Annotated in this window: 52 protein-coding genes, 2 pseudogenes and 1 riboswitch; of the genes and pseudogenes, 25 read left to right on the top strand and 29 right to left on the bottom strand. The window is 73.2% G+C overall.

All coding sequences use genetic code 11. The features are described from left to right. Together ACFWVC_RS30985 and ACFWVC_RS30980 are read left to right on the top strand one after the other, a co-directional pair. A pseudogene (locus ACFWVC_RS30985) lies at window positions 1-493 on the top strand (succinate dehydrogenase/fumarate reductase flavoprotein subunit); the annotation flags it as partial. Next, the gene (locus ACFWVC_RS30980; RefSeq protein WP_384294852.1) at window positions 493-1,251 is read left to right on the top strand and encodes a succinate dehydrogenase iron-sulfur subunit; all 759 of its coding nucleotides are present in this window, start codon (window positions 493-495) and stop codon (window positions 1,249-1,251) included. The pseudogene ACFWVC_RS30985 and the gene ACFWVC_RS30980, both read left to right, overlap by 1 nt. Before the next feature lie 66 nt (window positions 1,252-1,317). Here the strand turns inward: ACFWVC_RS30980 and ACFWVC_RS30975 are convergent, their stop codons facing one another. Both ACFWVC_RS30975 and ACFWVC_RS30970 read right to left on the bottom strand, forming a co-directional pair. Beyond that, a complete protein-coding gene (locus ACFWVC_RS30975) occupies window positions 1,318-2,316 on the bottom strand; it encodes a hypothetical protein (RefSeq protein ID WP_384294849.1) in 999 nt (332 codons plus the stop codon). Further along, a complete protein-coding gene (locus ACFWVC_RS30970; RefSeq protein WP_384294847.1) occupies window positions 2,313-3,569 on the bottom strand; it encodes a DUF4132 domain-containing protein in 1,257 nt (418 codons plus the stop codon). The genes ACFWVC_RS30975 and ACFWVC_RS30970 overlap by 4 nt, the downstream gene beginning before the upstream one ends. Window positions 3,570-3,698: 129 nt before the next feature. Here ACFWVC_RS30970 and ACFWVC_RS30965 point away from each other — a divergent pair, with 129 nt between their 5' ends. Beyond that, window positions 3,699-4,988, top strand: coding sequence for a D-alanyl-D-alanine carboxypeptidase family protein (locus ACFWVC_RS30965; RefSeq protein ID WP_384294844.1), 1,290 nt, complete (start codon window positions 3,699-3,701; stop codon window positions 4,986-4,988). 42 nt (window positions 4,989-5,030) lie between these two features. On the opposite strand, the gene ACFWVC_RS30960 is transcribed toward ACFWVC_RS30965, so the two are convergent. Both ACFWVC_RS30960 and ACFWVC_RS30955 read right to left on the bottom strand, forming a co-directional pair. Beyond that, on the bottom strand, window positions 5,031-5,468 hold the full coding sequence (locus tag ACFWVC_RS30960) for a DUF4234 domain-containing protein (RefSeq protein WP_384294840.1): 438 nt from the start codon (window positions 5,466-5,468) through the stop codon (window positions 5,031-5,033). 159 nt (window positions 5,469-5,627) lie between these two features. Further along, complete coding sequence (locus ACFWVC_RS30955) at window positions 5,628-6,206, bottom strand: MarR family winged helix-turn-helix transcriptional regulator (RefSeq protein ID WP_384294837.1); 579 nt, start codon at window positions 6,204-6,206, stop codon at window positions 5,628-5,630. A 68-nt stretch (window positions 6,207-6,274) separates the two neighbouring features. Between ACFWVC_RS30955 and ACFWVC_RS30950 the strand changes: the two genes are divergently transcribed. The 4 genes from ACFWVC_RS30950 to ACFWVC_RS30935 all read left to right on the top strand — a co-directional run bounded on the left by ACFWVC_RS30950 (window position 6,275) and on the right by ACFWVC_RS30935 (window position 9,383). Then, on the top strand, window positions 6,275-7,609 hold the full coding sequence (locus ACFWVC_RS30950) for an MFS transporter (RefSeq protein ID WP_384294835.1): 1,335 nt from the start codon (window positions 6,275-6,277) through the stop codon (window positions 7,607-7,609). 70 nt (window positions 7,610-7,679) lie between these two features. Further along, the gene (locus ACFWVC_RS30945; RefSeq protein ID WP_384294832.1) at window positions 7,680-8,090 is read left to right on the top strand and encodes a hypothetical protein; all 411 of its coding nucleotides are present in this window, start codon (window positions 7,680-7,682) and stop codon (window positions 8,088-8,090) included. A 5-nt stretch (window positions 8,091-8,095) separates the two neighbouring features. Next, window positions 8,096-8,665 carry a thiol-disulfide oxidoreductase DCC family protein gene (locus ACFWVC_RS30940; RefSeq protein WP_384294829.1) on the top strand — a complete coding sequence of 190 codons (570 nt, stop codon included), beginning with the start codon at window positions 8,096-8,098 and terminating at the stop codon, window positions 8,663-8,665. A gap of 10 nt (window positions 8,666-8,675) precedes the next feature. Beyond that, on the top strand, window positions 8,676-9,383 hold the full coding sequence (locus tag ACFWVC_RS30935) for a TetR/AcrR family transcriptional regulator (RefSeq protein ID WP_384294826.1): 708 nt from the start codon (window positions 8,676-8,678) through the stop codon (window positions 9,381-9,383). A gap of 32 nt (window positions 9,384-9,415) precedes the next feature. On the opposite strand, the gene ACFWVC_RS30930 is transcribed toward ACFWVC_RS30935, so the two are convergent. Further along, window positions 9,416-9,811 (bottom strand): ATP-binding protein, encoded by a 396-nt coding sequence (locus ACFWVC_RS30930; RefSeq protein WP_384294861.1) that lies wholly within the window; start codon window positions 9,809-9,811, stop codon window positions 9,416-9,418. A gap of 264 nt (window positions 9,812-10,075) precedes the next feature. Here ACFWVC_RS30930 and ACFWVC_RS30925 point away from each other — a divergent pair, with 264 nt between their 5' ends. Together ACFWVC_RS30925 and ACFWVC_RS30920 are read left to right on the top strand one after the other, a co-directional pair. Then, window positions 10,076-10,255 carry a hypothetical protein gene (locus tag ACFWVC_RS30925; protein WP_384294823.1) on the top strand — a complete coding sequence of 60 codons (180 nt, stop codon included), beginning with the start codon at window positions 10,076-10,078 and terminating at the stop codon, window positions 10,253-10,255. After that, entirely contained in the window at window positions 10,252-11,295 is a 1,044-nt protein-coding gene (locus tag ACFWVC_RS30920; RefSeq protein ID WP_384294821.1) for a UbiA prenyltransferase family protein, read from the top strand. The genes ACFWVC_RS30925 and ACFWVC_RS30920 overlap by 4 nt, the downstream gene beginning before the upstream one ends. A 133-nt stretch (window positions 11,296-11,428) precedes the next feature. Here ACFWVC_RS30920 and ACFWVC_RS30915 read toward each other — a convergent pair whose 3' ends face one another. Continuing rightward, the gene (locus ACFWVC_RS30915; RefSeq protein ID WP_384294817.1) at window positions 11,429-11,677 is read right to left on the bottom strand and encodes an SCO4848 family membrane protein; all 249 of its coding nucleotides are present in this window, start codon (window positions 11,675-11,677) and stop codon (window positions 11,429-11,431) included. Window positions 11,678-11,955: 278 nt separating this feature from the next. On the opposite strand from ACFWVC_RS30915, the gene ACFWVC_RS30910 reads away from it, so the two are divergent. The 3 genes from ACFWVC_RS30910 to ACFWVC_RS30900 all read left to right on the top strand — a co-directional run bounded on the left by ACFWVC_RS30910 (window position 11,956) and on the right by ACFWVC_RS30900 (window position 14,132). Beyond that, window positions 11,956-13,260: a D-alanyl-D-alanine carboxypeptidase family protein gene (locus tag ACFWVC_RS30910; protein WP_384294814.1), complete on the top strand. Its 1,305-nt coding sequence runs from the start codon at window positions 11,956-11,958 to the stop codon at window positions 13,258-13,260. Between the two features lie 186 nt (window positions 13,261-13,446). After that, window positions 13,447-13,665, top strand: coding sequence for a hypothetical protein (locus ACFWVC_RS30905; RefSeq protein WP_384294810.1), 219 nt, complete (start codon window positions 13,447-13,449; stop codon window positions 13,663-13,665). A gap of 65 nt (window positions 13,666-13,730) precedes the next feature. After that, entirely contained in the window at window positions 13,731-14,132 is a 402-nt protein-coding gene (locus ACFWVC_RS30900; RefSeq protein ID WP_384294807.1) for a DoxX family protein, read from the top strand. Here the strand turns inward: ACFWVC_RS30900 and ACFWVC_RS30895 are convergent. Both ACFWVC_RS30895 and ACFWVC_RS30890 read right to left on the bottom strand, forming a co-directional pair. Further along, window positions 14,101-14,304, bottom strand: a complete 204-nt coding sequence (locus tag ACFWVC_RS30895; RefSeq protein WP_384294801.1) for a DUF397 domain-containing protein — start codon at window positions 14,302-14,304, stop codon at window positions 14,101-14,103. The two genes, ACFWVC_RS30900 and ACFWVC_RS30895, sit on opposite strands and share 32 nt — an antisense overlap. Beyond that, entirely contained in the window at window positions 14,301-15,113 is an 813-nt protein-coding gene (locus ACFWVC_RS30890; protein ID WP_384294797.1) for a Scr1 family TA system antitoxin-like transcriptional regulator, read from the bottom strand. Before ACFWVC_RS30890 ends, ACFWVC_RS30895 begins: the two co-directional genes overlap by 4 nt. On the opposite strand from ACFWVC_RS30890, the pseudogene ACFWVC_RS30885 reads away from it, so the two are divergent. Next, window positions 15,112-15,555: pseudogene (locus tag ACFWVC_RS30885) on the top strand (ATP-binding protein); the annotation flags it as partial. The gene ACFWVC_RS30890 and the pseudogene ACFWVC_RS30885 sit on opposite strands and share 2 nt — an antisense overlap. Window positions 15,556-15,642: 87 nt before the next feature. Beyond that, complete coding sequence (locus ACFWVC_RS30880) at window positions 15,643-16,215, top strand: exonuclease domain-containing protein (protein ID WP_384294856.1); 573 nt, start codon at window positions 15,643-15,645, stop codon at window positions 16,213-16,215. A 32-nt stretch (window positions 16,216-16,247) separates the two neighbouring features. On the opposite strand, the gene ACFWVC_RS30875 is transcribed toward ACFWVC_RS30880, so the two are convergent. From ACFWVC_RS30875 to trpS, 4 genes are all read right to left on the bottom strand, one after another. Beyond that, window positions 16,248-16,712, bottom strand: a complete 465-nt coding sequence (locus tag ACFWVC_RS30875) for a hypothetical protein (RefSeq protein WP_384294793.1) — start codon at window positions 16,710-16,712, stop codon at window positions 16,248-16,250. Continuing rightward, window positions 16,709-17,596, bottom strand: a complete 888-nt coding sequence (locus ACFWVC_RS30870) for a YihY/virulence factor BrkB family protein (RefSeq protein WP_384294791.1) — start codon at window positions 17,594-17,596, stop codon at window positions 16,709-16,711. The genes ACFWVC_RS30875 and ACFWVC_RS30870 overlap by 4 nt, the downstream gene beginning before the upstream one ends. Before the next feature lie 242 nt (window positions 17,597-17,838). Then, a complete protein-coding gene (locus ACFWVC_RS30865) occupies window positions 17,839-18,441 on the bottom strand; it encodes a 2'-5' RNA ligase family protein (protein ID WP_384294787.1) in 603 nt (200 codons plus the stop codon). Between the two features lie 218 nt (window positions 18,442-18,659). Further along, window positions 18,660-19,673: a tryptophan--tRNA ligase gene (gene trpS, locus ACFWVC_RS30860; RefSeq protein ID WP_384294784.1), complete on the bottom strand. Its 1,014-nt coding sequence runs from the start codon at window positions 19,671-19,673 to the stop codon at window positions 18,660-18,662. A gap of 140 nt (window positions 19,674-19,813) precedes the next feature. On the opposite strand from trpS, the gene ACFWVC_RS30855 reads away from it, so the two are divergent. The 4 genes from ACFWVC_RS30855 to ACFWVC_RS30840 all read left to right on the top strand — a co-directional run bounded on the left by ACFWVC_RS30855 (window position 19,814) and on the right by ACFWVC_RS30840 (window position 22,831). Beyond that, window positions 19,814-20,365: an RNA polymerase sigma factor gene (locus ACFWVC_RS30855; protein ID WP_384294781.1), complete on the top strand. Its 552-nt coding sequence runs from the start codon at window positions 19,814-19,816 to the stop codon at window positions 20,363-20,365. Further along, window positions 20,362-21,126, top strand: a complete 765-nt coding sequence (locus tag ACFWVC_RS30850) for a hypothetical protein (protein WP_384294778.1) — start codon at window positions 20,362-20,364, stop codon at window positions 21,124-21,126. The genes ACFWVC_RS30855 and ACFWVC_RS30850 overlap by 4 nt, the downstream gene beginning before the upstream one ends. A gap of 383 nt (window positions 21,127-21,509) precedes the next feature. After that, window positions 21,510-22,217, top strand: a complete 708-nt coding sequence (locus ACFWVC_RS30845; RefSeq protein ID WP_384294775.1) for a hypothetical protein — start codon at window positions 21,510-21,512, stop codon at window positions 22,215-22,217. After that, window positions 22,214-22,831: a hypothetical protein gene (locus tag ACFWVC_RS30840; RefSeq protein ID WP_384294773.1), complete on the top strand. Its 618-nt coding sequence runs from the start codon at window positions 22,214-22,216 to the stop codon at window positions 22,829-22,831. Before ACFWVC_RS30845 ends, ACFWVC_RS30840 begins: the two co-directional genes overlap by 4 nt. Here the strand turns inward: ACFWVC_RS30840 and ACFWVC_RS30835 are convergent. Next, window positions 22,824-24,266, bottom strand: a complete 1,443-nt coding sequence (locus tag ACFWVC_RS30835; RefSeq protein ID WP_384294771.1) for a glycine hydroxymethyltransferase — start codon at window positions 24,264-24,266, stop codon at window positions 22,824-22,826. The two genes, ACFWVC_RS30840 and ACFWVC_RS30835, sit on opposite strands and share 8 nt — an antisense overlap. Window positions 24,267-24,292: 26 nt before the next feature. Beyond that, window positions 24,293-24,379: riboswitch (ZMP/ZTP riboswitch) on the bottom strand. Window positions 24,380-24,516: 137 nt separating this feature from the next. Here ACFWVC_RS30835 and rocD point away from each other — a divergent pair. After that, a complete protein-coding gene (rocD, locus tag ACFWVC_RS30830; protein ID WP_384294769.1) occupies window positions 24,517-25,722 on the top strand; it encodes an ornithine--oxo-acid transaminase in 1,206 nt (401 codons plus the stop codon). Between the two features lie 27 nt (window positions 25,723-25,749). On the opposite strand, the gene ACFWVC_RS30825 is transcribed toward rocD, so the two are convergent. Then, on the bottom strand, window positions 25,750-26,268 hold the full coding sequence (locus ACFWVC_RS30825; RefSeq protein WP_384294766.1) for a carboxymuconolactone decarboxylase family protein: 519 nt from the start codon (window positions 26,266-26,268) through the stop codon (window positions 25,750-25,752). A gap of 50 nt (window positions 26,269-26,318) precedes the next feature. On the opposite strand from ACFWVC_RS30825, the gene ACFWVC_RS30820 reads away from it, so the two are divergent. Continuing rightward, window positions 26,319-27,815 carry a PLP-dependent aminotransferase family protein gene (locus ACFWVC_RS30820; RefSeq protein WP_384294764.1) on the top strand — a complete coding sequence of 499 codons (1,497 nt, stop codon included), beginning with the start codon at window positions 26,319-26,321 and terminating at the stop codon, window positions 27,813-27,815. 317 nt (window positions 27,816-28,132) lie between these two features. Here the strand turns inward: ACFWVC_RS30820 and ACFWVC_RS30815 are convergent, their stop codons facing one another. The 7 genes from ACFWVC_RS30815 to ACFWVC_RS30785 form a co-directional block, all read right to left on the bottom strand. Next, entirely contained in the window at window positions 28,133-29,122 is a 990-nt protein-coding gene (locus tag ACFWVC_RS30815; RefSeq protein ID WP_384294761.1) for a malate dehydrogenase, read from the bottom strand. 194 nt (window positions 29,123-29,316) lie between these two features. Beyond that, a complete protein-coding gene (locus ACFWVC_RS30810) occupies window positions 29,317-30,204 on the bottom strand; it encodes a DUF2690 domain-containing protein (protein WP_384294757.1) in 888 nt (295 codons plus the stop codon). 95 nt (window positions 30,205-30,299) lie between these two features. Next, entirely contained in the window at window positions 30,300-31,187 is an 888-nt protein-coding gene (locus tag ACFWVC_RS30805) for a helix-turn-helix domain-containing protein (RefSeq protein ID WP_384294753.1), read from the bottom strand. A 94-nt stretch (window positions 31,188-31,281) separates the two neighbouring features. Then, complete coding sequence (locus ACFWVC_RS30800; protein WP_384294748.1) at window positions 31,282-31,956, bottom strand: response regulator; 675 nt, start codon at window positions 31,954-31,956, stop codon at window positions 31,282-31,284. After that, window positions 31,953-33,164 (bottom strand): sensor histidine kinase, encoded by a 1,212-nt coding sequence (locus tag ACFWVC_RS30795; protein WP_384294745.1) that lies wholly within the window; start codon window positions 33,162-33,164, stop codon window positions 31,953-31,955. Before ACFWVC_RS30795 ends, ACFWVC_RS30800 begins: the two co-directional genes overlap by 4 nt. A gap of 231 nt (window positions 33,165-33,395) precedes the next feature. Further along, window positions 33,396-33,938 (bottom strand): DUF3017 domain-containing protein, encoded by a 543-nt coding sequence (locus ACFWVC_RS30790; protein ID WP_384294741.1) that lies wholly within the window; start codon window positions 33,936-33,938, stop codon window positions 33,396-33,398. Then, the gene (locus ACFWVC_RS30785) at window positions 33,935-34,789 is read right to left on the bottom strand and encodes a bifunctional methylenetetrahydrofolate dehydrogenase/methenyltetrahydrofolate cyclohydrolase (protein WP_384294735.1); all 855 of its coding nucleotides are present in this window, start codon (window positions 34,787-34,789) and stop codon (window positions 33,935-33,937) included. The genes ACFWVC_RS30790 and ACFWVC_RS30785 overlap by 4 nt, the downstream gene beginning before the upstream one ends. A gap of 102 nt (window positions 34,790-34,891) precedes the next feature. On the opposite strand from ACFWVC_RS30785, the gene ACFWVC_RS30780 reads away from it, so the two are divergent. Both ACFWVC_RS30780 and ACFWVC_RS30775 read left to right on the top strand, forming a co-directional pair. Further along, window positions 34,892-35,602, top strand: coding sequence for an RDD family protein (locus ACFWVC_RS30780; RefSeq protein WP_384294731.1), 711 nt, complete (start codon window positions 34,892-34,894; stop codon window positions 35,600-35,602). A gap of 88 nt (window positions 35,603-35,690) precedes the next feature. After that, on the top strand, window positions 35,691-36,305 hold the full coding sequence (locus tag ACFWVC_RS30775) for a hypothetical protein (RefSeq protein WP_384294726.1): 615 nt from the start codon (window positions 35,691-35,693) through the stop codon (window positions 36,303-36,305). 76 nt (window positions 36,306-36,381) lie between these two features. Here the strand turns inward: ACFWVC_RS30775 and purH are convergent, their stop codons facing one another. After that, window positions 36,382-37,935 carry a bifunctional phosphoribosylaminoimidazolecarboxamide formyltransferase/IMP cyclohydrolase gene (gene purH / locus ACFWVC_RS30770; RefSeq protein ID WP_384294719.1) on the bottom strand — a complete coding sequence of 518 codons (1,554 nt, stop codon included), beginning with the start codon at window positions 37,933-37,935 and terminating at the stop codon, window positions 36,382-36,384. Further along, window positions 37,932-38,546 carry a phosphoribosylglycinamide formyltransferase gene (purN, locus tag ACFWVC_RS30765; protein WP_384294713.1) on the bottom strand — a complete coding sequence of 205 codons (615 nt, stop codon included), beginning with the start codon at window positions 38,544-38,546 and terminating at the stop codon, window positions 37,932-37,934. The genes purH and purN overlap by 4 nt, the downstream gene beginning before the upstream one ends. Window positions 38,547-38,759: 213 nt before the next feature. Between purN and ACFWVC_RS30760 the strand changes: the two genes are divergently transcribed. Beyond that, window positions 38,760-39,476 carry a hypothetical protein gene (locus ACFWVC_RS30760; RefSeq protein ID WP_384294711.1) on the top strand — a complete coding sequence of 239 codons (717 nt, stop codon included), beginning with the start codon at window positions 38,760-38,762 and terminating at the stop codon, window positions 39,474-39,476. 79 nt (window positions 39,477-39,555) lie between these two features. Here ACFWVC_RS30760 and ACFWVC_RS30755 read toward each other — a convergent pair whose 3' ends face one another. Then, window positions 39,556-40,878 (bottom strand): DUF6350 family protein, encoded by a 1,323-nt coding sequence (locus ACFWVC_RS30755; protein WP_384294706.1) that lies wholly within the window; start codon window positions 40,876-40,878, stop codon window positions 39,556-39,558. A 112-nt stretch (window positions 40,879-40,990) separates the two neighbouring features. Between ACFWVC_RS30755 and ACFWVC_RS30750 the strand changes: the two genes are divergently transcribed. Continuing rightward, on the top strand, window positions 40,991-42,010 hold the full coding sequence (locus ACFWVC_RS30750; protein ID WP_384294702.1) for a hypothetical protein: 1,020 nt from the start codon (window positions 40,991-40,993) through the stop codon (window positions 42,008-42,010). Between the two features lie 91 nt (window positions 42,011-42,101). Here the strand turns inward: ACFWVC_RS30750 and sucD are convergent, their stop codons facing one another. The 5 genes from sucD to ACFWVC_RS30725 form a co-directional block, all read right to left on the bottom strand. Then, entirely contained in the window at window positions 42,102-42,986 is an 885-nt protein-coding gene (gene sucD / locus ACFWVC_RS30745) for a succinate--CoA ligase subunit alpha (RefSeq protein ID WP_384294697.1), read from the bottom strand. 19 nt (window positions 42,987-43,005) lie between these two features. Then, a complete protein-coding gene (sucC, locus tag ACFWVC_RS30740) occupies window positions 43,006-44,181 on the bottom strand; it encodes an ADP-forming succinate--CoA ligase subunit beta (protein WP_384294693.1) in 1,176 nt (391 codons plus the stop codon). Between the two features lie 285 nt (window positions 44,182-44,466). Next, window positions 44,467-45,648: a VWA domain-containing protein gene (locus tag ACFWVC_RS30735; protein ID WP_384294688.1), complete on the bottom strand. Its 1,182-nt coding sequence runs from the start codon at window positions 45,646-45,648 to the stop codon at window positions 44,467-44,469. Window positions 45,649-45,656: 8 nt separating this feature from the next. Further along, entirely contained in the window at window positions 45,657-47,981 is a 2,325-nt protein-coding gene (locus ACFWVC_RS30730) for a DUF5682 family protein (protein WP_384294685.1), read from the bottom strand. Beyond that, the gene (locus tag ACFWVC_RS30725; protein WP_384294682.1) at window positions 47,978-49,066 is read right to left on the bottom strand and encodes an AAA family ATPase; all 1,089 of its coding nucleotides are present in this window, start codon (window positions 49,064-49,066) and stop codon (window positions 47,978-47,980) included. The genes ACFWVC_RS30730 and ACFWVC_RS30725 overlap by 4 nt, the downstream gene beginning before the upstream one ends. A gap of 165 nt (window positions 49,067-49,231) precedes the next feature. Here ACFWVC_RS30725 and ACFWVC_RS30720 point away from each other — a divergent pair, with 165 nt between their 5' ends. Then, window positions 49,232-50,596 (top strand): SWIM zinc finger domain-containing protein, encoded by a 1,365-nt coding sequence (locus ACFWVC_RS30720; RefSeq protein WP_384294679.1) that lies wholly within the window; start codon window positions 49,232-49,234, stop codon window positions 50,594-50,596. Window positions 50,597-50,764 lie beyond the last annotated feature (168 nt).

The raw sequence follows: 50,764 nt of genomic DNA, 5'->3' as shown, positions 1-50,764 counted from the left end.
CGACCACGTCGAGCTCCCCGAGAACCCGGCCCAGCTGGTCGAGAGCCAGGTCGAGACGCTGCGCGCCTCCACCGGCAACGAGCGGGTCGCGACGCTCCGCAAGGAGCTGCAGGAGACCATGGACGCCAACGTCATGGTCTTCCGCACCGAGCAGACCATCAAGACCGCGGTCGAGAAGATCGGCGAGCTGCGCGCGCGGTACAAGAACGTCTCGATCCAGGACAAGGGCCGGCGCTTCAACACCGACCTGCTGGAGGCCATCGAGCTCGGCAACCTGCTCGACCTCGCCGAGGTCATGGCGGTCTCCGCCCTGGCCCGCAAGGAGTCCCGCGGCGGCCACTACCGCGAGGACTACCCGAACCGCGACGACGTCAACTTCATGCGGCACACGATGGCGTACCGCGAAGTGGGTGCCAACGGCACCGAAGCGATCCGTCTCGACTACAAGCCGGTCGTGCAGACCCGCTACCAGCCCATGGAGCGTAAGTACTGATGAGCACCGCGACCCTCGACAAGGTCGAGGCCGAGGCCCAGGCCTCGCCCTACATCACCGTCACCTTCCGGATCCGCCGGTTCAACCCGGAGGTCTCCGCGGAGCCCACGTGGCAGGACTTCCAGCTCGAGATCGACCCCAAGGAGCGGGTCCTCGACGGCCTCCACAAGATCAAGTGGGACATGGACGGCACGCTGACGTTCCGTCGCTCCTGCGCCCACGGCATCTGCGGCTCCGACGCCATGCGCATCAACGGCCGCAACCGCCTGGCCTGCAAGACCCTGATCAAGGACATCAACCCGGAGAAGCCCATCACGGTCGAGCCCATCAAGGGCCTGACGGTGCTGAAGGACCTGGTCGTGGACATGGACCCGTTCTTCCAGGCCTACCGTGACGTCATGCCCTTCCTGATCACCAAGGGCAACGAGCCGACCCGCGAGCGCCTGCAGTCCGCCGAGGACCGCGCGCGCTTCGACGACACCACCAAGTGCATCCTGTGCGCCGCGTGCACGTCGTCCTGCCCGGTGTTCTGGAACGACGGCCAGTACTTCGGGCCGGCGGCCATCGTCAACGCCCACCGCTTCATCTTCGACTCGCGTGACGAGGCGGCCGAGCAGCGTCTTGAGGTGCTGAACGACAAGGACGGCGTGTGGCGCTGCCGCACCACGTTCAACTGCACCGACGCCTGCCCGCGTGGCATCGAGGTCACCAAGGCCATCCAGGAGGTGAAGCGCGCGCTCATCACGCGTCGCTTCTGATCCCGCCTCCCCAGGTCCGCCCGAGGGCCCCGCACCCGGTGAACCGGGTACGGGGCCCTCGGCCGTTCACCCGGTCAGCGCGCTCCGGACCTGCCTGCGGGTGACCGTATGGCCCACACTCCCGGCGAGCCTGCGCAGTTCCGCCTGCCCGGCGCCGCCCTCCAGACGGGCCAGGGCGCGCACCCCGGCACCGGCGACGACGCTTTTGACCGGAGACCGTTCGACGAGAGCGCCCAGGGTGCGGACCGTCTCCGGGTGCGGGGGCAGGGCCGGGGACGACAGCAGCCAGGCCAGGCCCCTGACGGCGGTGACGTTCCACGGGTCGTGGCCGGCGCTCTGGGCGCTGCCGCCGTGGGTCGCGAGGGCGAGCCAGGGGGTGACGGTCCTGCGTACGGCCTCGGGGTCGATGCCGTCGAGGACCGCCGCGGTCGTACGGTCCCAGCGCGCGCTGGGAGCCGGCTTCGCGTCGCGCAGATGCGGGATCAACCGCCGCCATGACACGCCGAGTTGCGGCAGCTCCGCGAGGGCGCGATCGGACCAGAGTTCACCGGGGTTGAGAGGCGGCTCCGGCAGGCGGTCCAGGAGCATGCCGGCCCAGTCCAGGCAGCCGTCGTACGCGGATCTGCGGAGCAGCCCGACCACCTCGCCCGACAGCGGCCGTCCCGCGTCGAGCAGGGCCTCGGCGAGGGCGGGCAGTTCGTCGCTGGTGCCCGAGGAGTACCAGCGGCGTGCCCGGTCCTCCAGGAGGGCGTTCCACTCCTCGCACCACGCCGCGTCCGGGAAGCCCCGCGAGATCACGGCCAGCAGCACCATGCCCTGCCGGCGCGCGTCCCCGGCGCGGGTGCCGCGACCGATGCGCTCGACGACAACCCTGGCCAGAGCCTTGCGCCGCTCCTCGGGCATCGCCCGCAGGACGGCGGCCGTCCGGTAGCCCTCGCCCTCGCTCCGGTGGAGCAGTTGGCCGGCGAGAACGGCCGGTTCTGCCTGCGCGGCGAGGCGTCCGATGAAGTCGATGCGGCCCGGGTCCTCCCAGGGCGAGGGGTCGAAGGTGCGTGTGCGGGTCACAGTCGGCTCACGATCGTCGGGTCGGTGATCTGGGTGTCGCGGGCGAGGAGCGCGGCCTTGCCGAGGATCACCGGCAGCGTCCGGTCGCCCTCATGCGGCAGCCAACTCGGCTCCGGGGCACGGGCGGCGGGCAGGGCGACGGGCAAGTGGCGGTCGTCGGGCAGGAGTACGTGGGCGGAGCCGAGGTGGATCCGGTAGGTGTGGCGGACGCCGCGGACGTGGAGGAAGCGGCCCTCGATGCGGCAGCGGTCGCTCAGGGCGAGGCGCGGCAGGATGCGGGTCAGCACGTCGCGGCGGGTCCGGGCGCCGGGGGTGAGCTCCCCGAAGGCGCAGGAAGCCCAGAGGGCGCGGTCACGGCCACCGGGAGGGGCGGCGACCCGGCCGATACCGGCGGCGTCCACGAGCAGGCCGAGATCACGCGCGACTTCGCCGGCGACGAGCGGCGGAACGCCGGCGGTCCCGAGCGGATGCCACCGCAGCGCGCCGAGGGCCAGGGCCCGGCCGCCCGCGTAGCGCACGGCCTCGACCGGCAGTTCTGCGCGCACGCCCCAGTGCGGCAGGTCGCGCGTGGCCAAGGCCAGGGCATGGCCACCGTCGCCCGGCGTGTACCGCCACCCGAGGGCGCCGGCCCAGGCGTGGAACCGGTCCTCGCGCAGAAGCCGCCCGGTGAGGGGGCCGGCGGCGCAGACCTCGCGGTAGGCCTGCGGGAAGGGCTGCATGATGCCGTGCCGCTCCAGCTCGGCCCGCCAGGCGTCGATCTCCGCACGGTCCCGCCCCAGTGGGTGCCACAGCTCCACCGCCACGCCCCCGCCGACCGGCTCCCCCGTCAGCGTGCGCAGGGCGCCGTCCGTGTGGGCGCACGCCACTCCGTCCACCGTCCACAGCAGGCGCCGGGCGAGCGTCCCCACGAGCGGGTGGTCGAGGCACCGCTCCCGCCAGTCGCCGTACCCCCACGGACGGCGCCGCAGGAACTCCCGCTCCAGCCGCGCGCCCTGGGCCCCCAGCGCCTCCTCGATCTCGCGCACGGCGGCCCGCAGCAGCCCCAGCTCCCCCGCCTGTTCCCGCCGCACGCACGCGGGCACCCCCCGCACGGCCCTGCCCGCGGCATCCCGCCAGCCCACCGCCACCTTCCCGCCCCGCACCACCAGCTCGGCGCTCACACCGCCCAGCCGCCACCCGCCCCGCCCCAAGCCGCTCAGCCCGTACGCGGGAACGGCCTGCTCCGTCTCCCCGACGACCGTTCCAGTCCCCATGTCCGCGAGCGTAGAGAGGGGGACTGACAGTGGCCCCGCCGCTCGCTCCCCCTCCGAACGAGTGCCACTTTCCGCCGGGACCCGCCCCCTGTTCCACGTCGCGGGGGCATCGCTTGTACGGTCTCTGGGGTGCGCGACTTCCCCCACATCTCACGTCGCGGCGCGCTCGGCTTGGCAGCGGCCGCCCTCCCTTCCGCCCTTCTGGCGTCCGGTTCCGCCGCGGCCGCCGGCAGACCTGTGGTCGGCGGTGAGCGGCTCGCGCGTTCCGGGGTCCAGGTGGACGGCGGGGCGCCGGATCTGCCGGAGACGAACTCGCTGGCGTGGGTCGTGGCGGACGCCCGGTCGGGTGAGGTGCTGGCGGCGTACAACGCGCATCGCAGGATGCCGCCGGCGAGCACGCTGAAGATGCTGTTCGCGGACACGGTGCTGCCGAAGTTCGACCGGACGCTGCGGCACACGGTGACGGCGGCGGATCTCGCGGACATAGGAGCGGGAAGCAGCCTGGTCGGGATCGAGGCGGGGATCACCTACAGCGTCGAGCAGTTGTGGCTCGGGGTGTTCCTGCGGTCGGGGAACGACGCGGTGCACGTGCTGTGCTCGATGAACGGCGGCGTGGCCAAGACCGTCCGGGAGATGCGGGCGCGGGCGCTGGAGCTGCAGGCGAACGACACGCACGTGGTGAGCCCGGACGGCTACGACACGCCGGGGCAGTTGTCGTCGGCGTACGACCTGACGCTGATCGCGCGGGCCGGGATGCGCGATCCGGACTTCCGGGACTACTGCCGGACGCAGGTGGCGCACTTCCCCGGGGAGCACGGGAGCACGTTCGAGATCCAGAACACGAACCGGCTGCTGGGCCGCTACGACGGCGTGGTCGGCGTGAAGAACGGCTACACGACGAACGCGGGCAACACCTTCACCGGCGCGGCGGAGCGGGACGGCAGGACGCTGCTCGTCACCGTGATGCACCCGGAGTCGGGGTACGACGAGGTGTACAAGGAGGCCGCGGCACTGCTGGACTGGGGCTTCGGCGCGATGGGCCGCGTGACGCCCGTGGGGGCGCTGGTGCCGCCGCTCAGCGAGCTGAAGACGTCCCCGCGGGCGCGGGCCGGCGGCGACGGCGAGGTGTCCGCGAGCACGACGGCGAAGGGCTCCGGGTGGTTCGGCCCGGGGGCGGGGGCGGGGCTGGTGGCGCTGGTCGCGGCCTTCATCCTGGCGATCCGCCGGCGCCCGCGGCCCAAGTACGCGGCGGAGGGCGACCGGCGCCGGCGCCCGGGCGGCGGCACCCAGGCCGCTCCACGGGCCGGGTCACGTACCGCCGCACGGACCGGCGCCCGGACGCCCCCGGAACGAACCGCCGAACGGACGGGCGAACGACCCTCGGAACGGACCGGCGGGCGACGGCGGCGCCCCTCGTGACGAGCGGCGCCGGGGCCGACCCCGGCCCCGGCCCCGGCCCGGCTAGTTGCGGGCGACCCACACCCGGTTGAGCTGTTCCTGGTAGTAGAACGGCGTCAGACCGAGGGCCGGCACGAGGAGGACGCCCTTGAAGCCGGAGACCGTGCCGGCCAGGCACGCGCGGCGCTGGGCGCGGGCGATGCGGCAGCCGGTGTTGTAGAGCGAGATCGCGGCGGGCACCAGCAGGAGGGCGCCGAGGGAGACCGCGAGGACGGCGAGGGCGGGACGGACCTTGATGCCGGGGTCGAAGTCGCGCAGCTCCCGGTTGGCGCGGTAGTACCAGATCAGCCAGTACACGCCGAGGGTCGCGGTGCCCAGGAGCCAGACCCGGCCGGGGCGGCGCAGTTCGCCGGAGGGTGTGGCGAGGTACGTGCGGGTGGTGACGGGGAAAGCCGGGATGACCGGACGGGTCAGCGTCCGGTAGCGGTCATCGTGGTACATGCTGCCCCCGAGCGATATGCCGGCGAAGGTGGCGTGAAAGGCAAAACTACTCGGCGGTTCAGCCGAGCGTCAGGGGTGGGCGGCGACATATTCCGCACAGACTCCCGGGTCAGGATATGGCGATGGCGTGTACGACATGTACGGGGCGGCCGCTCCCGCTCATTTCGCCCCGGTACCGCCCGCCTCGTCACCGCCCGCCCCGACACCGCCCGCCTCGTCACCGCCCCCCTCGGCCACGGCCATCACGCGGCGCAGCAGGTCGGACAGCAGCCTGCGCTCATCCGCGTCGAGGGTCCCGAGCAGCCGGTACTCCTCGTGGCCCAGCACGTCCATGGCGCCGAGCCAGGCGGCGCGGCCCTCGTCGGTGAGCTCGACGTCGATGCGGCGGCGGTCGGTGGTGGAGTGCGTACGGCGGACGTGGCCCCGGCGTTCGAGGCCGTCCACCCGCCCGGTGACGGAGGCGGGGGCGAGGCCGAGGTCGGCGGCGAGTTCGGAGGGGGCGGCACGGCCGCCGCGCCCGGCGAGGGCGTGCAGGGTGTGGAACTCGTGCCACTGCAGGTCGTAGTCGGCCAGCGACTGCTCGCGGACCTTGCGCAGATGCCTGGTGACCAGCTTCATGCGCGTGACGGCGCCCTCGATGTCGGGATCCAGGCCGGGCAGGACGGGCAGCCAGCGCTCCACATGGCCGTCGGTCCAGTCCCGTTCCGTCCCGGTCGTGCGCGGTGGCTCGGCTGTCATGGCCGGAATCCTACGGCACCATAAATTTCGGTGGCGAATCATTCGGTACCGAAATACATTGCGTCGCCATGACACCGACGCATCCGAGGCACCCGAGGCACCCCACGCCCAAGACGCACCCGCTCCGGCTCCGCGCCTTCCGCCTGCTGTTCACCGGCCGCGTGCTCTCCCTGCTCGGCGACGGGGTCGTGCCCGCCGCGCTGGTCATCGCCGTGACCCGGGTGACCGCCGACGTCTCCGCCCTCGCGTTCGTCCTGGGCTGCGCGACCGTGCCGCGACTGCTGCTCCTGCCCCTGGGCGGCGTGATCGCCGACCGCTTCGACGCCCGCCGGGTGGCGCTCACCACCGACCTCGTGCGCTGCGTCGCCCAACTCGCGGTCGGGGCCGAGTTGCTCGGCGTCCTCGGCGGGAGCCCGGCCCTGCTGCACATCGCCGTCGCCGAGGCGGTCGGCGGCGCCGCCTCGGCGTTCGCGATGCCGGCGCAGTCGCCGCTCGTGGCCGGCACCGTGCCCGCGTCCGCCGACGGAGAGGCCCGCCGCAGGGCCAACGCGCTGATGGGCATGGCGAACAGCGCCACCCGGCTGTGCGGGCCGGGACTGGCGGCGGCGCTGATCTGGGCCGCCGGGCCGGGTCCGGCCTTCGTACTGGACGCGGCGTCGTTCGCGGTGAGCGCGGCCCTGCTCGCCGCGGTGCGGATCGAGCGCGTCCCCCTGCCGCAGGCGTCGGTGCTCACGGACCTCAAGGAGGGCTGGAGGGAGGTCCGCTCCCGCGACTGGTACTGGACGAGCCTGGTGGCGCACGGCACATGGAACGGCGCGGCCGCCGTGCTCACCACGCTCGGCCCGGCCGTCGTGATCAGCCGGCTCGGCGGCGAGGGCGTCTGGTTCTGGGTGCTGGAGGCGGGCGCGATCGGCCTCGTCCTCGGCTCACTCCCGGCCGCCCGGCTGCGCCCCCGCCGGCCCGTGCTGGTCGCCAACCTCGGGCTGGCGACGTACGCGCTGCCGCTCGCCCTGCTCGCCGTGGCCGCCCCCGCGCCGCTGCTGATCGCGGCCTACGGTCTCGCGATGGGCGCGCTCGGCTTCCTGAACCCGGTCTGGGAGACCGTCGTCCAGCAGCAGGTGCCGCCCGGGGCGCTGGCCCGGGTCACCTCGTACGACTGGCTGCTGTCGCTCGCCGCGACGCCGGTCGGCTACGCGCTGGCGCCACCGGCCGCGGCCGCGTGGGGCAGTGCGGCGCCGCTCGGGGCGTGCGCGGCGCTGGTGGCCATCGCCTGCGTGGCGACGGCCGCGGTGCCGGGCGTGCGCGAGGTCGGCGCGTCCGCACCCGGCGAACCCGCCGCATCCACATCCACACCCGCCGGAACCACCGGAAGCGCCGGAAAGCCCGGCCCGCAAGCAACTTGAACGTGTTCAAAAACAGGTCTACAGTCAGTCCCGCAACGGGTTTTGAACACGTTCAAACAAGGGTGGGACCATGGACCTCACGGTCGTCGCATATGTCATCTACCTGCTGGTCAGCGTCGCGCTGACCGTGTGGGTGGCCCGGACGCTCAGCAAGGCGGGCAAGGTCTTCCTCGAAGACGTGCTGCACGGCAACGAGAAGCTCGCCGATGCCGTCAACCACCTCCTGGTGGTCGGCTTCTACCTCGTCAACCTGGGCTTCGTCGCCCTCTACCTGAAGAACGCCGACGCGGTCGAGAACGCCCGCGGTCTCTTCGAGGCACTGTCGGTCAAGCTCGGCGTCGTCCTGCTGGTGCTGGGCGTGCTGCACCTGTGCAACGTCTACGTCCTGAACAAGATCCGCCGTCGCGGGGTGATGGACCGCGAGCAGATCCCGCCGGTCGCGCCGCAGGGCTGGACGCCCCCGGCCGTCCCCGGGATGTGACGGTGATGGACCGCACCCCAGCGACCGGGGCCGCCACGGCGGCCCCGGTGCCGGTCCGCCGGCTGACCGTCCTGTACGACCCCGACTGCCACCTGTGCTCCTTCGTCCGCGGCTGGCTCTCCCGTCAGCGGCAGCTCGTACCGCTGGAGACGATCCCGGTCGGCTCCGAGGAGGCACGGCGGCGCTTCCCGCGGCTGGACCACGCCTCGACGCTGCGCGAGATCACCGTCATCGGCGACTCCGGCCAGGTCTACAGCGGTGACGCCGCCTGGCTGGTCTGCCTGTGGGCGCTGTCGGAGTACCGGCCCGCCGCGCACCGCCTCAGCACCCGCGCCGGCGCCCCGCTCGCCCGGGCCGCCGTGCTCATGGCCGCCCGCTACCGCGAGTCCCAGTGGAACCGCGGGGCGGCCGCCCCGGGCTGGGGCGGGCGGGTCTACGGGACCGCCGACGGCTGGACGTACGACGCCAAGGACGGCTGGACGTTCACCGGCGCCCCCGCCGCACCGGACTCCGCCGCCCCTGACTCCGCTGCCCCGCCCGGCGCCTGTGCGGGTGGCTGCGCACCTCCCCGTTAGGCTCTCGACCGTGGACGAAGCACCCCCTGACAGGACGACCGGGACCCCGCGCACCGCCAAGAGCGAGCAGACCCGGGCCCTGATCCTGGAGACCGCCCTGCGGCTCTTCGAGGAACGCGGCTACGACAAGACGACGATGCGGGCCATCGCCAACGAGGCCGGGGTCTCGGTCGGCAACGCCTACTACTACTTCGCCGGCAAGGAACACCTCGTCCAGGGCTTCTACGACCGGCTCGCCGCCGACCACGAGGCCGCGGTCCAGGGGGTGCTGGCCGGCGGCGGCGACAAGGACCTGGCCGGCCGGCTGCTCACGGTCATGAACGCCTGGCTCGATGTCGCGCGCCCCTACCACCAGTTCGCGGCGCAGTTCTTCAAGAACGCCGCCGACCCTGCCAGTCCGCTCAGCCCGTTCTCGCCCGAGTCGCACCCGGCCCGCGACGCGGCGATCTCCATCCACGAACGCGTGCTCTCCGGCTCCGACATCAAGCTCGACGCCGAGCTGGCCGAGGTGCTCCCCGAGCTGATGTGGATGTACCAGATGGGCATCGTCGTCTACTGGGTCTTCGACCACTCCCCCGACTGCGAGCGCACCCGCCGTCTGGTGGCCCGCACCGCCCCGCTCGGCGCGCGCATCCTCAAGCTCTCCCGTTACCGGCTGCTGCGGCCGATCGTGCGCGAGGTCCGCGAACTGCTCAAGGAATTCCTCTTCGAGCGCTAGACCTGCGGGGCCAGGCCTCAAGGGGCCTTGCCCTAAGCGGAGGCCAGCACCGCCCACACGGTCTTGCCGTCCCGGCCGCGCTCGCGCACGCCCCAGTTCCGCGACAGCGCCTCGACCAGGCGCAGGCCCCGTCCCGACTCGTCGCCGTCGGCGGCCTCGCGGGGCACCGGGCGCACGTGCGCGGCGCCGTCGGACACCTCCACGACGCAGGAGCCGTCCGCCTCGACCGTCACCGCCACCTCGAACTCCCGCTCCAGCAGCGGGCTGTGGCGTACGGCATTGGTGGCCAGCTCCGACACGACGAGCACCACCGACTCCACCGTCTCGTTCTCCCGCTCCCATCCCACCAGGTGGTCGCGGACCCGGTGCCGGGCCAGTCCTACCGACGTGGGATGTCTGGGCAGCCGGAACGTGCTGCGCCTCATCAGGTCACCCTCCCCATGAGCGAACCTCCCCCTTACCGTTGCGGCATGCATTTCCGGATTCGGGCCCGCCGAAGCCCCGGACGCCGGAATTGCCGCTCCCGGTGGGCACTTTCAGGCCAAACTCGAACACCGGGCGAGGTGAGGGACCCGATCGTGCTACCGGCCGTCTCCGTACCGCGGGGAACCTGAGTATCCGTACTCATGGCCCGGGATCGCGCGGTCCCCATAATCGAGGCGTCGGGAGCAGCACTCAACGAGGGGCCGACCATGCCTGATTCGCCGTCAACCGACCTGTCGCACGATCCGCCGCCCCGCCGGACCCGAAGGTCGCCATGGGCCGTCGTGGGTGTCGTCCTGGCGGTCGTCCTGGCGATCGCGGGACTCGTGGTCGTCGCCGGGCTCGTCCTCTTCTCCGTCGCACTCTCCAACTGGGGGAGCAACAAATGAGGGCACGTCTGCGTCTGTTGGTGCTGCTGAGCAGGCCCCCCGTGGCCCTGCTCCTGGCGCTCTACACGGCGGTCGGCCTGAGCCGGGCCGGCCACGGCCAGGACCCCGCGCTGCTGGCCGGATCGCTCACCGCGGTCATCGGCTTCCTGCTGTTCTCGGTGGCCTGCAACGACCTGGCCGACGTGGCCATCGACCGGGTCAATCTCCCGGGTGCGGCGGGACGGCCGCTGGTGACGGGCAGCGCCGCGGCACGGGACATGGTCGTGGTGGCGGCCACGTCGGGCGCCGTGGCCCTCGGCGCGAGCCTCGCCCTCGATCCCCGGGCCGCCGCGGTCACCGCGGCCGGCCTCGCGGTCAGCGCCGGGTATTCACTGCGCCCGGTGCGCCTGGCGGACCGGGGCGCGGTCGCGGCGCTCGTGCTGCCTGCCTGCTACGTCGCCGTGCCCTACCTGGTGGGCGTGATCGCCGCCCGCCACTCGGTGCGGCCCGCCGACCTGCTGCTGCTGGCGGGCCTGTACACCGGGTTCATCGGACGGATCCTGCTCAAGGACTTCCGCGACGTCCGAGGTGACGCGCTGTTCGGGAAGCGGACCTTCCTGGTGCGTCACGGACGCCGTGCGACCTGCCTCTTCAGCGCCTGCTGCTGGGCGGCCGGTACGGCGGTGCTGATCGTGGCCGCCCGCCCCGGACCCGCGTACGCCGTCAGCACCGGCCTGTGCCTGGCCGGGGCCCTGTGGCTGCTGCGTGCCCTGGCGACCGAGACCGGTCACCGGCGGGAGGAGGCGCTGATCTCCGCGATCGCCATCGTCGGGCGCGGGATGATCCTGCTTCTCCTGGCGCACCTGTCGATGCTCCAGGCCCACTGGACCGCGCTCGGGGAGTCGGCCGCCCTGGCCGCCCTGCTCGTGGTGACCGCGGGGCAGGCCGCCACGATGGCCAAATCCGGTCCGGTCTTCCGCTCGACCGTGCCGTTCGCCGAGGCGGAGGCCACGACCGGATCCGCGGCCGCGGCCGGATCCGCCGGACACCGCGGGGCGTAGCCCGTAGCCCCTGCAGCCACACCCGCACCCGGCACCGGGCGCTGCGCCGTCACGCGGCGGCGCCCGGAAGCCGGCCACCGCCGGAACCACCGGCACCACCGGCAGCACCAGCCCGGTCGGAGTCGCGACGAGATCACCGCGCGCGGCGCAGCGCCCGCAATCCGCGGACCCCGATCACGCCGATCGCGGTGCCGAGCGCGAGCGAGGTGATCGCGAGGGTCAGGTGAACCCAGAAGTACGTGGTCGGCGAGCCGTGGTCACCGCCCTCGAACGCGAGCCCGCTCGCGTCCTTCCACAGGTTCTTGACGAACGTCGTCCAGACGATCCAGCTCCACACCCCGAAGGCGGCCAGGAACCAGGAAACGGGGCGGCTGAGCTTCATACGACCAGTATGCGGGCCTTCGCGCGGGTCCCTGCGCCGGGGCCCATCAAGGCTTCCATTCGGCCCGGAACATCGAACTTCGTCCCGTTGTGACCCTTTTGGACCTCGGCCTTCGCCGCCCGTCGTCGCCCACCCGCCCCGCCGGAAGGCGCACCTCGGTACCGCACAAGACGGCCGCGCGTGATGGATGGTTGCACCCCGAAGGCGTGGGAACGGTCACGGCCAGGATCCGCCCCCGCGGCTGCCGCCACGTCACCCGCGCCCTGTAGTTTCTCACCGTGCCCAACTCCTCCCGCCGTTCCGCGCGCCGCCCTGCCCTGGTCGTGTCCGCCTTCGCGCTGTCCTGCGGCGCGGCCCTGGCGACCGCCCCCGTCGCGCACGCGAAGAGCCCGTCGCCAACCCCCACCCCGACCCCGCCCGCGGGCATGTCGACGGTGGGCGGCGAACGGCTGGGAGCACCCGGCACCCAGGTCAGCCCCCTCGGCGGCGCCCCGGCACTGCCGAAGAAGCTCACCGCCCGCTCCTGGATAGTCTCGGACGCCGAGTCCGGCCAGGTCCTCGCCGCGCACAACGCGCACTGGAAGCTGCCGCCCGCGAGCACGCTCAAGATGCTGTTCGCGGACACCGTGCTGCCGAAGTTCGAGAAGACGCAGACGCACAAGGTCGCGGTCTCCGACTTCGACGGCGTCGGCGCGGGCAGCAGCCTGGTCGGCATCAAGGAGAACCTGACCTACACCGTCAAGGACCTGTGGCTGGGCGTCTTCCTCCGCTCCGGCAACGACGCGGTGCACGTGCTGTCCGCCATGAACGGCGGTGTCGACGCCACCGTTCTGGAGATGCAGGCCAAGGCCAAGGATCTGCAGGCCGACGACACCACCGTCATATCCCCCGACGGATACGACATGCCGGGCCAGGTCTCCTCCGCCTACGACCTCACCCTCTTCGCGCGCTCCGGCCTGCAGAACGCCGACTTCCGCGACTACTGCTCGACGGTGCGGGCCAAGTTCCCCGGCGAGTGGAAGAAGACCAAGGCCAAGGGCAAGAAGAAGGCGACGAGGAAGCGCGAGACCTTCGAGATCCAGAACACCGACCGCCTGCTCACCGGCGACTACGACCTGCCGTCGTACCCGGGCATCGCCGGCGTCAAGAACGGCTACACCAGCAAGGCCGGCAACACCTTCACCGGCGTCGCCCAGCGCGACGGCCACACGCTCCTCGTCACCGTCATGCACCCGGGCGAGGGCCACAACATGGTCTACAAGGAAGCCGCGCAGTTGCTGGACTGGGGCTTCAAGGCGGACGGCAAGGTGACCCCGGTCGGCATCCTCGTGCCCCCGAAGTCGGCCCTCGCCACCGCCTCGCCCTCGGCCGCGCCGTCCCCGTCCTCCGTCGGCACCGCCCAGGCCGGAAACCCGGCCGCCTCCGCGTCCGCCGCCACGACCTCCGGCGGCGGCATGTGGACCGCCCTCGCCATCACCGGCGGATCGGCCCTGGTCATCGGCGCGGTCGCCTTCCTCGTCCGCAAGCGCTGGCCGCTGCCGAAGCGGAGCACCACCGCCGAGGCCGGCGCCGACCGGTCCTAGCGTCCCGGCCCTCCCCTCCTCCGGCTCCCGCGCTTCCCCCGGGGGCGCTCGACGGCGCTCATGCGGCGCGTGCGCCCACCCCGCTCCGACCGCCCCCCACCGCCCAGGTGTGCACGGACCCCCGCCCCGGACATGACCCTGGGGACAGGGACGCGGGGACGCCGAGGGAGCAGAGGGAGCAGACCAATGGGCATTCTGTCCGTCATCGGACTCGTCATGGGGCTGGCGGTCGCCGTCTACTGCGTCCGGGCCGCCTTCCGCACCAGGATTCCCGCCGCACGCTTCGGCTGGGCGGCCGCCGCCCCGGGAGCGGTCGTCGTCGGGACGTACCTGGCGGGATTCATCCTGGTCACCGCGGTCGTCCTGGCCGTCACGTGGTTCACCGTCGCGCATTTCCTGCGCTGAACCGATGAGTCGGCGGCGGTCGACCGGTCCACCTCCCCGTACACCCGATACCGGAGGAGACCCCGATGACCGCCACCGCTCCCGCTCCCGCGTCCGCCCCCGTCGTTCCGCGCCGGGCCCGCCGCGAGAACGCCGCCCTGTGGACGCTGCAGATCGTCCTCGCCCTGTTCTTCGCGTTCGCCAGCGCCATGCCGAAGCTCATCGCCCACTCGTCGGCCGTCGAAAGCTTCGACACGATCGGCTACGGCACGTGGTTCATGTACCTCATCGGCGCCCTCGAACTCGCGGGCGCCGTGGGCCTCGTCGTCCCGCGCCTCACCGGCGTCACCGCGATCGCCTTCGTCGGCCTGATGACGGGGGCCGCGCTCTTCCAGATCGCCTACTTCGACGGTCAGTTCGTCGTCACGCCGGTCATCATCGGCCTGCTCATGGGCCTCATCGCCTGGCGCCGCCTGCGCCGTGCGTGAGCGCGAACGCGACGAACGCGCGCCACGCGTCGGGCGCGAACGTCAGCCGGGCCCCGGCCCTGTCCTTGGAGTCCCGCACGAGGACGGCGCCGGGTCCGAACGCGACCTCGACGCAGGCGCCTCCGTCCGAGTTGCTGTAACTCGACTTGAACCAGGTCAGTTCACCGCTCATGGCACCTCCGCCAGCTCAACGATCAACCGTTCCGAGCCCTCCGGGCTGAGGGCCAGCCGCGCGATCATGTCATGACGTCGCATGAAGATGCTGACCTTCGCCGGGTCCGCGTGGAGTACACCCGCCACCTGCCCCTCCTCGTATGCCAGATGGTCGTGATCAGGGGTCTCAAGGAGGACAAAGGGCCCCTGCAGTCCCGGGTGGAAACGTCCTGATGTCGGCATGATCTGGATCGTCACATTGCGCTGGGCCCCGATCTCCAGAAGGTGCCGCAACTGCCGAACTCGCGCCTCGGTCGTACCCCACTTGCGGCGCAGGACACCTTCCTCGACAACGAAGCTGAACGACTTGGTCTGCTCGGCGAGCAGCGCCTGCCGTTCAAGGCGTCCCGTAACGCGCTCCTCCATGGTCTCCCCACCCAGGGGTGGCCAATGCGACGCCAGCAACGCGCGGACGTATTCCTCGGTCTGCAGCAACCCGGGGACGAACTGGGTCTCGTACCAGCCGACGGCAATGGCCTCGGCCTCGTACCGCATGAAGTCCTGCGAATACGAAGGGAACCGCTCCGGCTTCAAGAAGGCTTCCGCCGCCGTGAGTTTGCCGCCCGCGCCGCACATCTGGTCGGCGACCTGGAGGAGCCGGATCGTGGGGCGACGCCGGCCGAGTTCCATGGAGCGCACGGTCTCGCAGCCGTAGCCCGCCTCGTCCGCGAGCTGTTCGCGGGAGACGCCCGCCTGTTCGCGCCAGAGCCTGACCTGGTTGCCGCAGTAGCGCCATGCCATCGGGGGCGGGGACGTCTCGCTCGCCATGAGGTACAACCACCCTCCGTACACGCCTGGTCACTTCCGAGGCTACGCGGTGACCTGCACCTTTGGAGCCATGAACGAGACAACTCCCCCCACGGAGTGGCGCTTTCCCCGCCGGCCGCGCAGTGTGCGGCTCGCGCGGGCGCGGTTGCGCGAGCAGGCCGCGGTGTGGGGTCTGCCGGCGGAGACCACGGAGACCGCCGTACTGCTGCTGAGCGAGCTGATGACCAATGCCGTCCGCCATGCCCGGGTGCCGCCCGACCGCCAGGTGGCGGCGCGGGCCCTCCTCGCCGGGGGCCGGCTGCGGGTGGAGGTGTGCGACGCGAGCACCGCGTACCCGCGTCCCCGTGCCGCGTCGCCGGAGGGCGAGTCGGGGCGTGGGCTGGAGCTGGTGGAGGCGCTGGCGGACGCGTGGGATGTCCGGCCGCGTCCGTACGGGATCGGCAAGACGGTCTGGTTCGAACTGAGAGTGGTAAATACCTGCGCAAAGAGTAGTGACCAGTGGCCGGAAACAGACGTACTGTTTCCCGTCATGGAGAGTGATGAGGGACTGCTGAACGTCATCGATGTCGAGGCCACGTGCTGGGACGGCGAGCCGCCGCCGGGCGCGGTGAGCGAGATCATCGAGATCGGGCTGACCGTCGTGGACCTTCACCTGGGCGAGCGCGTCGCCCGGCACCGCATCCTCGTACGGCCCACTCGGTCGCAGGTCAGCGAATTCTGCACCGAGTTGACCGGGCTCACGCAGGCCGAGGTCGACGGGGGTCTCGACTTCGCCGACGCCTGCAAGCTCCTGGCGGCCGAGCACCGGGCCGGCCCGCGTGCGTGGGCCAGTTGGGGCGACTACGACCGGCACCAGTTCAACCGGCAGTGCCGGGCGACCGGGACGACGTACCCCTTCGGCAGCCGGCACATCAACGTCAAGACACTTTTCACTCAAGCGCACGGCCTGACCAAGCGCCCCGGCATGGTCGAGGCCCTGCAGATCGCCGGGCTTCCCCTCGAAGGCCGTCACCACTGCGGTGAGCACGACTCCTGGAACATCGCGGCCCTCGCCCTGGCTCTCGTCCGCCGCGGCGCCTGGCCGGGCCTGCCCGGGCGCTGACCGCGCGCGGCGCGCGGCGCGTCAGGGCGCGGTCAGGACTCGCCGCGGTAGCTGACGTGGTCGCCGCCGCGGAAGAACACGCGCCAGGACTCGGCGTGTTCGGAGGTGACCGGGAGGATTTCCAGGACGTGGGCGTCCTCCATCTCCACCGTGACGCGCCCACTGTCCCCGAGGGTCGAGCGCACCACGTTCAGCGGGCTGTGGCCCAGCCGCTCGCACAGCCTGCGTGCGTGCTCGTCGTAGAGCGTGGTGAAGTCCGCGAGGGCGGCCGCCGGGTCGGTGCCGCGGACCTGGGGCCACCGCATGTCCTCGGAGCCGAGCACGAGGTCGCCCCCGCGGGTCAGCCGGAACGGGCAGTGGGCCTGGAGGACGGCGCCGGGCGACAGGGACTCACGGGTCGCGAACGCGAAGACACCGGTGAGGGCGTCCCGGTCGATCCCGGTCAACGTGTAGGGGACGAGGCAGGCGACGGCCTCGTTCAGGGCGATCTCGCTCAACTCGGCTCCTTGGTCTCCGCCGCGGCCCGCAGCTCGGCGCTGTGCGGCGTGGCCGTCCACGCCGCGCAGTACAGCAGCAGCTTCGCTGTGAAGTTCATCCACAGCAGGAGCGCGATGGGCACGCCGAAGGCCCCGTACATGCTCTTGGTGGCGACGCTCTGCAGGTAGCCGCTGATCAGCAGCTTCAGTACCTCGAAGCCGATGGCTCCTATCAGGCTCGCCACGATGACGTCGCGCCGGTCGGGGGTGACGCCCGGCAGCAGGGTGAGCAGATAGGCGAGGATGCCGACGTCGATGAGGACGGCGACGCAGAAGCCCACGACGGACAGCAGGACCCGGCCGGGGCCGTTCTCGTCCAGGCCGACGGCGTCGCCGAGACGGTTGATGGCGGAGCCCGCGAGGGTCGAGCAGACCACGGAGAGCAGGGCCACCGCGCCCAGGCCGATCAGGACGCCGAGGTCCTTGAGCCGGTCCAGGAAGGGGTTGCCGTTCTCGTCGTCCTTGTGCCAGACGGCGCGCAGGCAGTCCCGCAGCGCGGCGACCCAGCTGACGCCGGTGAGGACCAGCAGGATCGCGGCGATGGCCCCGACCGTGCCCGCGTTGTCCACCAGCCCGTTGATGTTGAGCTTGTCGGCGATCCCCGGCACCTGCTCGGCGAGCTTGTCCTGAAGCTGCTTGAGCTGCGACGGGGACAGCAGTGCCGCGCCGACGGCCGCACCGACGGTGAGCAGCGGGAAGAGCGCGACGAAACTGACGAAGGTGATGGCGGCGGCGAGCCGGGTCCAGTGGACGCTCTCCAGGTGCTCGTACGTGCGCCAGGCGTGGGTGCGCATGAGCCGCGCGATCCACGGACCGATCACCGGGATTTTCGTCAGCCATTCCATACCGCGCGCCTGCCCTCCGTCACCTCCTGCACTCTAGGTGGCGGGCGCCGTGGCGGCGGTGACCGTCTCGAAGACGCGTTCCGTGTCGGCCCCCCGAGGGACGGGGCCGGCGCAGGCGGCGGCGAGGCCCCGCGTTGCGCCGGACGGAGGGTCAGCCGGGGCCCGGTGCCCCGTCGGCGGGACCGGCGGGACCGACGGGGTCCACCGCCCCGGGCCGGCCTCCGGCGGCCGGCCCGGTGTCCTCACGCGGGCTGTGTACCCCGCGCGGAAGCCGTACCGAGTGGTTCGCAGGCCCCCGGCTGCTGGGGGAGCAGGGGGTGGGGGGCGGCGGCTCCGAAGGGGTAGTCGCGCAGGGGGCGCCAGACGCCCTCGTCGTCCTGTTCGTACAGGGAGAAGCAGCTGGCCGTCCACGCGGCGGTGAAGTCGGCGAGTTCCATCTGCGCGCGGTCCAGCGCCTCGTCGGCGATGCCATGGCCGATGGTGACGTGCGGGTGGTACGGAAACTGCAGCTCGCGGCGGACCGGGCCGGAGCGCACCCGCTCCTGAAGCTCGGCGCAGTCCAGGCCGCCCTGGGCGAGTTCGACGAAGACCACCGGGGTCAGCGGCCGGAAGCTCGCCGTGCCCTCCAGTCGCATCGGGAAGGCGTGGCAGACGGCCGCGACCTCGCTCAGATGCTCGCGGAAGGCCGGCAGGACCGCGATGTCCACCTCGGTCGGCGGAAGCAGTGTGACGTGGGTGGGGATGCAGTAGGCCAGTGGGTCGCCGAAGTCGGCGCGGCACTGCTGCAGCAGGCTGCCGTAAGGCTCCGGGACCGCGATGGACACGCCGATCATGCGGTTTCCCACGAGTTCACCCCTTTCCCGGTCGTACCCCGGTCGTCGCCCCGTCGGTTTTCCGGCCCGCCCCCGTCCGGTCCCGGGCGGGCCGGAGGCATCGTACGCACGGTGTGCGGCGCAGCGCCTCCGCAGCAAGTGTGACGCGCTCGCGCCTCGGGGCGCGAGCGTCGTCCGTCACATTCACGCGGGACCAAAGACCCGCGGCACGGGGTGCCGGAATGCCCCGTTCAGTGCTTGGCGGGCAGGAAACCGACCCGTTCGTAGGCGTTCGCCAGGGTCTCGGCGGCCACGGCACGGGCCTTCTCCGCGCCCTTGGCCAGCACGGAGTCCAGGCTCTCCGGGTCGCCGAGGTACTCCTGCGTGCGCTCGCGGAACGGGGTGACCCACTCCACGAAGACCTCCGCGAGCTCGGTCTTCAGCGCGCCGTATCCCTTGCCCTCGTACCGCTGCTCCAGTTCGGGGATCGCGGTCCCGGTGAGGGTGGAGTAGATGGTCAGCAGGTTGCTGATGCCCGGCTTCTCCTGCTCGTCGAAGCGGATCACGGTGTCGGTGTCGGTGACCGCGCTCCTGATCTTCTTCGCCGAGGCCTTCGGTTCGTCCAGAAGGTTGATGAGGCCCTTGGGGGACGCCGCCGACTTGCTCATCTTCGCCTGCGGATCCTGCAGGTCGTAGATCTTCGCCGTCTCCTTGACGATGTACGGGGCCGGGATGGTGAAGGTGTCGCCGAAGCGGCCGTTGAAGCGCTCCGCGAGGTCCCGGGTGAGCTCGATGTGCTGGCGCTGGTCCTCGCCGACGGGGACGGCGTTCGCCTGGTAGAGCAGGATGTCCGCGACCTGGAGGATCGGGTACGTGAACAGGCCCACGGTCGAGCGGTCGGCGCCCTGCTTGGCGGACTTGTCCTTGAACTGCGTCATGCGCGACGCCTCGCCGAAGCCGGTGAGGCAGTTGAACACCCAGCCGAGCTGCGCGTGTTCGGGCACGTGACTCTGGACGAAGAGCGTGCAGCGCTCCGGGTCGAGCCCGGCGGCGAGCAGCTGGGCGGCGGCCAGACGGGTGTTGGCGCGCAGCTCCGCCGGATCCTGCGGCACGGTGATCGCGTGCAGGTCGACGACCATGTAGAAGGCGTCGTGCGACTCCTGGAGGGCCACCCACTGACGGACCGCGCCGAGGTAGTTGCCCAGGTGGAACGAGCCTGCGGTGGGCTGGATGCCGGAGAGCACACGGGGACGATCGAGAGCCATGACACTCATTCTCTCAGGTCCCCGGGGATTGTCCGCTCGCAATGGGAACCCCGCCGGGGGCAGCGGTGTAGAAGGGGTGACGGGGTCGCACGGGGGCGGCCGGGGAGTGAAAGGGGGCCGCCACGGAGGGGGAGGCGGCGGTGATCGCACGCGTACGCGCCGGGGACCGTGAGGCGTACGCGGAGCTGGTGCGCGTCCACGCGGACGTCGCCCATCGCACGGCCGTGCTGCTCGGGGCCGGTGCCGACGCGGAGGACGTGGTGCAGAACTCGTTCGTCAAGGCGTACCGGGCCCTCGGCGGCTTCCGGGAGGACGCCGCCTTCCGGCCGTGGCTGCTGCGCATCGTCGCCAACGAGGCGCGGAACGCGGCACGGGCCGCCCGCCGGCTGCGCTCGGCCGTCGAGCGCAACGCCGCGCTGGAGGCCGTGCCCCCGCCGGACCAGGACCCGGAGACGCTGGCGGTGACCCGGGAACGGCACGCGGTGCTGCTGGCCGCGGTCGGCGGGCTGAGCGAGCCGCACCGGCTGGTGGTCACCTGCCGCTATCTGCTGGACCTGGACGAGGAGGAGACGGCCGCGGTGCTGGGCTGGCCGCGCGGCACCGTCAAGTCCCGGCTGCACCGCGCCCTGGCGAGACTGCGGACCGGGCTCGGCGAACCTGTGCCGGCCGCTTGGGACGGGGGGCTGCGATGACCGATCCGCTCCCGGAGGAACTGCGCGAGGCGGGGCGGCGCCTGGACATCCCGGCGCCGTCGCCGGACTCGGTGGCCGAGCAGGTGCTGGCCCGGCTGCTCGCGGAGGCCGTGCCGGTGCCCGTTCCCGTGCCGGGCGCCGGCGGGGGCCGTGTGCGGCGCGCGCGGATCCGGGTCGCGGCCCGGTGGCGGGCCCTGGCGGCGGTGCTGTGCGGCGTACTGGTCGTGCTGGTGCTCACCCCGCCGGTGCGGGCCACGGTGTCGGACTGGTTCGGCTTCGGCGGTGTCGCCGTGCGCCACGACCCCTCCGCGACACCGGGCGCGGGAAGCCCGCCGCCGGTGCGCGGACACGCGCCGTCGGACGGGGCGTTCGTTCCGGCGGCGCTGGGCGAGCCGGACGGGGTCGCGGTCACCGACGGGGGGCGGGTGCTGTCGATGAGCTGGCGGCGCGACGGCCGCACGATCCGGCTGGACCAGTTCCGGGCCTCGATCGACATGGTCTTCCTCAAGACGACCGGCTCCGCGGCCGAATGGGTCCAGGTCGACGGCGAATTCGCGGTGTGGTTCGCCAAGCCGCACTACGTCCGGCTCATCGACCCCGACGGACGGACGCGCCGCGAACCGCCCCGGGCGGCCGGGCCCACCCTGCTGTGGCAGAGCGGCGAGGTGACGCTGCGTCTGGAGGGCGTGCCGGACCGGGCGGGCGCGCTCGCGATCGCGGAGTCGGCGCGGCTCCGGGAGTACCCCGGCCCGCCCGCCTGACCGGCCGGGGGCCGTAGGGGTGCGGGCCCGGGCCCGGGGCCCGGTTTCGGTGCCGCGCATGACCAGGCGGCAGCCAGGACGCCGATCACGCTGACGGCGCAGGCGCGCCTCTCCTGTCCGGGGCCCAACGTCATGTCGTTCTCAGGGCGGTCGGCATGGAATGCCGGAAGCGGCCTGGCCCATGACGGTCGCCCGCTCCGGCGAGGTCGAGGCCGCCTTCATCGCCCGCCTCTCGCCGCCGCCCAGCCGGGGGCCGCCCCGGGCACACCCGCCTCTCCGCATCCTCCCCGGACACCGCCTCGGACACCGAGGCCCGGCCGGAACGGGAACCCGGACGGCTCGGGCGGTGTAACAGGGGCAGGACCGAGCGAGAGGGGGTCAGCATGCGGATCAGAAGGTTCGTCACCTGGGCCGGAGTCACGGCCGCGGCGCTCATCGCCGTGCTCAGCGGCGCGGGCCCGGCCACGGCCGGGGGGCCGACCAGCGTGATGCTGGTCGCGCCGGGAAGCGGCAAGGCCGCCGCGATCTACACCACTTCCCCGGACTACGGGACGCTGGACGCGTCCATCGGACGTGAGCCCGCCGCCTCCGATCCGCCCTCGCTGACCGATGTGCAGGCCGACGGGCAACGCCAGGTCACCGTCACCTGGCTGATCCACGACATCTCGGTCTGGCGCGTGGACTTCGTCTACCTGGACGCCGCCGGGGGCCCGTGGATCCACACCCGTGAGTCCGGGGACACGGGTCTGCCCGAGCAGGGGGTATGGCGCCACGCCGCCCAGCCGAAGGCGCTCGGCGCGCTGCTCGGCCGCATGGGCCTCATCGGCCCGGACAAGGGTCTCGGCGTCAGCGCCCCCGACTACCCGCTCGGCCTGGCGGAGGATCCCTCCCCGGCCACCCCGGCGCCCGCCACCTCGCCCGCGTCAGCGACAGCCGCGGACACCGGCGGGACCACCGACTGGTGGCTGTCCCTCCCCGGGCTGGGCGCCGGCCTGGCCCTCGGCTGCGCCGGCACCCTGTTCGCCTCGCGCCTGATATCCCGCCGGACGCCCCGCGACCCGGGACCCCGCCAGGAACTGGTCGACGCGTGAGACTCCGCCCGCGCACACCGCTTGCCGTGTCGGCGGTGCTGCTGCCCGCCGTTCTGCTCGGAGCGGGGCCGGCGGCCGCCAAGGTGCCCGGCAACGCGGTGCTGACCTCGGTGGCGACGGGCCGCACGACAGGACTGGACGCGTCGGCGCCCGAGCACATGCCGCTCGCCGCGGCCCTGGTACTGGACGACTACACCGGCACGCTGGACCCGCCGAGGCCCATGAGCGACCGGGCCGTCGCGGGCAGTGTGACCGTCGGCTGGCACTTCGAGGCCGACGGTCCGCTGTTCCAGGTCGACCAGGTGTTTCCCGACATGGGAGACGGCGTATGGGTGCGGACGGACCCGGCGCCCCGTGCCGCCGACGACTATGTGCTGTGGCACCGCGCGCCCGCGTCCCTCGGCCCGCTGCTCGCCCGTCTGGGGCTGTTCGAGCCTGACAGGCCAGGTGAGCGGGGGCAGCGGGAGGAAACGCGTACGGCCTCGGCCGGCGGCGGGGGCCCGGCGGAGGGCTGGTGGTGGGCCCTGCCGGGGCTCGCCGCCGGGTCGGCGCTGACGGCGCTCGGCCGGCGGTGGCGTTCGTGCCGCCGGCCGGGCGCCGGCCGGGCTAGCTGAGGTCGATGCCGGGATACAGCGGGAAGCCGGCCAGCAGGTCGGCGGCACGCTGCGCGATCTCGTCCGCGACCTTCGCGTCCAGTACGTGCTGCGCCTTGGACGGCTTGCCGGCCGAGGTGACGCCGGCCTCGGTGGTGGTCAGTACGCGGTCGATGAGACCCGCGATCTCGTCCATCTCGCCCGTGCCGAGGCCACGGGTGGTGAGGGCCGGGGTGCCGATGCGGATGCCGGAGGTGTACCAGGCCCCGTTCGGGTCCTGGGGGATGGAGTTCCGGTTGGTGACGATGCCGGACTCCAGCAGGGCCGCCTCGGCCTGACGCCCGGTCAGGCCGTAGGAGGACTCGACGTCGATGAGCGCGAGGTGGTTGTCCGTACCGCCGGTGACCAGGGTCGTGCCGCGCCGCAGCAGCCCCTCGGCCAGCGCCTTGGAGTTGTCGACGATGCGCTGCGCGTAGCCGTGGAAGTCCGTGTGGCGGGCCTCGGCCAGGGCCACCGCCTTGGCGGCCATGACGTGCGGCAGCGGGCCGCCGAGCACCATCGGGCAGCCGCGGTCGACCTGTTCGGCCAGCGAGGAGTCGCACAGGACCATGCCGCCGCGCGGTCCGCGCAGCGACTTGTGCGTGGTGGTGGTGACGATCTGCGCGTGCGGCACGGGATCGAAGTCCCCGGTGAGGACCTTGCCGGCGACCAGGCCGGCGAAGTGCGCCATGTCGACCAGCAGGGTGGCGCCGACCTCGTCGGCGATCTCCCGCATGATGCGGAAGTTCACCAGCCGGGGATAGGCCGAGTATCCCGCGACGATGATCAGCGGACGGAACTCGCGGGCCGTCTTGCGCAGCGACTCATAGTCGAGCAGGCCCGTCGCGGGGTCCGTGCCGTAGCTGCGCTGATCGAACATCTTTCCTGAGATATTGGGGCGAAAGCCGTGCGTGAGGTGGCCGCCGGCGTCCAGGGACATGCCCAGCATGCGCTGGTCCCCGAGTTCGTGGCGCAGCCGCGCCCAGTCCGCCTCGGACAGGTCGTTGACCTGCCGCACACCGGCCCGCTCCAGCGCCGGCGCCTCCACCCGGGCGGCCAGCACGGCCCAGAAGGCGACCAGGTTGGCGTCGATGCCGGAGTGCGGCTGCACATAGGCGTGCTCGGCGCCGAAGACCGCCCGCGCGTGCTCGGCGGCGATGGCCTCGACGGTGTCGACGTTGCGGCACCCGGCGTAGAAGCGGCGCCCGACGGTGCCCTCGGCGTACTTGTCGCTGAACCAGTTGCCCATGGCCAGCAGCACCGCCGGGGAGGCGTAGTTCTCGCTGGCGATGAGCTTGAGCGAGGCCCGCTGGTCCTCGATCTCCTGGCCGATCGCGTCGGCGACGCGCGGCTCGACCCCCCTGATCACGTCAAGGGCACTGCGGAAGGCGGTGGATTCGGTGGTACCACTGGACATGCGGACCTCCTGCGCGGCACGGCATACCGGATGGCCCAGGCGCACGGCACACAGTTCACGGGCCGCTCCCCGATGGTCGATCCCATCCCAGCGCGCCAGTCACGGCCCTCGGCCAGCCTAGCAACGCGAGGCCGGGAGGTCGCCGCGATGTTTCCCCGCGTCCGGGGCGAGCGACGATAGAGACTACGGAAGGGGGCCCCACCGGGCTCCCGCGCCACACCTCCCGACGTACCACGAACGGAGCACTCACGTGTCGACCGCCGCCGAGCACATCGCCACCACAGAAGCGCACAGCGCGCACAACTACCACCCCCTCCCCGTCGTCGTCGCCTCCGCCGACGGCGCGTGGGTGACGGACGTCGAGGGCCGCCGCTACCTCGACATGCTCGCCGGCTACTCGGCACTCAACTTCGGCCACCGCAACCCCCGCCTGATCGAGGCGGCCAAGGCCCAGCTGGACCGGGTCACGCTGACCTCGCGGGCGTTCCACCACGACCGCTTCGCCCGGTTCTGCACGGAGCTCGCGGAGCTGTGCGGCATGGAGATGGTGCTGCCGATGAACACCGGCGCGGAGGCCGTGGAGACCGCGGTCAAGACGGCCCGCAAGTGGGGCTACCGGGTCAAGGGCGTGCCGGACGGCCAGGCGAAGATCATCGTGGCCGCCGGCAACTTCCACGGCCGCACGACCACCGTCATCAGCTTCTCCACCGACCCCGAGGCCCGCGCCGACTTCGGCCCGTACACCCCGGGCTTCGAGATCGTGCCGTACGGCGACCTCGCGGCGCTTGAGGCGGCGATCGACGCGAACACGGTGGCCGTGCTCATGGAGCCCATCCAGGGCGAGGCCGGGGTACTGGTGCCGCCGGCGGGCTACTGGGCGGGAGTGCGGCGGCTGACGTCCGAGCACGGGGTGCTCTTCATCGCCGACGAGATCCAGTCGGGCCTGGGCCGTACCGGCAGGACGTTCGCCTCCGAGCACGAGGGCGTCGTCCCGGACATGTACGTGCTGGGCAAGGCCCTGGGCGGCGGCGTCGTGCCGGTCTCGGCCGTGGTGTCCTCCGCGGAGGTGCTGGGGGTGTACCGCCCCGGTGAGCACGGCTCGACCTTCGGCGGCAACCCGCTCGCGTGCGCCGTGGCACTGGAGGTCCTCGCGATGCTCCGCACGGGTGAGTACCAGCAGCGGGCCACCGAACTCGGCGACCATCTGCACCACGAACTGGCCCTGCTGACCGGCAGCGGCACGGTCACGGCGGTACGCGGCCGCGGACTCTGGGCGGGGGTGGACATCGCCCCGGGCCACGGCACCGGCCGCGAGGTCTCCGAGCGGCTGCTGGGGCGGGGTGTCCTGGTCAAGGACACCCACGGCTCCACGATCCGGCTCGCGCCGCCGCTGGTGATCTCCAAGGAGGACCTGGACTGGGGTCTGGACCAGCTGCGGTCCGTGCTCTCCGTCTGACGGCGAAGACCCGAGAGGCCAAAGGGGTCAGATCCCGTCCGGGCGCGGCGCCGGGGACATCCGCGTGGTGATGCCGATGCGGTTCCAGGCGTTGATGGTGACGCACATGGCGATCAGGCGGGGCAGCTCGTCCTCGTCGAAGACCCGGGCGGCCTCGTCGTACACGTCGTCCGGGACACCGTGTTCGCCGAGGCGGGTCACCGCTTCGGCGAGCGCCAGGGCGGCCCGCTCGCGCGCGGTGAAGAACGGGGTCTCCCGCCACACGGTGAGCCCGTTGAGCTTCTGCTCGGTCACGCCCAGCTTGCGGGCGTCCGCGGTGTGCTGGTCGACGCAGTACGCACAGCCGTTGACCTGCGAGGCGCGGGCCTTGACCAGTTCGGCGACCACCGGGTCGAGGCCGGCGCGGGCGGCCGCGTCGAGGGCGATCATCGCCTTGTAGAAGTCGGGGGCGGCCTTGGGCAGCGCGATGCGGGGGGCGGGAGCGGGGACGAGCTCGTCCGGGCCGTGGCCGGACGGGGTGACTGCGGGCGTGCTGAACGTCGTCATGCCACCCAAACTAGCGACCCGGTGTCCCTGGCCCATGGTCCACTTGGAGGGTGAACGAGTGGGCCAATTCCGGGATCGACCTCCATCTGGACCTCCGTCTCGACCTCGCCGGGGGCACCGGGGCGCGGGCCGGGCTGGAGCGGGCGCTGCGGGAGGCGGTGCGGGTCGGGCGGCTCGCCCCGGGCACCCGCCTGCCGTCCTCCCGCGTGCTGGCCAAGGACCTCGGCCTCGCCCGCAACACCGTCGCCGAGGCGTACGGGCAGCTCGTCGCCGAGGGCTGGCTGACCGCCCGCCAGGGCTCGGGCACGCACGTCGCCGACGGCCGGCGGCCGTCCGGACCGCCCGCCCGGCCCGGACGCGTCCAGGCCACCGTCCCGCGCCGCACCGACCGGGACACCCGCGGCGGCCGCCTCGCCGAAACGGCCGGGATCCTGCCCGACCCGGAGCGGTTCACCTACGACCTGCGCCCCGGCTCCCCCGACCTCTCGTCCTTCCCGCGCGCGGCGTGGGGGGCAGCGGCCCGCAGGGCACTGGCGGCCGCGCCCCACGAGGCCTTCGGCTACACCGACCCGCGCGGCCGGCCGGAGCTGCGCGAGGCGCTCGCGGCCTATCTCGGGCGGGTGCGCGGCGTCCGCACCCGGCCCGAACTCCTCATGGTGTGCTCGGGTTTCGTGCAGGCCGCCGGGCTGCTCGGCCGCGTGCTCCGGGCCGGCGGTGCCCGTAGCGTGGCCGTCGAGGCGCTGGGCTACCCGCACACCGTGGAGATCCTGCGGACGGCGCGGCTGGCGCCCGTCCTGCTGCCGGTCGACGACGACGGCGCCCAGGTCGATGCCCTCGACCACGGCGTGGACGCCGCGCTGCTGACCCCGGCCCACCAGTTCCCGTCCGGCAGCCCTCTGTCCCCTGAGCGGCGCACGGCTACGGTGGCCTGGGCCCGTGCGACGGGCGGGGTGGTCGTCGAGGACGACTACGACGGGGAGTTCCGCTACGACCGCCAGCCGGTCGGCGCCCTGCAGGGCCTCGCCCCCGAGCACGTCGTCTACGCCGGCACCGCCAGCAAGAGCCTCGCGCCCGGTCTCCGGCTGGCCTGGCTGGCGCTGCCGCCCGCCCTCGTCGAACCGGTTCTGGACGAGAAGCGGCTGGCCGACCACCACTCCCCCGTCCTCGATCAGTTGACGCTGGCCGAGCTGATCGCCTCCGGCGCGTACGACCGCCATGTCCGCCGGATGCGGCTGCACTACCGGCGGCGCCGCGACCGGCTCGTCTCGGCGCTGGCCGAACGCGCCCCCGCCGTCCGGGTCTCCGGCATCGCCGCCGGACTGCACGCGGTACTCCGGCTGCCGCCCGGCACACCGGCCGCGGAGGTCGTCGCCGCGGCCCGCGCCCGGGGCCTGGGACTGCAGAGCCTGGACGACTTCGGCGGCCGGGACACCGAGGAGCTCGTCGTCGGCTACGGCACCCCGCCCGAGCACGCCTTCGCCGGCGCGCTCGACGCGCTGTGCGCGCTGCTGGCCACTCAGTCCAGGGGGGCCGGCGCGGCACAGTAGTCAGCGTTCGCACAGAAGGAGCCGAGGACCACGCGCAGGCGGTCGAGGGTCTCGGACCATTCGTCCGCCGGGGAAGGCGTGGTCGACGCACCGCAGGCGCCGCGGGTTCGGTCTCCGGGCGGAGGGCGGGCAACGCCGCCGAAGCCGCCGTCGCGTGGTCCGTATTGCCGGGCTCCATACGTCCCCCGTATGTGAACTGCCGTGCGCTTCACGGGTGTTGCTCCCGCCGCGGACGTCACAGTGCAGGGAACGCGACGGCCCGCTGCCGAGCCCTTTGCGGGCTCCGGCAGCGGGCCGTGGGAATCGCGTCGCGGACCTCAGATCAGGCCGAGACCGCGGACCGCGTCGCGCTCCTCCTCGAGCTCCTTGACGGAGGCGTCGATGCGGGCGCGGGAGAACTCGTTGATGTCCAGGCCCTGGACGATCTCGAACTTGCCGTCCTTCGCGGTGACCGGGAAGGAGGAGATCAGGCCCTCCGGCACACCGTAGGAGCCGTCGGAGACGACACCCGCGGACGTCCAGTCGCCCTCGGCGGTGCCGTTGGTCCAGGTGAAGACGTGGTCGATCGCGGCGTTCGCGGCCGACGCCGCGGAGGACGCGCCACGGGCCGCGATGATGGCGGCGCCGCGCTTGGCGACGGTCGGGATGAACTCCTCGGCCAGCCACTTCTCGTCGTTGACGGTCTCGGCGGCGTTCTTGCCGGCGACCTCGGCGTGGAAGACGTCCGGGTACTGGGTGGCGGAGTGGTTGCCCCAGATGGTCAGGCGGCGGATCTCGCTCACCGGCACGCCGGTCCTCTTCGACAGCTGCGAGATCGCGCGGTTGTGGTCCAGGCGGGTCATCGCGGTGAAGCGGTCGGCCGGGACGTCCGGAGCGGAGGACTGCGCGATGAGCGCGTTGGTGTTGGCCGGGTTGCCGACGACCAGGACGCGGATGTCGTCCGCGGCGTGGGCGTTGATGGCCTTGCCCTGCGGGCCGAAGATGCCGCCGTTGGCCTCGAGCAGATCGCCGCGCTCCATGCCGGCGGTGCGCGGGCGGGCGCCGACGAGCAGGCCGACGTTCGCGCCGTCGAAGGCGACGTTCGGGTCGTCGCTGATGTCGATGCCCTGGAGCAGCGGGAACGCGCAGTCGTCCAGCTCCATCGCGGTGCCCTCGGCCGCCTTGAGCGCCGGGGTGATCTCCAGCAGGCGCAGCTTCACCGGGACATCGGGGCCGAGCAGGTGGCCCGACGCGATGCGGAACAGCAGCGCGTAGCCGATCTGTCCGGCCGCTCCGGTTACGGTGACGTTGACGGGAGTGCGAGTCATTGCCTTCTCCTGGCCTTCTGCTGCTGGATCCATGCCGCCCCGGCAGCGTCCCATGCTCCCGGAACGGGGATCTCTCGGCGTCAAGAGACCCACGCCAGGCTATACCCGCGCCGTCCCGGCGGCTGCCACACCGGGTGTGGCCCCGGTCACCGCGCCCTCAGCGGGCCCTTACAGATCCGAGGCGCGCGGGGACGCTACGAACCGCCCTCCGGGGTCGCGCAGCCGTGGAGGCCCGAGGCGAGGGTGGCGCAGGCGCGGACGGCGGCAGGGGCGGGGGCGGCGAGCATGGGGGTGTACGCGGCGGCGGTCCCGCCGATGCGGGTGCGCTGGGCCGGACCGGTCGCGTGGGCGGGGCCGACGGTGAGGGTGTCGCCGAGGGCGGCGGCGGATATCCGCGCCCAGGCGGCCGCGCAGACCTCGCTGTAGCGCGCCTCGACGTAGGCGCCGCCGATCCAGGCCGAAGCCGTCGTGCGCGCGTGCGCGCCGCCGCAGCCCATGCCCTCCGGGTCCTCGCCGGTGCAGGTGGCGCCGGTGCACTTGACCCCGGCGGGGAGCCCGGCGGCGGGGGCCGGGCGGGAGGGATGCGGTGCCCGCGCTTCCCCCGCGCGGCCCGTGCCGCCGCTCCCGCCGGTGAACACGGTCGCGCCGACGACCGCCAGCACCACGGCCACCGCGCCCACGGCGAACAGCACCACGGCCCGCCGGGATGCGCGCGGGGCCCGGCCGGTGCCCGGAGGGGGCCCGAACTCGCCGAGCGCGGCGCGTGCTTCGGCGACCCGGTCGGCCTCCATGGTGACGTCGTGCCGGTCCTCGGCACGGCTCCAGGCCCGTTCGGCGACCTCCCACAGCGTGACGAGGTGGCGCGGATCCGCGCCGGTCGCCTGGGCGAGCGCCGCCACGGCGTACCGGGGCGGCAGGAGCCGGGCGGACAGATACCTCTCCCAGGAGCTTGCGCTGTACCCGGTGGCGTCGGCGAGCGCGGCGGCGCTCAGGCCGCCGCGGTCGACCTGCCGCCGCAGGCACTCGGTGAACTCCCGGACGCGCGGGTCGAGATCGTCCGCCAGCGGTCGCCAACGGTTCATGGTGCGGTCCCCCTGCTTGCCTTGCTGTCGTGCGGGTGGTGCTGACGTGCCTGCGTGCGAACGTGCCCGTGGTGGTTGCCGCGCGGGCGGCCCCGTCACCCGATGCAGATGCCGAGGACGATCAGCCCCAGGCAGATCCCATGGCCCGAGGTCGGGCTCGGGGCGGCGGAGGAGGGCGTGGGGGTCGGAGCGGCGGGCGGGGCCGTGGTGGCCGGTGGCGGCGTGGTCGCGCCGCCGCCCGGCGCCGTCGTGGCGTGGCCGGAACCGCCCGTGCCGCCGGAGTCGCCTGTGCCTCCCGTGCCGCCCGGGCCTCCCGTCGCGGGTGCGTGGCCGCCGGCGGGGCCCTCGGTCACCTCGTCGACCGGCGCCGCGGGCGTCCCGCCGTCCGGGGTGACGGCGCCGTCCCCGGTGCGTGGTGCGTCGCCGGACCGCGCCGACGTCCCCGCCGGGGTCGAGGAGGTCTTCCCGGACCGGGTCACGGGCGTCCCCGAAGCGGTGGCGGACGGCGCCCCGCCGCCCGCCGCGGCCCCCGTGGGGTGCGCCGACAGCGGCGCCTGCGCCCGCGGGGTCCCGTCGGTGGCGATCCCCGCGACGAGGAGGAGTCCGAACGCCCCTGCCAGCATCCCGAAGCCCACCAGCAGCGCCCTGCGCCGCCGCCGGGCCGCGTGCCGGGGCATGCCCTCGACCGGGGCCAGCGGATCGAGCGGATCGGAGTACGGGAAGGCGGTCAGGGTGTCGGTCACCCCGCGGTCGGCCAACTCCCACAGCGCGACCAGCCGTTCGTAGTCCGCGCCGCTCAACTGCCCCAGCACCTCGACCGCGTCCCGCGGCGGCACGCGCACACCGTTGAGGAACTGCTCCCACGCCTCGGTGCTCTGCGCCGTGCGCGCGGCCAGCGCCGGCACGCTCAGCCCGCTGCGGTCCTTCATCCTGCGCAGGTGCACGGCCAGTCGGCGCGCGGCGGCGTCAAGTGTCTCGGGCAATGGTTCCCAGCGCGCCACCACGCACCCCCCGGTTCCGTCGGTCAACCCACGGTAGCGACGCACATACGCTCGACGCTCGAAATCCGGAGAATCCTCATCCTCTTCGCGGGGTCACCAGCCCCGTCTCGTACGCAAGTACGACCGCCTGGGCGCGGCTGCCGAGCCCCAACTTGGCCATCGTGCGGTTCAGATGGGTCTTCACGGTCGCCTCGCTGATGAACAGCCGGTCGGCGATCTCCGGGTTGGACAGCCCCTTCGCGATCAGACGCAGCACCTCCACCTCGCGCGCGGTCAGCGCCGCGAGTTCAGCGGGCGCCGGCCGGCCGGGGCCCGGGGCGGGCCGGACGGGCGCGTACGCCTCGATGAGCCGCCGGGTGACGCTGGGCGCGAAGAGGGTGTCTCCCCCGGCGACGGCGTGGACGGCGGCGATCAGCCGCTCCGGGCCCGCGTCCTTGAGCAGGAAGCCCGAGGCCCCGGCGCGCAGCGCGGTGTACACGTACTCGTCGAGGTCGAAGGTGGTGAGGATGAGGACGCGCGGCGCCCGCTCGCCGGCCGCGGCCAGGATGCGCTCGGTCGCGGTGACGCCGCTGATGCCGGGCATGCGGATGTCCATCAGGATCACGTCGGGCGTGGTCTCGGCGGCCCGCTCCACGGCCTCCTCGCCGTCGCCCGCCTCCCCGACCACCTCGATACCGGGAGCCGCCCGCAGCAGCCCCACGAGGCCGGCCCGGATCAGGAACTGGTCGTCGACGACGAGCACCGTGGTCATACGTCCAATGAATCCCCTCGCCGCGCGGTCCCGCGCGCCGATGTGGGGAGTGTGAGGCGCACCTCGAAACCATCGCCGAGCGGGCCGATGTCCACCGTCCCACCGTAGAGCCTGGCGCGCTCACGCATGCCGATCAAGCCGTGACCGGCTCCCTGGGGGATTGTGGCCGGATCGGAACGACCTGACGACCCGTGCGCTCCGGCTCCGCCGCCGTCGTCGGTGACGGTGACCCGCAGCTGGTGGGGCTCGTATTCCACCGATACGCGCGCCCGCGCGTCCGGGGCGTGCTTGAGGACGTTGGTCAGCGCCTCCTGCACCACCCGGTACGCGCACAGCCCCACACCGGGCGCGACCGGGCGCGGCGCGCCCTCGATGCGCAGTTCCACCACGAGCCCCGCGGCGCGCACCCGCTCGATCATCTCCCCCATGCGGGTCACCGAGGGCATCGGATCGTACGAGGGCGAGCCGCCCTCGGGCTCCCCCGGCCCGGCGCGCAGCACCTTGAGCATGCGGCGCATCTCCTGCAGCGCCTCGCGCGTGGTGTCGGAGATGGTGTCCAGCGCCTTGCGCGCGCTCTCCGGCTCGCTGGCGAAGACGTACGAGGCCATGCCCGCCTGCACCGAGATCACGGACATGTGGTGGGCGACGACGTCGTGCAACTCCCGGGCGATACGGGCCTGCTCCTCCGCGACCGCCAGCTTGGCGGCGTCCTGCCGCTCCGAGCGCAGCCGCTCGGTGACCTCCCCGAGCCGGTCGGCGCGCTGCGCCGAGACCCGCGCGGAGTGCCCGAACCAGCACATGACCAGCGGGAACACCAGCGCCTGCGCCACCACCGTGGCCATCGAACTCTGCGCGGCCGTCAGCCCCGCATACACCCACACCCCGCCGGTCAGCGCCGCGCAGCCCAGCGCGACGCGCGGCGGACGGACGGTGGCCACACCGTAGAGCGCCATCAGCGGGGCGAGGCTGTTGACGACCGGCCAGTAGCCCGCCGCCACGAAGACCGCCCAGGCCGCGCAGACGAAGACGCTGACGCCGACCGGGAAGCGGCGGCGGGCGACGACGGGCAGGTTGACCAGCGCGGTGAGCGCATAACCGGCGGCATCCAGGCGATGCCAGTCCGGCGGTGGCTGTTCGTGTCCCAGCAGCATGCTGGCCGCCGTGAAAGCCACCGCCAGCGTCACGTCCGCCAGCACCTTGTTCCGCACGCGCGAAGCGTAGGCCAGTCGCCCGGCCCCCGCGTCAGCCCGTCGCCGTACCGCGAAAGTTGTACTCCGGCCGGAAACCTCCACCCAGAACGGGACGACCCTGCGGGCGGCCTGCCCGTACCGTCGTCGCCGGGGAGCCAGAGGGGGGCGCCCTACGCGACGGTGTCCCGTCCTCCGACGGGGGGAGGACGGGACGCCAAGTGCTGTCGCGGGCCGGTTCGCGGCGTGTGCTCAGCGCACGGAGAAGCGGACGACGTCCTCCAGGAACGGGATCTCCAGCACCGGGTGCGGCTGCGCCATCAGCGCCAGCAGCACGATCACGACGCCGAGCAGGCCGTACGTGAACACGTCCGTGAAGCGGCTGCGCACCGCCAGCATGCCGACCGAGGGCAGCGCCCAGCGCATCAGCGCGCCCGCGAGCAGCGCCGCGCCGATCAGTACCGTGCCGGCCCGCACCGTGTCGGCCGCGATGAGCACGAGCCCCATCGCCACCGCCCCGGCGACCGCCAGAATCGGCCACTGACGGGCCGGCGCGGGCGCGTCGCCCGCCGCGGCCCGGCCGCCGCCCTCGGGGCGGGCGGTGCCCTCGGTGACGGCCTGGAAACGGCGGCTGAGGCCCGCCGTGTGGTCCTGCTCCTGCACCGCCTCGGCAGTCGTCGCGGAGGCCGTCGCGGAAGCGGAGGCCGTCGCGGAAGCCGTCACCGCCGGGGTGCCGGTGCCCGTCCCCGCGGTCTCCTCGCCGGTGCCGGTCTCCCGGCCGGGGCCGCCGGTCATGAGAAGCGGCCCTCCGCGGCCTCGACCACGTTCGCCAGCAGCATCGCGCGCGTCATCGGGCCGACGCCGCCCGGGTTCGGCGAGATCCAGCCCGCGACCTCGGTCACGCCCGGGTGGACGTCGCCGACGATCTTGCCGTTCTCGTCCCGGCTCACGCCGACGTCGAGCACCGCGGCGCCCGGCCGGACGTCCTCGGGCTTGACCAGGTGCGGCACGCCCGCGGCGGCGACGATGACGTCGGCCTGGCGCAGCTGCGCCGCCAGGTCCCGGGTGCCGGTGTGGCAGAGGGTGACCGTCGCGTTCTCGGACTTGCGGGTCAGCAGCAGGCCGATCGAGCGGCCCACGGTCACCCCGCGCCCGACGACGGCCACGTGCGCGCCGTTGATCTCCACACCGTGCCGCCGCAGCAGTTCGACGATGCCGTTCGGCGTGCAGGGCAGCGGGCCGCGCTCGTTGAGGACCAGGCGGCCCAGGTTGGTGGGGTGCAGCCCGTCCGCGTCCTTGGCGGGGTCCATCAGGCCGAGGACGCGGTTGGTGTCGATGCCCTTGGGCAGCGGGAGCTGGACGATGTAACCCGTGCACTCCGGGTCCTCGTTGAGCTCGCGCACGACCGCCTCGATGTCCTCCTGCGTTGCCGTCTCCGGCAGTTCCCGCTGGATGGAGGCGATGCCGACCTCGGCACAGTCGCGGTGCTTGCCGGCGACGTACCAGCGGCTGCCCGGGTCGTCGCCGACCAGCAGGGTGCCGAGCCCCGGGGTGACCCCGCGCGCCTTGAGCGCCTGGACGCGTACGGACAGTTCTGACTTGATCGCGGCAGCAGTGGCCTTGCCATCGAGAATCTGGGCGGTCATACGTCCATCTTCTCAGGTCTGCCCCCGGACGCTGGACAGCGGATGACGCCGCCCACGACGATGTGGGCCGTCCCCACTCACATCACCGCGAAAGAAGTCACCGTGAGCTACCCGCCCGGTCCCGGCAACCCGTACGGCCAGCAGCCCGTTCCGCCGCAGCAGCCCCAGCCGCAACAGCCCTACGGCTACCCGCAGCAGCCCCCGGCACAGCCCGGCTACGGCTACCCGCAGCAGCCGCAGTCCCCGTACGGCACGGTCCCGCAGCAGGCCCAGGGCCCGTACGGCTACGGCGGATACGGCCAGCCGGCCGGACCGGTGCCCGGTATGCCGCCGTTCGCGAGCTGGGGCGCGCGGGTCGGCGCGACGCTGGTCGACTTCCTGATCGTGGGACTCGTCCCGATGATCCTGGTCGGCATCGGCTACGGGCAGTTCATCGCCGTGGCCGTGGACGCGGTGAAGGCCTGCGACGCCACCAACACCGACGTCTGCGCCGGCCCTCAGATGCCGGGCGGCGCCCTCGCCCTGATCGGAATCGGCGCCCTGCTGTCCCTCATCGGCGGGCTCTTCCTCTGCTACCGCGAGGGCAAGACCGGACAGACGCCCGGCAAGAAGGCCCTCGGCATCAGCCTGCTGCGCGAAGCCGACGGCCGTCCGCTCGGCTTCGGCATGGCCTTCGTGCGCCGGCTGTGCCACGGACTGGACGGCGCCGCCTGCTACATCGGCTACCTGTGGCCGCTGTGGGACGACAAGAAGCAGACGTTCGCCGACAAGATCCTCAGCTCGGTGGTCGTCAAGACCCAGTCGCCTCGGTGACGTTCGGCAGTAACAGCAGTAACGGCAGCAGCTGCAACAACGGCAGCAACGCCGCTCCCAAGGCCCCGTCCGCGCGAAGGAAGCAGAAGTGAGCCATCCGCCCGGCCCCGGCAATCCGTACAGCGGGCAGCCCACACCGCCGCAGCAGCCCCAGCCGGGGCCGTACGGCCCGTACGGCCATCCGCAGCAGCACCCGACCCAGCCCCACTACGGCTTCCCCCAGCAGCCACAGCAGCAATGGGGCCTGCCGCGGCAACCCCAGCCGCCGTACGGCTGGGCCGGGCAGCCGGGCGGGCCGCAGATGATGCCGTCGTCGGCGAGGACGGCCCGGGCGATGCTCTACGTGCTGGCCGGCATGTGGATCCTCAGCGGGCTGCTGGTCCTGCTGGTCGGCGTCGTGCTGGCGAACGTCGAGGACGACACCGGGCTGGCCGCGAAGTACGGCGGCCTGCTGTGGGTCGCCGGGGTGCTGGCACTGGCGCTCGCGGTGATGGCGATCGGCGTGGCGGCGAAGTACAAGACGGGCGGCAGCGGGGTCCGCACCGGGTCCATCCTGCTGGGCTCGCTGAGCCTGGCCGGTTTGCTGAGCTCCCTCGTCACGGGCGCGTTCCTGGCGGTCGTCCCGCTGGTGCCGAGCGTTCTGCTGATCGTCTTCGCCGCGAAGGCGGAGACGGCTGCGTGGTTCAAACGACCGCAGTACTGAGGCTCGTTGAACCCGCCCGTATGCCGAAGGCCCCCGCCGGTGCGGGGGCCTTCGGCATACGGGAAGCGGTTCCGCCTCAGTGGAAGAAGTGCCGCGTCCCGGTGAGGTACATGGTCACGCCCGCCTGGCGCGCCGCCTCGACGACTGCCTCGTCGCGCACCGAACCGCCCGGCTGCACCACGGCCTTGACGCCCGCGCCGGTCAGCACCTCCAGTCCGTCCGGGAACGGGAAGAAGGCGTCGGACGCCGCGTAGGAGCCGGCCGCGCGCTCCTCGCCGGCCCGCTGGACGGCGAGCTTGGCGGAGTCGACGCGGTTGACCTGGCCCATGCCGACCCCGACCGTCGCGCCGTCCTTGGCCAGCAGGATGGCGTTGGACTTCACGGCCCGGCAGGCCCGCCACGCGAAGGCGAGGTCGGCCAGCTCCTCTTCCGCCAGCGGCTCGCCGGTCGCCAGGGTCCAGGTGGCCGGGTCGTCGCCGGTGGCCTGCAGGCGGTCCTTCTCCTGCAGCAGCAGTCCGCCCTCGACCGGGCGGAACTCCGTCACCGCGACGGGCGCCTCGGGGCAGCGCAGCACACGGATGTTCTTCTTGCGGGCCAGGACCTCGACCGCGCCCTCCTCGAAGTCCGGCGCCACGATGACCTCGGTGAAGATGTCCGCGACCTGCTCGGCCATGGCCACGCTCACCGGCCGGTTGACGGCGATGACGCCGCCGAACGCCGACAGGGGGTCGCAGGCGTGCGCCTTGCGGTGCGCCTCGGCCACGTCGTCGCCGACCGCGATGCCGCACGGGTTGGCGTGCTTGATGATCGCGACGCAGGGCTCGGTGTGGTCGTACGCCGCCCGGCGCGCGGCCTCGGTGTCCACGTAGTTGTTGTAGGACATCTCCTTGCCGTGCAGCTGCTCGGCCGTGGCCAGACCCGCGCTGCCGTCCGTGTAGAGGGCGGCGGCCTGGTGCGGGTTCTCGCCGTAGCGCAGCACGTTCTTGCGCTCGTAGGTGGCGCCCAGGAAGTCCGGGAAGGCGCTGTCGTCGGCCGGCGCGTAGGAGTCGGCGAACCAGCTCGCGACCGCGACGTCGTACGCGGCGGTGTGCCGGAACGCCTCGGCGGCCAGGCGCTTGCGGGTGGAGAGGTCGAAGCCGCCCTCGCGGACGGCGGCGAGCACGTCCGCGTAGCGCTCGGGGCTGGTCACGACCGCGACGGACGGGTGGTTCTTGGCGGCGGCGCGCACCATCGAGGGGCCGCCGATGTCGATCTGCTCGACGCACTCGTCGTCCGAGGCGCCGGACGCGACGGTCTCGCGGAAGGGGTAGAGGTTGACCACGACCAGGTCGAAGGGCTCGACGCCCAGCTCCTCCAGCTGCCTGCGGTGGTCCTCCAGGCGCAGGTCGGCGAGGATGCCCGCGTGCACCCTCGGGTGCAGGGTCTTCACCCGGCCGTCCAGGCACTCGGGGAAGCCGGTCAGCTCCTCCACCTTCGTCACCGGCACCCCGGCGGCGGCGATCCGCCCGGCCGTCGAGCCGGTGGAGACCAGCTGGACGCCCGCCTCGTGCAGACCGCGGGCCAGCTCCTCCAGACCGGTCTTGTCGTAGACGCTGACCAGCGCGCGCCGGATCTCCCGCTTGGTACTCACGGCAACAGAACCTTTCGTCCCTCAATGCGATACCCGTCGCGGGACAACCGCCCCACGACGTCGACGAGCAGCCTTCGCTCGACTTCCTTGATGCGCTCGTGGAGCGCTTCCTCCGTGTCGTCCTCCCGCACCTCGACCACGCCCTGGGCGATGATCGGGCCGGTGTCGACGCCGTCGTCGACGAAGTGGACGGTGCAGCCGGTGACCTTCGCGCCGTACGCGAGGGCGTCTCGCACCCCGTGCGCGCCCGGGAAACTCGGCAGCAGCGCCGGATGGGTGTTGACGACGCGGCCGCCGAACCGGGCCAGGAACTCCTTGCCCACGATCTTCATGAAGCCGGCCGAGACGACCAGGTCGGGCTCGTACGCCGCGACGGCCCCGGCCAGCGCCGCGTCCCAGGCCGCGCGGTCGCCGTGGTCCTTCACCCGGCACACGAAGGTCGGCACCCCGGCGCGCTCCGCGCGCTCCAGTCCCGCGATGCCGGAGCGGTCCGCGCCCACGGCGACGACGTGCGCTCCGGCGTCCAGCAGCGCCTGCAGGTTCGTGCCCGAACCGGAGACGAGCACGACGAGTCGGGCGGGGCGGGAAAGGGGCGGAAACACTGCGGCCACTGCGGGTCAACTCTCGGGTCCGGCGCTTTGGAGGATCGTACGACTCGCAGATCTCTCGTATTCCGGGGAACCCTACGAGCCCGTCGACCGTCAGCAACGATACCGGCACACCCGACCGCCCCCCACGGGACGGGGGAGCGCGCGAGCGGTAGCGTCTGGGAAGAGAACGGCGTAGTGACGCGTCCGACAACTCGAGGAGTCGACGGCAAGGGGATGACCCAGGCAACCATGAGCAGTGGCCGCGGCCATGAACAGGACAACCCGTTCGCTCCGCCGCCGGAGAACGCTCCCGACCAGCCGTGGCAGCCGCGCCGGCCGCAGCAACCCACGGACGAGCAGGACTCCGACAAGCGGCCCACGCCACCCCCGCCTCCCGCATGGGGCAGCCAGTGGAGCGACCGGCAGCCCCGGCGCGACGACGGCGGTCTCGGCGGCCGCCCCGGCGGTGACGGCGGCTACGGCGGCCGCCGCCCGGACGGGCCCCGGTTCGACCCGACCGACCCGGCGCAGCGGCGTGCCCGCTACGCCCTGCTGTGCGGCATGTGGGGACTGTTCTTCGCCCTGCTGCTCGGCTGGACGTACCTCGCCCTGCTGCTCGGCGGGCTCGCTCTCTACTGGGGCGTCAACGCGCTCCGCATGAAGCCGGAGGAACGCGCCAAGGCCCGCGCCGAGGCCGCCGCCCTGCTGGCCGACGGCCCCGCCGAGCCCCCGCCCCCGCCGGCCGACCCCAACGCCAAGCCGCAGCGACCCGCCGCCGTCGGCGGCATCGTCATGGGCGCCCTCGCGGTCGGGCTCGTCGCCGGCCTGCTCAGCAGCGAGTACGCCTATCGCGACTACTACGCCTGCGTCAGCGACTCCCTCACCCAGTCGGCCCGCGACTCCTGCGCCCACGACATGCCGGCCCCGCCGGTCTGGCTCCGCAAGTCCTGATCACCACTGCGCCCGCCGGGTCCCTGCCGTCACCGACGCCAGGGGCCCGGCGTTCGCGTATCCGCCTGTGGCGCGATGATCAGGCCGGATCCGTGGCCTCGGCATCGGTATCGACATCGGCATCAGTGCCGGTCTCGTCGTCCTCGTCGAAGACGGCACGGGACGCGCGATAGCGGCGGACCAGGCGCACGAGGAGGGCGGTGGGGGTGCCGATGGCGGCCGTCCAGCCGACGGCCGCCGCCGCGATGAGCCAGCGTGAGGGGCCGAAGTCCGCGAGGGCCCCCGAGCCGAGGGGGCCGGCGGCGAGCTCCGTGAGCAGGCCGAGGACCACCCCGCAGGCCATGCCGCCGAGTGCCGCACGGGCGGCCGTGCGGCCCACGCTCGCGGAGGCTTCGCGGTCGACCGCGAACCAGCCCACCGCCACCCCCGCGACGGCCGGCACCAGCAGCGCGAGCCAGGTCAGCACCGTGCCCGGCCCGGCGTGCGGCAGCGCGGCAAGGAGCGGGAAGTCGGGCAGCACCGGATCGCCGACCGTCCCGGCGGGCCGGACGACCGCCTCCGTACCGAGGGAGAACCCCGGCCCGAGGGCGTAGGCCGCGCCCCACACCGCCGCGTTCGGGATGAGCGCGACCGACAGGGCGAGCACCGCCAGCCGCCCGGACAGCGCCTCGCTGAGCCGGCTGAAGGACGCCCCGGTCGCCCAGGGATGCAGGATCAGCGTGACCGCCGTGAGCGCAGCGCCGCCCGCGAGCAGCACCGCCACCCCGGCCGCCGCGGACCGGGTCACCGGCCCGACCTCCCCGGCCGGCACCCGGTCGGTCACCCGGTGGAATGCCGCCGGAAGGGGGATGTGCGGCCGCCCCCGTTCGGCCCACGCCCCCGCGGCGGATGCCAGGGCGGCGACCACGGGAACGTGGAGCGCGGCACTGAGCGCGTCGCTGCGCACCGGCCCGTACGAGGTGAAGATGGCCGCGCCCGCGGCCACCGCGACGTACCCGCCGATCAGCCAGGCCACGGCGGACGCCGCCGCCCGGTCGGTGGACGCGGGGGCGGCCGCGTCGGCGCCCGCCCGGTACAGCAGCCAGACCGGGAACGCGGCCAGGAGCAGCGGCGTGACCCCGACCGGCGCGGGGACGCCGGAGACCGTCTCCATCCGCACCAGGTCCGTGCCGTGCGCCAGCAGCCAGCAGTCGGCGGCGATGTGCAGGGCCCCGTACAGACCACTGTCGGGGAACGGCGAGATGATCCAGAGGAACAGCACCAGCACGGCGAAGCCGCCGAGCCCGAGCCCGGCGGCGAGCACGCCGCCGGTGAAGGCGGGCACGGACTCCGCGGTACGCAGGGCCTCGTGCGCAGCCCGGACACGGCGGAAGACAAGGCTCACAGCGCGTGCGGCGGTCACGGCACCCCATGCTGCCAAGAAGACCCGTTTTACCGTCGCAGCATGCGAATGTCCGTCGTGTCGCGGAATATGGCGTTATGCGCATCTTCACACGATCCGAGTGGTCGATCGCATGACCCGCACCCACCTGACGAAGACGGCACGGACCGCCAAGAAACGGCGGTCCCACCCACAGCCCGCGACGACCCCGCGGACCGCGCCGGCGACTCCGCCCCCGGCCGCCCCTCGCGAGGGGACGGCCGGGCCCGCGGGGCCGCCGCGCGCGCCCCGGGCCGAGGCACCCCGCGCTCCGCGCTCCGGGCTGCCCTCCGCACCGCCGGGGGAGTCCGGCGCGCCCGGACCGGTGGGCGCGGACGCGACGGTCGAGGAGTCCGAGCAGCCCAAGGCATCGGCGAAACAGGCCAGGGCGGCGGCAAGAGCGGCGGAGAAGCAGACCAAGGCCGCGGCCAAGGAGGCCGAGGCGGCCGCGGAAGAGGCGGAGCTGCGCGTCGCCGAGGCCGCCGAGGCCACCTTCGACACGCTCTACGCGCACGCCGCCCCCGCTCTGATCCGCCAGGTCGAGGTGCTCACCGGCAACGAGGAACTGGCCCGGCACGCGGTCCACCGCGCCTTCGACCGGGCCTGGCAGCGCTGGCCAGAGGTCGCGGCCGACCCCGATCCCGTCGGCTGGCTCCGTTCCCAGGCGTTCGAGCTCGCGCTGGCCCCCTGGCAGCAGTTCGTGCCCTGGCACCGCACACGGCGCCGCGCCCGCGGCGACCTGCAGCGGCTGCCCCGCGGTGCCCGTCACGCCGTGCTGCTCCACGAGGGCCTCGGCCTCGGCCTGCGCCACACCGCCGCCGAGAGCATGGCCAGCACGCCCACGACGGCGGCGCGCATCATCCGGGCCCGTGACACGCTCGGCGAGGAGGCGGTCGCGGGACTCGCGGGCCTCCTGAGCGAACCGCGCGTGCCCGAGTTCCCCGCGGAGCAGGTGCGCGAGATGAGCGAGGTACGGCTGCGGCGCCAGACCGTCGGATCGGTCGCCGCCACGGTCGTCCTCGCGCTGCTGACGGCCGGCGGGCTCGTCTTCGGCCCGCTCAGCGACCACTTCTCGGTGTCGACGCCGCTGATCGACATCCGTTTCTCCCCCTGACGCCGGTTCCGTTCTTCCGGAGACGGCAGCGGGGCCGCCCCCCGAAGGGAGCGGGCCCGCCGCTGTACGACGTACGCCCTGGGCCGGGTGATCAGCCCTGGAGGATGGCGCGCGCGAGGCGGGCCGTCTCCGACGGGGTCTTGCCCACCTTGACGCCGGCGGCCTCGAGGGCCTCCTTCTTCGCCTGGGCGGTGCCGGAGGAGCCGGAGACGATGGCGCCGGCGTGGCCCATGGTCTTGCCCTCGGGGGCGGTGAAGCCCGCGACGTAGCCGACGACCGGCTTGGTGACGTGCTCGGCGATGAAGGCCGCGGCACGCTCCTCGGCGTCGCCGCCGATCTCGCCGATCATGACGATCAGGTCGGTGTCGGGGTCGTCCTGGAACGCCTTCAGCGCGTCGATGTGGGTGGTGCCGATGATCGGGTCACCGCCGATGCCCACGGCCGACGAGAAGCCGATGTCGCTGAGCTCGTACATCATCTGGTAGGTCAGCGTGCCGGACTTCGACACCAGGCCGATACGGCCGGCGGTGCTGATGTCGGCCGGGATGATGCCCGCGTTGGACTGGCCGGGGGTGATCAGGCCGGGGCAGTTCGGGCCGATGATCCGGGTCTTGTTGCCCTTGCTGCCCGCGTACGCCCAGAAGGAGGCGGTGTCGTGGACGGCGATGCCCTCGGTGATCACGACCGCGAGGCCGATGCCGGCGTCGATGGCCTCGACGACCGCGTCCTTGGCGAACTTCGGCGGGACGAAGATGACGGTGACGTCGGCACCGGTCTTCTCCATGGCCTCGGCGACGGAGCCGAAGACCGGCACCTCGGTGCCGTCGAAGTCCACGCTGGTGCCGGCCTTGCGCGGGTTCACGCCACCGACGATGTTGGTGCCCGAGGCGAGCATGCGCCGGGTGTGCTTGGTGCCCTCGGAACCGGTCATCCCCTGGACGATGACCTTGCTTTCCTTGGTCAGGAAGATAGCCATGATGTGGTGACCTGTTCCCTTACTTCGCAGCCAGCTCGGCGGCGCGCTCGGCGGCGCCGTCCATGGTGTCGACCTGCTCGACCAGCGGGTGGTTGGCGTCGGTCAGGATCTGCCGACCCAGCTCCGCGTTGTTGCCGTCCAGACGGACGACGAGCGGCTTGGTGACCTCCTCGCCCTTGGACTTGAGCAGCTCCAGGGCCTGGACGATGCCGTTGGCGACCGCGTCGCAGGCGGTGATGCCACCGAAGACGTTGACGAAGACGGACTTGACGTCCGGGTCGCCGAGGATGATCTCAAGACCGTTGGCCATGACCTCGGCGGAGGCACCACCACCGATGTCGAGGAAGTTGGCGGGCTTGACGTTGCCGTGGCCCTCGCCGGCGTAGGCGACGACGTCCAGGGTGCTCATGACGAGACCCGCGCCGTTGCCGATGATGCCGACCTCGCCGTCGAGCTTGACGTAGTTCAGGCCCTTGGCCTTGGCCGCGGCCTCCAGCGGGTTGGCGGAGGCGTGGTCGACCAGCGCCTCGTGCTCCGGCTGGCGGAAGTCGGCGTTCTCGTCCAGCGAGACCTTGCCGTCGAGCGCGATGACGCGGCCGTCGGCGACCTTGGCGAGCGGGTTGACCTCGACGAGGAGCGCGTCCTCGGCGATGAAGGTCTTCCACAGGGTCTGCAGGATCTCGACGACCTGGTCGGCGACGTCGGCCGGGAAGGCGGCCGCATCGACGATCTCGCGGGCCTTCTCCGGGGTGACGCCCTCGTTGGCGTCCACGGCGATCTTCGCGAGGGCCTCGGGCTTGGTCGCCGCGACCTCCTCGATCTCCATGCCGCCCTCGACCGAGGCCATCGCCAGGAAGGTCCGGTTGGCGCGGTCCAGCAGGAAGGAGACGTAGTACTCGGAGGCGATCTCCGGGGCCAGCTCGGCCAGCATCACCTTGTGGACCGTGTGGCCCTTGATGTCCATGCCGAGGATCTGGCCGGCCTTGGCCACCGCGTCCTCGGGGTCCGACGCGACCTTCACGCCGCCGGCCTTGCCTCGGCCACCGGTCTTCACCTGTGCCTTGACGACAGCCTTGCCACCGAGCCGCTCCGCGACCTCGCGCGCCGCCTCAGGCGTGTCGATGACTTCACCGGCCAGCACCGGTACACCGTGCTTGGCGAAGAGGTCCCTCGCCTGGTACTCGAACAGGTCCACGCGCGTCCGTCCTTGGTAATCGCGGGTTCGTTGATGGCGTGAGCGTGCCGGGGGCGGTCGTCGCTGACGTCTTCGTAACGATCCATGCGTACGGTCGTACGGGGGGCGCACACGTCGGCCGAGCACGCGGCATGTCCGTTTGGCAGGTTAGCGCCGCGCGGGCGGCACGGCTAAATCCCAGGTCGCGGACGGGCGGTGAGAACAGTCACAGACCGCGCCCGCGACGAGGCGGGGTTACTCCATTCGGGTGACGCGTTCGGGGGCATGGACGGTGCGGGAGCGGCCTCATCCCTCCGGCACGGGCAACGGCCGCTTCTCTATCGCCGCCGCCATGATCTCCGGGAAGAGGTCGGGCGTGCAGGCGAAGGCGGGGGCGCCGAGGGCCGCCAGGGCGGCGGCGTGCTCGCGGTCGTAGGAAGGGGCGCCCTCGTCGGACAGCGCGAGCAGGGCGACGAACTGGACGCCGGAGGCCTTCATCGCCGCGACGCGCTTGAGCATCTCGTCCCGTATGCCGCCCTCGTAGAGGTCGCTGATGAGCACCACGACGGTGTCGGCCGGGCGCGTGACGAGCGACTGGCAGTAGGCCAGGGCCCGGTTGATGTCGGTGCCGCCGCCGAGCTGGGTGCCGAAGAGCACGTCGACGGGATCGTCCAGCTGCTCGGTGAGGTCGACGACGGCGGTGTCGAAGACGACCAGTTTGGTGTCGATGCTGCGCATCGAGGCGAGGACCGCGCCGAAGACCGAGGCGTAGACGACCGAGGCGGCCATCGAACCGGACTGGTCGATGCAGAGGACGACGTCCTTCTTCACCGCCTGGGCGGCACGGCCGTGGCCGATCAGCCGCTCGGGGACGACCGTGCCGTGCTCCGGCAGGTAGTGCCGCAGATTGGCGCGGATGGTGCGGTCCCAGTCGATGTCGCGGTGGCGCGGGCGGTTGATCCGCGCCGAGCGGTCCAGGGCCCCGGTGAGGGTCGCACGGGTGCGGGTGGCCAGGCGCTTCTCCAGGTCCTCCACGACCTTGCGGACCACGGCGCGGGCGGTCTCCTTCGTCGTTTCCGGCATGGCCTTGTTGAGCGACAGCAGCGTGCCGACCAGATGCACGTCGGCCTCGACCGCCTCCAGCATCTCCGGTTCCAGCAGCAGCGCGGACAGCCCGAGCCGGTCGATGGCGTCGCGCTGCATCACCTGGACGACACTGCTCGGGAAGTAGGTGCGGATGTCACCCAGCCACCGTGCGACCTGCGGCGCGGAACCGCCCAGCCCGGCGGAGCGCGGTCTGCCCCGCCCGGGCGTCCCGCCGTCGGCGCGCGGACCGGATCCGTACAGCGCCTCCAGCGTCTGGTCCATCGCGGCGTCGCGGCCGGTGAGCGCGTGGCCGGTGCCGTCGGCGGGGCCGCCGCCCAGCACCAGCCGCCAGCGGCGCAGCCGCTCCTCGCCGTCGATGGCGGTGCCGGTGTCCGTACTCATGGCGCCGTTCATGTCGCCGTCCCCCCTGTCGGTCCTGTCGGTCGGTCGTGTCCCAGCAGCAGCCGGAGGGTCGGCAGTACCGCGTCCGCCCTGGCCTGGTCCAGCCGGGCGGCGAAGCCCGGCGCGCCCTCCCCCGCCGGCTCCGGCGACCCGCCCGGGCCGCGCCGCACCAGCTCCCCCACGGTGCGCCGGACGCCCGCGTCGAACTCGCCGAACGTGCGCCTCAGCAACGGCAGTACGTCGTCGAAGGCGGCGGCCGGGACCGCGGACAGCCAGTCGTCGACCAGGGCGAGCAGCCGCGCGTCGTGGACGAGCAGCATCCCGCCGCCGGCGAGGAAGCCCTCCGCCCAGGCGGCAGCCTCCTGCGGCGGTGTCCCGGCCGACAGGGCCAGCCCCATCAGGCGGGCCGTCTCCTCAGCCTCCAGCCGTCCGTCGTCCAGCAACAGGCGGGCGGCGCTGCCGCGCAGCAGGCCGGGCATCCCGCGGTCGCGCACGGCCAGGGTCCGCAGGACCCCCGCCCAGCGCGCGCGCAGCCCGTCGTCGGCGAGCAGGACCACCGCCTCCTGCACGCCCTGGACATGGCCGCGCATCTCGGCCGCTCCGTCGGCGTCCAGCCCGGCGCAGGCGGGCGGCAGGCCCACGCATATCCGCTCCGCCAGCCCCTCGGCGACCTCGCGCAGCGCGGCCGCGTCCGTGCCCCGGACGTCGCCGTAGCGGACGGACCGCACCAGCGCGGGCAGCGCCTGCGCGAGGTGGCCGACGTCGGCGTCGAGCGCGGCACGGTCGGCGAGCACCCGCATCACGGTCGGCAGCGCGCCGGGCAGGTCCGCGAGCAGGCAGCGCTCGGCGAGTCCGGTGACCTCGGCGAGCGCGGTCGCCCCCGTCGCCTCGTCCTCCGCCTTGGCGGTGGCGGCCGACGACACGGTGGTCCCCCACACACCGGCCTCGGCGACCCGCACCGCCCACTCGGGCTCCCAGCGCAGCCGCCAGGTCTCGCGGAAGGTGCCGGTGCCGGCCCGCGACCGGGCGGGCTCGCCCCAGCCGATGCCGAGCAGGCGCAGCCGGTGCAGCAGGCGGCTGCGGCCGGCGTCGATCTCCTTGCGCAGGTCCAGCTCCACCTCCCTCTCCAGTGCCTCCGGCTTCAGCCGGAGCCTGCGCTGCTCGCGCGCCAGGTCGCGGGCGAGCGGCACCGCGGGGGCGCCGTCCGGGACCTCGCCCAGCACGTCCCCGACGACCAGGCGGTCCCGGATGAGCTCCATGGGCACATCGGACCCGTCGCACATCACGGCCCGTATCGCGTCGGTCGTCTCGCCCAGTCCGGCCAGCGGGCGGCCGCGCATCGCGGCGAGCGTGTCGGCGAGCCGCACCGCCTCGATGACGTGCGCGGAGGACACCGGCAGGTCCTCCTCCCGCAACAGCCCGGCGACCTTGGTCATCCAGCGCGTGACGGGCCGGTCCGGCGCGGTGAAGAGATGCCGGTACCAGCCGGGCGAGGCGATCCCGGCCCCGTACCCGCCGGCCCGGGACAGCCTCCGGTGGGTCCAGGGCACCCAGGTGATCTCGACCTTGGCCTTCGGCAGCCCCTTCAGCAGCGCCCGGTCGGCGGTCACGCCGGTCCTGGCCGCCAGGGCGGGCACGTGCCAGGCACCGCAGACCACGGCGACCCGTTCGTGCTCACGTCGGGCGTCGCGGATCCGCAGCCGCATGTGCGCCTCACGCACGGTGTCCTGCGGATGCCCCCCGTCCCCGTACGCCTCGCGCAGCGCCCCCATGGCCTCGGCGACCGCTCCGAACGCCGCGAGCGCGTCGTCGCCGTCGTCCGCCTCGTCCGCGTGCTCCCCGCGGCCCCGGTGCTCGACTGCGTCCTCCCACCACCGCTCGGGGTCGTCGTAACCGGCGGTCCGCGCGAGCACGGCGATCGGATCGATCCGCACCCGGGCGTCCCCGTCCCCCGCCGGCTCCCCGCCGGGTTCGCCCTCCCCTTCCTGCCCGTCCCCCATGTACTCGCGCATCAGCAGCGAATGGGCCGCCGGCAGGTCGATGAAGCGCACCGGCACCCCCCGCTCGGCCGCCCAGCGGATCGCCTCCCACTCCGGGGAGAAATCCGCGAACGGCCAGAACCCGGCCCGGGACGGCTCGTCGACGACGTGCGCGAGCAGCGCGACCGGGGGCCGCATGCCCGGCTCGGCGGCCAGCCCCACGACGGCGTCCGCCTCCGGCGGCCCCTCGATCAGCACGATCCGCGGCGCGTACCGGTCGAGCGCCGCGCGGACCCCGCGGGCCGACCCAGGCCCGTGGTGCCGCACCCCCAGCAGCGCCACCCCGTCCGTCACGGCGTCACCTCACGGCAGGCGCGGTAGAAGTCCTTCCAGCCCTCCCGCTCCCGGACCACCGTCTCCAGATACTCCCGCCACACCACACGGTCGGCCGCCGGGTCGCGGACCACCGCGCCGAGGATGCCCGCCGCCACGTCCCCGGCGCGCAGCACGCCGTCCCCGAAGTGGGCCGCGAGCGCGAGCCCGTTGGTGACCACCGAGATGGCCTCGGCCGTGGAGAGCGTGCCCGAGGGGGACTTGACCTTGGTCCTGCCGTCGGCGGTGACTCCGCCGCGGAGCTCGCGGAAGACCGTGACGACCCGCAGGATCTCCTCCGCGCCCGCGGGCGCGGAGGGCAGGTCCAGCGAGCGGCCCAGCTGCCCGACCCGGCGGCTGACGATGTCGACCTCCTCCTCCACGGTCGCCGGCAGCGGCAGCACGACGGTGTTGAAACGCCTGCGCAGCGCGCTGGACAGGTCGTTGACCCCGCGGTCCCGGTCGTTGGCGGTCGCGATGAGGTTGAAGCCGCGCACCGCCTGGGTCTCGGCACCCAGCTCCGGTATCGGCAGCGTCTTCTCGGACAGGATCGTGATGAGGGTGTCCTGCACGTCCGCGGGGATGCGGGTCAGTTCCTCGACACGCGCGATGCGGCCCTCGGCCATCGCCCGCATGACCGGGCCGGGCACCAGCGCGTCCCGGGTCGGGCCGTTGGTGAGCAGCTGCGCGTAGTTCCACCCGTAGCGGATTGCCTCCTCCGGTGTGCCGGCGGTGCCCTGCACGAGGAGGGTGGAGTCACCGCTGACGGCGGCCGCCAGATGCTCCGACACCCAGGTCTTGGCGGTGCCGGGCACCCCGAGCAGCAGCAGGGCCCGGTCCGTGGCGAGGGTGCTGACCGCGACCTCGACGATGCGGCGCGGGCCCACGTACTTGGGTGTGACGACCGTGCCGTCGGGAAGCTCGCCGCCCAGCAGATACGTGGCGACCGCCCACGGCGACAGATTCCAGCGGGCCGGGCGCGGCCGGTCGTCGGCCGCCGCGAGAGCCTTGAGCTCATGGGCGAACGCGTCTTCGGCATGCGGCCGGAGTGCGGTGTCCGCGGACATGGTTCTCCCCCTGTTCTGGGCACGTCGGATGAGGCGGACGCTCCGTCAGACCCCCTGCGTCGTCCGCGGTTCCCACGATGCACGACCCCACTGACAATCGCCCTCCGCGGACACATGACGCCAGGTCAGAGCCGATTGTCAGTGCCCGGACCTACCGTCTTGGGCATGGACGGGATGGACGAACAGCGACCCGAGCGGTGGACCGCCGACCAGGTCCTGGCCCTCGCGCCCGACGCGTCGTCGCGGAAGGCCGGGACGGGTCTGGCGGCGGCCGCGCGCTGGTCGGGCACGGGGACGACGGGCACAGCGGTGTGGGGGCTGTGCGCGGGCAGCGGCAGCAAGCCGTACCAGACGGTGGTGGACACGGCAGGCCCCGGCAGCAAGTGCAGCTGCCCGAGCCGGAAGTTCCCCTGCAAGCACGCCATCGGACTGCTGTTGCTGTGGTCCGGGGGCGAGGTCGGGCCGGCCGCACACGGGGGCGGCCGGCCCGACTGGGTCGTCGAATGGCTCGACGCGCGCCGTGCCCGCGAGGAACGCAAGGCCGCCCCGGCCACCGCCGCCGGCGGTGACCCCGAGGCGGCGCGCAAGCGGGCCGAGCAGCGGGCGCGCCGCGTCGCCGCCGGGGCGGCCGAACTGGAGCGGCGGCTGACGGATCTGCTCGCCGGGGGCCTGGCCGGCGCCGACCGCGAGGGCTACGGGCGGTGGGAGGAGACCGCGGCCCGGATGGTCGACGCCCAGGCGCCCGGGCTCGCCTCGCGGGTGCGTGAGCTGGGCACGGCGGCCGCCTCGGGGGGCGACTGGCCGTCCCGGCTGCTGGAGGAGACCGCGCTGCTGCATCTGCTGGCCCGCGGCTGTCTGGGGCACGACCGGCTTCCCGGGCCCCTGGCCGCGACGGTGCGCACGCGGGTGGGTTTCACGGTGGACTCGGCGGAGCTGCTGGCCGGGCCCACCGTGCGTGACCACTGGCTGGTGCTGGCCCAGCACGACTCGGCCGACGACCGGCTGACCACCCGCCGCATATGGCTGCACGGCCGGGACACCGGGCGGCCCGCGCTGCTGCTGTCGTTCGGCGCGGCCGGCCGGGCCCCCGAACTCGCCCTGCCGGTCGGGCTCGGGGTCGACGCCGAGCTGGCCTTCCACCCCGGCGCCCGGCCGCTGCGGGCCGTGCTCGGGACCCGGCACGGCCCGCCCACCCCCGGCGCCGTGCCGCCGGGGGTGGGGGTCGGCGCGGCACTGGAGTCGTACGGGGAGGCCGTGGCGGACGACCCGTGGCTGGACGCCTGGCCCGTTGTCCTCGCCGGGGTCGTGCCGGTGCCGGGCGACACGGGCTGGCAGCTCGCCGACACGACGGGGCCCGACGCGGTGCCGGTGGCCGCGGGCGACGGCGGCGGCGCCGGTGGGCTGTGGCGCCTGGCGGCGGTCTCGGGGGGCCGGCCGGTGACGGTCTTCGGCGAGCTGGGACACCGCGGCTTCCGGCCCTGCACGGCCTGGGGCGAGGGCGGCACGGAGGCGGTCGTCCTGGCGCCGTAGCGCCGGTACCGCGGACACACGCGAACGACACCGAAGGGGGACGCATGGAGACGACGGCCTGGACCGATCTCGTCGGGACCGCCCTGATGGGCACCGAACGCAAGGGCGGGACTCCCGCCGAACTGCTCGACACCGCCGCGGTCGCCGTCGTACGGCGCCGTGCGGGGC

This window comes from Streptomyces sp. NPDC058691 (assembly GCF_042714775.1).
Classification (GTDB): Bacteria; Actinomycetota; Actinomycetes; order Streptomycetales; family Streptomycetaceae; genus Actinacidiphila.
The sequence above is the reverse complement of the archived record's forward strand: the minus strand, read 5'-3'. Positions and strand labels throughout refer to the sequence as shown.

What these genes read in the sequence shown, in the direction of transcription:
- ACFWVC_RS30980 (WP_384294852.1), top strand. Translation starts at nt 493, where the DNA reads ATGAGCACCGCGACCCTCGACAAGGTCGAGGCCGAGGCCCAGGCCTCG.
- ACFWVC_RS30970 (WP_384294847.1), bottom strand. Translation starts at nt 3,569, where the DNA reads ATGGGGACTGGAACGGTCGTCGGGGAGACGGAGCAGGCCGTTCCCGCG.
- ACFWVC_RS30960 (WP_384294840.1), bottom strand. Translation starts at nt 5,468, where the DNA reads ATGTACCACGATGACCGCTACCGGACGCTGACCCGTCCGGTCATCCCG.
- ACFWVC_RS30955 (WP_384294837.1), bottom strand. Translation starts at nt 6,206, where the DNA reads ATGACAGCCGAGCCACCGCGCACGACCGGGACGGAACGGGACTGGACC.
- ACFWVC_RS30950 (WP_384294835.1), top strand. Translation starts at nt 6,275, where the DNA reads ATGACACCGACGCATCCGAGGCACCCGAGGCACCCCACGCCCAAGACG.
- ACFWVC_RS30945 (WP_384294832.1), top strand. Translation starts at nt 7,680, where the DNA reads ATGGACCTCACGGTCGTCGCATATGTCATCTACCTGCTGGTCAGCGTC.
- ACFWVC_RS30940 (WP_384294829.1), top strand. Translation starts at nt 8,096, where the DNA reads ATGGACCGCACCCCAGCGACCGGGGCCGCCACGGCGGCCCCGGTGCCG.
- ACFWVC_RS30925 (WP_384294823.1), top strand. Translation starts at nt 10,076, where the DNA reads ATGCCTGATTCGCCGTCAACCGACCTGTCGCACGATCCGCCGCCCCGC.
- ACFWVC_RS30920 (WP_384294821.1), top strand. Translation starts at nt 10,252, where the DNA reads ATGAGGGCACGTCTGCGTCTGTTGGTGCTGCTGAGCAGGCCCCCCGTG.
- ACFWVC_RS30915 (WP_384294817.1), bottom strand. Translation starts at nt 11,677, where the DNA reads ATGAAGCTCAGCCGCCCCGTTTCCTGGTTCCTGGCCGCCTTCGGGGTG.
- ACFWVC_RS30905 (WP_384294810.1), top strand. Translation starts at nt 13,447, where the DNA reads ATGGGCATTCTGTCCGTCATCGGACTCGTCATGGGGCTGGCGGTCGCC.
- ACFWVC_RS30900 (WP_384294807.1), top strand. Translation starts at nt 13,731, where the DNA reads ATGACCGCCACCGCTCCCGCTCCCGCGTCCGCCCCCGTCGTTCCGCGC.
- ACFWVC_RS30895 (WP_384294801.1), bottom strand. Translation starts at nt 14,304, where the DNA reads ATGAGCGGTGAACTGACCTGGTTCAAGTCGAGTTACAGCAACTCGGAC.
- ACFWVC_RS30890 (WP_384294797.1), bottom strand. Translation starts at nt 15,113, where the DNA reads ATGGCGAGCGAGACGTCCCCGCCCCCGATGGCATGGCGCTACTGCGGC.
- ACFWVC_RS30880 (WP_384294856.1), top strand. Translation starts at nt 15,643, where the DNA reads ATGGAGAGTGATGAGGGACTGCTGAACGTCATCGATGTCGAGGCCACG.
- ACFWVC_RS30870 (WP_384294791.1), bottom strand. Translation starts at nt 17,596, where the DNA reads ATGGAATGGCTGACGAAAATCCCGGTGATCGGTCCGTGGATCGCGCGG.
- trpS (WP_384294784.1), bottom strand. Translation starts at nt 19,673, where the DNA reads ATGGCTCTCGATCGTCCCCGTGTGCTCTCCGGCATCCAGCCCACCGCA.
- ACFWVC_RS30850 (WP_384294778.1), top strand. Translation starts at nt 20,362, where the DNA reads ATGACCGATCCGCTCCCGGAGGAACTGCGCGAGGCGGGGCGGCGCCTG.
- ACFWVC_RS30845 (WP_384294775.1), top strand. Translation starts at nt 21,510, where the DNA reads ATGCGGATCAGAAGGTTCGTCACCTGGGCCGGAGTCACGGCCGCGGCG.
- ACFWVC_RS30835 (WP_384294771.1), bottom strand. Translation starts at nt 24,266, where the DNA reads ATGTCCAGTGGTACCACCGAATCCACCGCCTTCCGCAGTGCCCTTGAC.
- ACFWVC_RS30825 (WP_384294766.1), bottom strand. Translation starts at nt 26,268, where the DNA reads ATGACGACGTTCAGCACGCCCGCAGTCACCCCGTCCGGCCACGGCCCG.
- ACFWVC_RS30815 (WP_384294761.1), bottom strand. Translation starts at nt 29,122, where the DNA reads ATGACTCGCACTCCCGTCAACGTCACCGTAACCGGAGCGGCCGGACAG.
- ACFWVC_RS30810 (WP_384294757.1), bottom strand. Translation starts at nt 30,204, where the DNA reads ATGAACCGTTGGCGACCGCTGGCGGACGATCTCGACCCGCGCGTCCGG.
- ACFWVC_RS30800 (WP_384294748.1), bottom strand. Translation starts at nt 31,956, where the DNA reads ATGACCACGGTGCTCGTCGTCGACGACCAGTTCCTGATCCGGGCCGGC.
- ACFWVC_RS30790 (WP_384294741.1), bottom strand. Translation starts at nt 33,938, where the DNA reads ATGACCGGCGGCCCCGGCCGGGAGACCGGCACCGGCGAGGAGACCGCG.
- ACFWVC_RS30785 (WP_384294735.1), bottom strand. Translation starts at nt 34,789, where the DNA reads ATGACCGCCCAGATTCTCGATGGCAAGGCCACTGCTGCCGCGATCAAG.
- ACFWVC_RS30760 (WP_384294711.1), top strand. Translation starts at nt 38,760, where the DNA reads ATGACCCAGGCAACCATGAGCAGTGGCCGCGGCCATGAACAGGACAAC.
- ACFWVC_RS30750 (WP_384294702.1), top strand. Translation starts at nt 40,991, where the DNA reads ATGACCCGCACCCACCTGACGAAGACGGCACGGACCGCCAAGAAACGG.
- sucD (WP_384294697.1), bottom strand. Translation starts at nt 42,986, where the DNA reads ATGGCTATCTTCCTGACCAAGGAAAGCAAGGTCATCGTCCAGGGGATG.
- ACFWVC_RS30735 (WP_384294688.1), bottom strand. Translation starts at nt 45,648, where the DNA reads ATGAGTACGGACACCGGCACCGCCATCGACGGCGAGGAGCGGCTGCGC.
- ACFWVC_RS30725 (WP_384294682.1), bottom strand. Translation starts at nt 49,066, where the DNA reads ATGTCCGCGGACACCGCACTCCGGCCGCATGCCGAAGACGCGTTCGCC.
- ACFWVC_RS30720 (WP_384294679.1), top strand. Translation starts at nt 49,232, where the DNA reads ATGGACGGGATGGACGAACAGCGACCCGAGCGGTGGACCGCCGACCAG.